This is a genomic window from Arthrobacter sp. 05T442, assembly GCF_056395945.1.
Genome location: NZ_JBFTKM010000021.1, coordinates 1 through 47,372, shown reverse-complemented (window position 1 = coordinate 47,372; position 47,372 = coordinate 1). Strand labels below are relative to the sequence as shown.

49 protein-coding genes and 1 pseudogene are annotated in these 47,372 nt (G+C 66.2%); 34 read left to right on the top strand and 16 right to left on the bottom strand.

Annotation, left to right across the window (positions count from 1 at the left end):
- Together AC1DES_RS16785 and AC1DES_RS16780 are read right to left on the bottom strand one after the other, a co-directional pair.
- A partial coding sequence (locus tag AC1DES_RS16785) for a protein kinase family protein (protein ID WP_476896839.1) occupies positions 1 to 335 on the bottom strand: 335 nt, incomplete at its 3' end.
- 14 nt (positions 336 to 349) lie between these two features.
- Positions 350 to 1,024, bottom strand: a complete 675-nt coding sequence (locus AC1DES_RS16780) for an MSMEG_4193 family putative phosphomutase (protein WP_476896838.1) — start codon at positions 1,022 to 1,024, stop codon at positions 350 to 352.
- 146 nt (positions 1,025 to 1,170) lie between these two features.
- Between AC1DES_RS16780 and AC1DES_RS16775 the strand changes: the two genes are divergently transcribed.
- From AC1DES_RS16775 to AC1DES_RS16755, 5 genes are all read left to right on the top strand, one after another.
- Entirely contained in the window at positions 1,171 to 2,559 is a 1,389-nt protein-coding gene (locus AC1DES_RS16775; protein ID WP_476896837.1) for a sigma 54-interacting transcriptional regulator, read from the top strand.
- A gap of 9 nt (positions 2,560 to 2,568) precedes the next feature.
- Positions 2,569 to 4,572, top strand: coding sequence for a vWA domain-containing protein (locus AC1DES_RS16770; protein WP_476896836.1), 2,004 nt, complete (start codon positions 2,569 to 2,571; stop codon positions 4,570 to 4,572).
- Between the two features lie 87 nt (positions 4,573 to 4,659).
- Positions 4,660 to 5,271, top strand: a complete 612-nt coding sequence (locus tag AC1DES_RS16765; protein ID WP_476896835.1) for a helix-turn-helix domain-containing protein — start codon at positions 4,660 to 4,662, stop codon at positions 5,269 to 5,271.
- Between the two features lie 276 nt (positions 5,272 to 5,547).
- Positions 5,548 to 6,777 (top strand): acetylornithine deacetylase, encoded by a 1,230-nt coding sequence (gene argE, locus AC1DES_RS16760; protein ID WP_476896834.1) that lies wholly within the window; start codon positions 5,548 to 5,550, stop codon positions 6,775 to 6,777.
- Positions 6,774 to 8,096 (top strand): MFS transporter, encoded by a 1,323-nt coding sequence (locus AC1DES_RS16755; protein WP_476896833.1) that lies wholly within the window; start codon positions 6,774 to 6,776, stop codon positions 8,094 to 8,096. Before argE ends, AC1DES_RS16755 begins: the two co-directional genes overlap by 4 nt.
- 249 nt (positions 8,097 to 8,345) lie before the next feature.
- On the opposite strand, the gene AC1DES_RS16750 is transcribed toward AC1DES_RS16755, so the two are convergent.
- Complete coding sequence (locus AC1DES_RS16750; protein ID WP_476896832.1) at positions 8,346 to 9,434, bottom strand: LacI family DNA-binding transcriptional regulator; 1,089 nt, start codon at positions 9,432 to 9,434, stop codon at positions 8,346 to 8,348.
- A gap of 174 nt (positions 9,435 to 9,608) precedes the next feature.
- Here AC1DES_RS16750 and AC1DES_RS16745 point away from each other — a divergent pair, with 174 nt between their 5' ends.
- From AC1DES_RS16745 to AC1DES_RS16690, 12 genes are all read left to right on the top strand, one after another.
- Entirely contained in the window at positions 9,609 to 10,496 is an 888-nt protein-coding gene (locus AC1DES_RS16745) for an ABC transporter substrate-binding protein (protein ID WP_476896831.1), read from the top strand.
- Positions 10,497 to 10,601: 105 nt separating this feature from the next.
- Complete coding sequence (locus AC1DES_RS16740) at positions 10,602 to 11,390, top strand: amino acid ABC transporter permease (protein ID WP_476896830.1); 789 nt, start codon at positions 10,602 to 10,604, stop codon at positions 11,388 to 11,390.
- Entirely contained in the window at positions 11,387 to 12,166 is a 780-nt protein-coding gene (locus AC1DES_RS16735) for an amino acid ABC transporter ATP-binding protein (protein WP_476896829.1), read from the top strand. Before AC1DES_RS16740 ends, AC1DES_RS16735 begins: the two co-directional genes overlap by 4 nt.
- Positions 12,166 to 13,218 carry a Gfo/Idh/MocA family protein gene (locus tag AC1DES_RS16730; protein WP_476896828.1) on the top strand — a complete coding sequence of 351 codons (1,053 nt, stop codon included), beginning with the start codon at positions 12,166 to 12,168 and terminating at the stop codon, positions 13,216 to 13,218. Before AC1DES_RS16735 ends, AC1DES_RS16730 begins: the two co-directional genes overlap by 1 nt.
- A 71-nt stretch (positions 13,219 to 13,289) precedes the next feature.
- Entirely contained in the window at positions 13,290 to 14,411 is a 1,122-nt protein-coding gene (locus AC1DES_RS16725) for an NAD(P)/FAD-dependent oxidoreductase (RefSeq protein WP_476896827.1), read from the top strand.
- Positions 14,412 to 14,862: 451 nt separating this feature from the next.
- Positions 14,863 to 16,023 carry an extracellular solute-binding protein gene (locus AC1DES_RS16720; RefSeq protein WP_476896826.1) on the top strand — a complete coding sequence of 387 codons (1,161 nt, stop codon included), beginning with the start codon at positions 14,863 to 14,865 and terminating at the stop codon, positions 16,021 to 16,023.
- Positions 16,020 to 16,961 (top strand): ABC transporter permease, encoded by a 942-nt coding sequence (locus AC1DES_RS16715; protein WP_476896825.1) that lies wholly within the window; start codon positions 16,020 to 16,022, stop codon positions 16,959 to 16,961. The genes AC1DES_RS16720 and AC1DES_RS16715 overlap by 4 nt, the downstream gene beginning before the upstream one ends.
- Positions 16,961 to 17,809 carry an ABC transporter permease gene (locus AC1DES_RS16710; RefSeq protein WP_476896824.1) on the top strand — a complete coding sequence of 283 codons (849 nt, stop codon included), beginning with the start codon at positions 16,961 to 16,963 and terminating at the stop codon, positions 17,807 to 17,809. The genes AC1DES_RS16715 and AC1DES_RS16710 overlap by 1 nt, the downstream gene beginning before the upstream one ends.
- A 28-nt stretch (positions 17,810 to 17,837) precedes the next feature.
- Positions 17,838 to 18,911 carry an ABC transporter ATP-binding protein gene (locus tag AC1DES_RS16705; protein WP_476896823.1) on the top strand — a complete coding sequence of 358 codons (1,074 nt, stop codon included), beginning with the start codon at positions 17,838 to 17,840 and terminating at the stop codon, positions 18,909 to 18,911.
- Complete coding sequence (locus tag AC1DES_RS16700; RefSeq protein ID WP_476896822.1) at positions 18,908 to 20,470, top strand: inositol monophosphatase family protein; 1,563 nt, start codon at positions 18,908 to 18,910, stop codon at positions 20,468 to 20,470. The genes AC1DES_RS16705 and AC1DES_RS16700 overlap by 4 nt, the downstream gene beginning before the upstream one ends.
- Positions 20,467 to 21,411, top strand: a complete 945-nt coding sequence (locus AC1DES_RS16695) for a DUF6454 family protein (RefSeq protein WP_476896821.1) — start codon at positions 20,467 to 20,469, stop codon at positions 21,409 to 21,411. Before AC1DES_RS16700 ends, AC1DES_RS16695 begins: the two co-directional genes overlap by 4 nt.
- Positions 21,384 to 22,109 (top strand): MgtC/SapB family protein, encoded by a 726-nt coding sequence (locus AC1DES_RS16690; protein WP_476896820.1) that lies wholly within the window; start codon positions 21,384 to 21,386, stop codon positions 22,107 to 22,109. The genes AC1DES_RS16695 and AC1DES_RS16690 overlap by 28 nt, the downstream gene beginning before the upstream one ends.
- 173 nt (positions 22,110 to 22,282) lie before the next feature.
- Here the strand turns inward: AC1DES_RS16690 and AC1DES_RS16685 are convergent, their stop codons facing one another.
- A complete protein-coding gene (locus tag AC1DES_RS16685; RefSeq protein WP_476896819.1) occupies positions 22,283 to 22,486 on the bottom strand; it encodes a hypothetical protein in 204 nt (67 codons plus the stop codon).
- A gap of 513 nt (positions 22,487 to 22,999) precedes the next feature.
- Here AC1DES_RS16685 and AC1DES_RS16680 point away from each other — a divergent pair.
- From AC1DES_RS16680 to AC1DES_RS16665, 4 genes are all read left to right on the top strand, one after another.
- The gene (locus AC1DES_RS16680; RefSeq protein WP_476896818.1) at positions 23,000 to 24,307 is read left to right on the top strand and encodes an MFS transporter; all 1,308 of its coding nucleotides are present in this window, start codon (positions 23,000 to 23,002) and stop codon (positions 24,305 to 24,307) included.
- Positions 24,308 to 24,491: 184 nt separating this feature from the next.
- Entirely contained in the window at positions 24,492 to 25,388 is an 897-nt protein-coding gene (locus AC1DES_RS16675) for a sugar kinase (protein ID WP_476896817.1), read from the top strand.
- Between the two features lie 3 nt (positions 25,389 to 25,391).
- Positions 25,392 to 26,153: an IclR family transcriptional regulator gene (locus AC1DES_RS16670; RefSeq protein ID WP_476896816.1), complete on the top strand. Its 762-nt coding sequence runs from the start codon at positions 25,392 to 25,394 to the stop codon at positions 26,151 to 26,153.
- A complete protein-coding gene (locus tag AC1DES_RS16665) occupies positions 26,141 to 26,764 on the top strand; it encodes a bifunctional 4-hydroxy-2-oxoglutarate aldolase/2-dehydro-3-deoxy-phosphogluconate aldolase (protein WP_476896815.1) in 624 nt (207 codons plus the stop codon). The genes AC1DES_RS16670 and AC1DES_RS16665 overlap by 13 nt, the downstream gene beginning before the upstream one ends.
- Before the next feature lie 24 nt (positions 26,765 to 26,788).
- Here the strand turns inward: AC1DES_RS16665 and AC1DES_RS16660 are convergent, their stop codons facing one another.
- Positions 26,789 to 27,472 (bottom strand): ANTAR domain-containing protein, encoded by a 684-nt coding sequence (locus AC1DES_RS16660; protein ID WP_476896814.1) that lies wholly within the window; start codon positions 27,470 to 27,472, stop codon positions 26,789 to 26,791.
- 189 nt (positions 27,473 to 27,661) lie between these two features.
- Between AC1DES_RS16660 and AC1DES_RS16655 the strand changes: the two genes are divergently transcribed.
- The 3 genes from AC1DES_RS16655 to AC1DES_RS16645 all read left to right on the top strand — a co-directional run bounded on the left by AC1DES_RS16655 (position 27,662) and on the right by AC1DES_RS16645 (position 29,333).
- On the top strand, positions 27,662 to 28,207 hold the full coding sequence (locus AC1DES_RS16655) for a flavodoxin domain-containing protein (RefSeq protein WP_476896813.1): 546 nt from the start codon (positions 27,662 to 27,664) through the stop codon (positions 28,205 to 28,207).
- A 255-nt stretch (positions 28,208 to 28,462) separates the two neighbouring features.
- Positions 28,463 to 28,624 carry a hypothetical protein gene (locus AC1DES_RS16650; RefSeq protein ID WP_476896812.1) on the top strand — a complete coding sequence of 54 codons (162 nt, stop codon included), beginning with the start codon at positions 28,463 to 28,465 and terminating at the stop codon, positions 28,622 to 28,624.
- A 262-nt stretch (positions 28,625 to 28,886) separates the two neighbouring features.
- Positions 28,887 to 29,333 (top strand): VOC family protein, encoded by a 447-nt coding sequence (locus AC1DES_RS16645; protein WP_476896811.1) that lies wholly within the window; start codon positions 28,887 to 28,889, stop codon positions 29,331 to 29,333.
- On the opposite strand, the gene AC1DES_RS16640 is transcribed toward AC1DES_RS16645, so the two are convergent.
- Both AC1DES_RS16640 and AC1DES_RS16635 read right to left on the bottom strand, forming a co-directional pair.
- Entirely contained in the window at positions 29,330 to 29,593 is a 264-nt protein-coding gene (locus tag AC1DES_RS16640) for a hypothetical protein (RefSeq protein WP_476896840.1), read from the bottom strand. The genes AC1DES_RS16645 and AC1DES_RS16640 overlap by 4 nt on opposite strands.
- 106 nt (positions 29,594 to 29,699) lie before the next feature.
- Positions 29,700 to 29,888: pseudogene (locus AC1DES_RS16635) on the bottom strand (hypothetical protein); the annotation flags it as partial.
- Between AC1DES_RS16635 and AC1DES_RS16630 the strand changes: the two are divergent.
- Complete coding sequence (locus AC1DES_RS16630; RefSeq protein WP_476896810.1) at positions 29,800 to 30,153, top strand: monooxygenase family protein; 354 nt, start codon at positions 29,800 to 29,802, stop codon at positions 30,151 to 30,153. The pseudogene AC1DES_RS16635 and the gene AC1DES_RS16630 sit on opposite strands and share 89 nt — an antisense overlap.
- Positions 30,154 to 30,200: 47 nt before the next feature.
- Here the strand turns inward: AC1DES_RS16630 and AC1DES_RS16625 are convergent, their stop codons facing one another.
- On the bottom strand, positions 30,201 to 30,806 hold the full coding sequence (locus AC1DES_RS16625; RefSeq protein WP_476896809.1) for a PadR family transcriptional regulator: 606 nt from the start codon (positions 30,804 to 30,806) through the stop codon (positions 30,201 to 30,203).
- A 101-nt stretch (positions 30,807 to 30,907) separates the two neighbouring features.
- On the bottom strand, positions 30,908 to 31,147 hold the full coding sequence (locus tag AC1DES_RS16620) for a hypothetical protein (RefSeq protein WP_476896808.1): 240 nt from the start codon (positions 31,145 to 31,147) through the stop codon (positions 30,908 to 30,910).
- Between the two features lie 238 nt (positions 31,148 to 31,385).
- On the opposite strand from AC1DES_RS16620, the gene AC1DES_RS16615 reads away from it, so the two are divergent.
- The 3 genes from AC1DES_RS16615 to AC1DES_RS16605 all read left to right on the top strand — a co-directional run bounded on the left by AC1DES_RS16615 (position 31,386) and on the right by AC1DES_RS16605 (position 34,782).
- On the top strand, positions 31,386 to 32,750 hold the full coding sequence (locus AC1DES_RS16615) for a DJ-1/PfpI family protein (protein ID WP_476896807.1): 1,365 nt from the start codon (positions 31,386 to 31,388) through the stop codon (positions 32,748 to 32,750).
- A gap of 89 nt (positions 32,751 to 32,839) precedes the next feature.
- Positions 32,840 to 34,096 (top strand): sensor histidine kinase, encoded by a 1,257-nt coding sequence (locus AC1DES_RS16610; protein WP_476896806.1) that lies wholly within the window; start codon positions 32,840 to 32,842, stop codon positions 34,094 to 34,096.
- Positions 34,084 to 34,782, top strand: coding sequence for a response regulator (locus tag AC1DES_RS16605; protein ID WP_476896805.1), 699 nt, complete (start codon positions 34,084 to 34,086; stop codon positions 34,780 to 34,782). Before AC1DES_RS16610 ends, AC1DES_RS16605 begins: the two co-directional genes overlap by 13 nt.
- Positions 34,783 to 34,861: 79 nt before the next feature.
- Here the strand turns inward: AC1DES_RS16605 and AC1DES_RS16600 are convergent, their stop codons facing one another.
- A complete protein-coding gene (locus tag AC1DES_RS16600; protein WP_476896804.1) occupies positions 34,862 to 36,079 on the bottom strand; it encodes a phosphotransferase in 1,218 nt (405 codons plus the stop codon).
- 308 nt (positions 36,080 to 36,387) lie between these two features.
- On the opposite strand from AC1DES_RS16600, the gene AC1DES_RS16595 reads away from it, so the two are divergent.
- Together AC1DES_RS16595 and AC1DES_RS16590 are read left to right on the top strand one after the other, a co-directional pair.
- Positions 36,388 to 36,645: a hypothetical protein gene (locus tag AC1DES_RS16595; protein WP_476896803.1), complete on the top strand. Its 258-nt coding sequence runs from the start codon at positions 36,388 to 36,390 to the stop codon at positions 36,643 to 36,645.
- Positions 36,646 to 36,700: 55 nt separating this feature from the next.
- Positions 36,701 to 37,081 (top strand): hypothetical protein, encoded by a 381-nt coding sequence (locus AC1DES_RS16590; RefSeq protein ID WP_476896802.1) that lies wholly within the window; start codon positions 36,701 to 36,703, stop codon positions 37,079 to 37,081.
- Between the two features lie 24 nt (positions 37,082 to 37,105).
- Here AC1DES_RS16590 and AC1DES_RS16585 read toward each other — a convergent pair whose 3' ends face one another.
- Positions 37,106 to 39,781, bottom strand: a complete 2,676-nt coding sequence (locus AC1DES_RS16585) for a PEP/pyruvate-binding domain-containing protein (RefSeq protein WP_476896801.1) — start codon at positions 39,779 to 39,781, stop codon at positions 37,106 to 37,108.
- Between the two features lie 241 nt (positions 39,782 to 40,022).
- Between AC1DES_RS16585 and AC1DES_RS16580 the strand changes: the two genes are divergently transcribed.
- Positions 40,023 to 40,451, top strand: a complete 429-nt coding sequence (locus AC1DES_RS16580) for an SRPBCC family protein (protein WP_476896800.1) — start codon at positions 40,023 to 40,025, stop codon at positions 40,449 to 40,451.
- 93 nt (positions 40,452 to 40,544) lie between these two features.
- Here AC1DES_RS16580 and AC1DES_RS16575 read toward each other — a convergent pair whose 3' ends face one another.
- From AC1DES_RS16575 to AC1DES_RS16555, 5 genes are all read right to left on the bottom strand, one after another.
- Positions 40,545 to 40,811, bottom strand: a complete 267-nt coding sequence (locus AC1DES_RS16575; RefSeq protein WP_476896799.1) for a GlsB/YeaQ/YmgE family stress response membrane protein — start codon at positions 40,809 to 40,811, stop codon at positions 40,545 to 40,547.
- A gap of 127 nt (positions 40,812 to 40,938) precedes the next feature.
- Entirely contained in the window at positions 40,939 to 41,769 is an 831-nt protein-coding gene (locus AC1DES_RS16570; RefSeq protein ID WP_476896798.1) for an oxidoreductase, read from the bottom strand.
- Positions 41,770 to 41,979: 210 nt separating this feature from the next.
- Positions 41,980 to 42,696 (bottom strand): alpha/beta hydrolase, encoded by a 717-nt coding sequence (locus AC1DES_RS16565; protein ID WP_476896797.1) that lies wholly within the window; start codon positions 42,694 to 42,696, stop codon positions 41,980 to 41,982.
- Between the two features lie 146 nt (positions 42,697 to 42,842).
- Positions 42,843 to 43,457 carry a hypothetical protein gene (locus tag AC1DES_RS16560; RefSeq protein WP_476896796.1) on the bottom strand — a complete coding sequence of 205 codons (615 nt, stop codon included), beginning with the start codon at positions 43,455 to 43,457 and terminating at the stop codon, positions 42,843 to 42,845.
- Between the two features lie 16 nt (positions 43,458 to 43,473).
- The gene (locus tag AC1DES_RS16555; protein ID WP_476896795.1) at positions 43,474 to 43,959 is read right to left on the bottom strand and encodes a tetratricopeptide repeat protein; all 486 of its coding nucleotides are present in this window, start codon (positions 43,957 to 43,959) and stop codon (positions 43,474 to 43,476) included.
- A 120-nt stretch (positions 43,960 to 44,079) separates the two neighbouring features.
- Here AC1DES_RS16555 and AC1DES_RS16550 point away from each other — a divergent pair, with 120 nt between their 5' ends.
- The 3 genes from AC1DES_RS16550 to AC1DES_RS16540 all read left to right on the top strand — a co-directional run bounded on the left by AC1DES_RS16550 (position 44,080) and on the right by AC1DES_RS16540 (position 47,179).
- Positions 44,080 to 45,063: a helix-turn-helix transcriptional regulator gene (locus tag AC1DES_RS16550; RefSeq protein WP_476896794.1), complete on the top strand. Its 984-nt coding sequence runs from the start codon at positions 44,080 to 44,082 to the stop codon at positions 45,061 to 45,063.
- Positions 45,056 to 45,934, top strand: a complete 879-nt coding sequence (locus AC1DES_RS16545) for an SDR family oxidoreductase (protein WP_476896793.1) — start codon at positions 45,056 to 45,058, stop codon at positions 45,932 to 45,934. The genes AC1DES_RS16550 and AC1DES_RS16545 overlap by 8 nt, the downstream gene beginning before the upstream one ends.
- Before the next feature lie 138 nt (positions 45,935 to 46,072).
- Positions 46,073 to 47,179 carry a phosphotransferase gene (locus tag AC1DES_RS16540; protein WP_476896792.1) on the top strand — a complete coding sequence of 369 codons (1,107 nt, stop codon included), beginning with the start codon at positions 46,073 to 46,075 and terminating at the stop codon, positions 47,177 to 47,179.
- Positions 47,180 to 47,372 lie beyond the last annotated feature (193 nt).

Genomic DNA, 47,372 nt, shown 5'->3' with positions numbered 1-47,372 from the left:
TCCTCGTACAGCGTGAAGTAATGCTCCTGGAAGTCGCACTCGATGAACCATTGCAGCGAGCCGATCCCAAGCGGAGCGTCTTCGCGGATCACCGTCAACGGCACGAGTCCCCACGCCAGGGACTCGCTGAGCAGGTAGGCGGCGCGTTCGCGCCGGTAGAGTCCGGGCTCGAAATCGGACAGCGGCCTTTCCCCGGCCTCCGGCTTGTAGACCGCATAGGCCGTGTCTTCACCGCAGGAGACCTGGACGAGGAACGTCTCGTTGCTGCTGCGCGGGATGCGTCCGAGCAGCTCGACGCTGCCCTCGGCGAGCAGCGTCAGCTCCCGGCCGGACACCGGCTGCCCCCTTTTCATTGCGCCCTCAGCCCGCTCAGGGCGTCCGACGTCGAATTCACCATGTGCACGGCGGGGTCCTGACCCTCCACAAAGGAGATGGCCGAGACCGACCCCGGGCTGATGACGATGCGCTGGAAGGTGTCCAGGCGGGTGCCCAGGGCGTGGGCGACGGCGGCCTTGATGGGATCGGCGTGGGAGAAGCACACAACCACGCCCCCGGCGTGGGCCGTGCACAGTGCCTCCACCGCGCCGACGATCCGGGCCTGCATCTCCGGGAAGCTCTCGCCGCCCGGGAAGCGGAACGCAGACGGGCTGTGCTGGACGGTCTGCCATTCCGGCAGGGTCGCCAAGTCGGCGATCGCGGACCCGGTCCACTCGCCGAAATCGCACTCCAGCAGTCCGTCGTCGTGCTTCACCTCCAGTCCGGTGCGGGCCGCCGTCGGCTCCGCCGTCTCACGGGCGCGTTCCAGCGGTGAGGAATAGAGGGCATCGACGGACAAGCCTTCGAGTCGTTCCGCCACGCGTTCGGCCTGGGCCCGGCCGCGGTCGGACAGATGCAACCCGGCGGTGCGCCCCGGCAGTACCGTCCCCGTCGTCGGCGTCTCCCCGTGGCGCACCAGCAGCAGGAGCGTGCCCTGCCGCTCGGGTGAAGTCGCGGGTGCCGGCGATGCCGGCGTTGCTGCAGTCATCAGGATCTAAGCGTAGCGGCAGGGGCCCCGCCCGAGCTTGCGAGGGAAGGGGGAGCCGCAGAGCGCTATGACGCGTCCGGGCCCAATACGCAGGAATCTGAAAGAATCCCTCGATTCCGCCCACGGTGGAGGTCTACGGTGGAGGAGTGAGTGATCGCCCCGAAATCTTCACTGTCGGTGAACTGCGTGCCTCCGGCCACGTTCACAAGGACCTGCGCCGCGAAATCCGCGACAACCTGCTCGCCGCGCTCGCCGCCGGCCGCGACCCCTGGCCCGGGATGTTCGGCTTCAGCCGGACCGTCCTGCCCCAGCTCGAGCGGGCCCTGCTCGCCGGCCACGACATCGTGCTGCTCGGCGAACGGGGACAGGGCAAGACACGGCTCCTCCGCACCCTGGCCGGGCTGCTGGACGAGTGGTCGCCCGTGATCGAGGACTCGGAACTGAACGAACACCCCTACGAGCCCATTACGGAGCATTCCCGCGCCCGCGTCCTCACGGAGGGGGACCGGCTCCGGGTGGCGTGGCGCCACCGCTCGGAACGCTACGTCGAAAAGCTCGCGACGCCGGACACCTCCGTCGCCGACCTGATCGGCGACGTCGACCCGATGCGGGTCGCCGAGGGCCGTCGTCTCGGGGACCCGGAAACCATCCACTACGGCCTGGTCCCGCGCTCCAACCGCGGGATCATCGCCATCAACGAGCTGCCGGACCTCGCCGAGCGGATCCAGGTCTCGATGCTCAACGTGATGGAAGAACGCGACATCCAGATCCGCGGCTACGTGCTGAGGCTGCCGCTCGACGTACTCGTCGTCGCGTCGGCCAATCCGGAGGACTACACGAACCGCGGCCGGATCATTACGCCCCTGAGGGACCGCTTCGGCGCCGAGATCCGCACCCACTACCCGATAGAGCTCGACGACGAGGTCGCCGTCATCCGGCAGGAGGGGCATCTGGTGGCCGGCGTCCCGCCCGTCATCCTCGAAATCCTGGCCCGCTACACCCGGGCGCTGAGGCAGTCTCCGGCGATCAACCAGACCTCCGGGGTCTCCGCGCGGTTCGCCATCGCCGGCGCCGAAACCGTCGCCGCGGCGGCCCTGCGCCGCGCAAGTGTGCGCGGAGAGGACGAGGCCGTCGCCCGGATCATCGATCTGGACGCCGCAGTGGACGTCCTCGCGGGGAAGATTGAGTTCGAGTCAGGTGAGGAAGGACGCGAACAGGACGTCCTCGACCACCTCCTGCGCATGGCCACCGCAGAGGCCGTGCGGGCGCACTTCCACGGCATCGACATGGGTCCGCTCGTGGCTGCGCTGGACGGCCGCGCTACGGTGACCACCGGGGAACTGGTCACGGCGCGGGAGTTCCTCCAAAACCTCCCGACCCTCAACGGCTCAAGCCTCTACGACGAGATCAGTAAGCGCCTGGGCGCCACGAACGACGGACAGCGCGCCGCCGCCGTCGAACTTGCACTGGAAGGTCTCTACCTTGCCCGGCGGATCTCCAAGGAGTCCGACGACGAGGCGACCATCTACGGCTGAGGAGGTCTCATGACCGCTCACAACCGGTCCAGGTACGGCCGGTACAGGGGAGGACCGGATCCGCTCGCGCCGCCGGTGGACTTGGCGGAGGCACTGGACGCTGTCGCCGAGGACGTTATGGCAGGCTACTCGCCCCGGCACGCCCTCCAGGAGTACCTGCGGCGCGGCGGCAGGAACAGGGAAGGGCTCGACGACCTCGCCGCCCGCGTCCAGCAGCGACGCAGTGAACTGCTGGGCCGCCACCGGCTCGACGGCACCCTCAACGAAGTCCAGAAGCTGCTTGAGACTGCGGTGCTGGAGGAGCGCAAACAGCTCGCCCGCGACGCCATGATGGACAACACCGACCGCAGCTTCCGGGAGATGCAGCTGCAGAACCTGCCCAAATCCACGGCGGCTGCGGTCAACGAGCTCGCCTCCTATGACTGGCAGTCGAGCACCGCCCGGGAGGCCTACGAGCGGATCAAGGATCTGCTGGGCCGCGAGATCCTGGACCAGCGGTTCGCCGGGATGAAGCAGGCGCTCGAGGGCGCCACGGAGGAGGACCGAGCGGCCGTCAGGGGGATGCTGCAGGACCTCAACGAGCTGCTCGACAAACACCGCCGCGGCGAGGACACGGACGCGGACTTCCAGGAGTTCATGGCCACGCACGGCCAGTTCTTCCCGGAGAACCCGCAGTCGATCGAGGAGCTGGTGGACGCGCTGGCCCAGCGCGCGGCCGCCGCCCAGCGGCTCCTGCAGTCCATGTCCGCCGAGCAGCGCGAGGAGCTGATGCGGCTGTCCGCTGAGGCGTTCGGCTCGCCCGAGCTTATGGCACAGCTGGGCCAACTCGATTCCAACCTGCAGGCTTTGCGCCCCGGCGAGGACTGGTCCGGCTCCGAACGCTTCGACGGGGAGGAGGGGCTGGGACTCGGCGACGGCACCGGCGTGCTCCAGGACCTCGCCGAACTGGACGAGCTCGCCGAACAGCTCTCCCAGTCCTACAACGGGTCCCGCCTGGACGACCTGGACCTGGACGCCCTCGCCCGCCAGCTCGGCCAAAATGCCGCCGTGTCGGCACGAACTCTTGCGGACATCGAGCGGGCCATGCACGACGGTGGCTTCCTCCAACGCGGGGCCGACGGCGACCTCCGGCTCTCACCGCAGGCCATGCGGCGGCTCGGCAGGTCCCTGCTGCGGGACACCGCCAAGCAACTCTCCGGCCGGCAGGGGCGCCGGGACACACGCATTGCCGGAGCCGCCGGGGAGCAGACCGGCTCCAGCCGCCCGTGGGAGTTCGGCGACGCCGAGCCCTGGGACGTCACCCGCACCATCACCAACGCGATCCGCCGTACGATCGCCGACGGCGGCGACCCGCGCCATGGCCTGCGCCTCGCCATGGACGACATTGAGGTGACCGAGACGGAGGCGCGCACGCAGGCCGCCGTCGCCCTGCTGGTCGACGTGTCCTTCTCGATGGCCGCCGAGGGACGCTGGGTGCCAATGAAACGCACGGCGCTCGCCGTGCACCACCTCGTTTCAACCAAATTCCGCGGCGACCGGCTCCAGCTGATCACGTTCGGCCGCTATGCGCAGACCATGGACATCGGCGAGCTCACGGCGCTGCCGGCCCTGCGCGAGCAGGGCACCAACCTGCACCACGGCCTGCTGCTGGCGGGCCGGTTCTTCCGCCAGCACCCGTCCATGCAGCCGGTCCTCCTGGTGGTGACCGACGGTGAACCCACGGCGCACCTGCTGGCCGACGGCGAGTCGTGGTTCTCCTGGCCGCCGGACCCGGAGAGCATCCGCGTTACGGTCGCCGAGCTGGACCGACTTGGGCGCGCCGGCACGCAGGCCACGTTCTTCCGGCTCGGCGACGACCCGGGCCTGGAACGGTTCGTCCAGCGGATGGCCCGCCGAATCGGCGGCCGGGTCGTGGCGCCGGAGTCGGGGGATCTGGGAGCTGCCGTGGTGGGGGAGTACCTCCGCGCTCACTTCCGCGGCCGCCCCTACGGCGACGCCGACTGGGCTAAATAGACGATTAAGCTGTCCTGGACTAACTCAAAAGTACGTCCACGAATTCATTATGTTGACGATACGTTCACCATAAAGGACGATCGGGGTATGGAAACTCACGCCCACCTTGACGTAGGCATGGAACGCCCCGCCGTGGAGGACCAGGCCGAGCGTGCCATGACCGCCGTCGGAGCGCTGGTCTTGCAGTTGCGCCGCGAGGCTGGTTACAGCATCGGCAGTCTCGCGACGGCGGCCGGTCTGAGCCCGGGCCTGCTCAGCCAGATTGAGCGCGGCCAGGGCAACCCGTCGCTGACGACGCTGATCAAGCTGTCCCAGGCCCTGAAAGTGCCGGTCGGACGCTTCTTCGACACGAAGGACCAAGGCGGTGCGCTGGTCCGGCGCGAGGACAGGCGGCGCCTGGAAGTTGCCGAGGACAACCTCATCTATGAACTCCTGACGCCCCATATGAACGGCCAACTGGGCATGCTGCGGGCCCAAATCGCTGCTGGGTGGGACAACGAGGACGCCCCGTTCGTACATCCTGGCGAGGAGTGCGTGACCATAGTGCAGGGCCGGCTCCACGTCTGCGTCAACGGCGTGGGGTACGACCTCGAGGAGGGCGACTCGCTGACCTACGACTCGTCCTTACCCCACTGGTACCGCAACCCGACGTCGAAGGACGCGGTGCTGATCGGCGCTATGACGCCGCCGTCCTTCTAATAGACCGACAGACAATCCTCCATTCAATAAAATGAATAAATCGCGCTCATACTGTTGACATGGGTGGTGGATTCCCCGAATACTGGTGGGAACGCGGTCCCAGCTGCAGCGCGGTAGTGCGAAATGACGCTTGCTGCGTACGGGGTCCTCTCGACGCCTGCTGTTGCTGAACGACCGCGCCGGATGGAGTGCGGCCGTGCGTCGTGACCTAACTGCTGCGCCTGTCGCCGCAGACTCCTCCGTTCCAGCCCGTCCACCTCCCCAAGGAACCTGCCCATGACGTCCACCACCGCACCGGCCGCCGCCAATCCGGCGACCGCCAGCCCGAGCGCCGCCGCGCTCGCATGGAGTGAGAAGCTGGTCTCCTTCGATACAACCAGCCGCAATTCCAACCTGGCGATGATTCATTGCATGGCGGACGAGCTCACCGCCCACGGGATCTCACCACTTATCGTCCCCAGCCCTGACGGCAACAAAGCCAACCTCTTCGCCACGATCCCGGCCCACGACGGTGCGGTGACCGGCGGCATCATGCTCGCCGGCCACACCGACGTGGTCCCCGTGGACGGGCAGGCCTGGGACAGCGACCCGTTCACCCCAGAGATCCGGGTGGGGCGGCTCTACGGCCGAGGCACCACGGACATGAAGGCTTTCAGCGGTGCAATCCTGGGCTTTCTGCCGGAATTCCTGTCCCGTCCGCTCGCGGAGCCGCTGCACTTCGCCTGGACCTACGACGAAGAAGTCGGCTGCCACGGCGCCGTCGTGCTACTCGCCGAACTGGCCGCCCGCGGGATCCACCCGCGGATCGGTTTCGTCGGCGAGCCGACCAGCATGCGGCCCGTCTCGGCTCACAAGAGCAGCCAGCTCTACCGCGTCACTGTCAGCGGGATCGCCGCGCACTCCTCCATGACCTCCACCGGCGTCAACGCCATCGAATATGCGGCCAGGGCCATTGCGTTCATCCGCTCCCTCGCCGACGAACACCGGCTTTCCGGCCCGTTCGATAAGACCTTTGTGGTTCCCTACACCACAGCCAATGTGGGGGTCGTCAGCGGCGGCGCAGCGGTCAACACCGTTGCCGAAAAGTGTGACTTCGAATTCGAGTTCAGGACCATTCCGGGCGACGACCCTAAGGCGGTTATTGCCCGGATCGAGGAGCACCTGGCGGCGCTGCGGGCCGAAATCCAGCAGGAGAACCCCGCGGCGGACATCCGTATGGTCCCGCTGGGCACGGTCCCGGGCCTCAGCCCCGAGGGCCCGCGCGCCGCACTCGAACTGGCCCAGGACCTCACCGGCGAGGCCGTCGAAGGATCAGTGGTCTACGCCACCGAGGCCGGACTTTTCCAGCGCGCCGGCATCGACACTGTGGTTTGCGGTCCAGGCAACATGGACCAGGGGCACACGGCCAACGAATACATCGAGCTATCCCAGATCGCGGCGTGCGAGAGCTTTTTGCAGGCCCTCGCCGCGCACCTCTCCACTACTGAACGGACCGCAATGCCATGAGCCATCAAACCGCCACCGGGGTGGGCCCGAGTGATGAGGTCCTGGACAGCCGTCCGCCCGCCGTCCTTGCATTGGAACGACGCAATGCCCGTAAAGCCGTCGTCGCAGCCTCCATCGGCAACGGACTCGAGTGGTTCGACCTGATTGTGTACGGCACGTTCGCCGTCACCATTTCCAAGCTGTTCTTCCCTACGGACAATGAAGCAGCGTCGCTGCTTTTGACCTTCGCGTCCTTTGGTGTTTCCTTCATCATGCGGCCGCTTGGCGGCATCATCATCGGACGCTATGCGGACAAGGCCGGCCGGAAGGCTGGCATGCTGGTATCAATCCTCGTCATGTTCGTCGGCACCCTGCTAATTGTTCTTGCACCGACAGCGGCCGCCATCGGCGTCACGGCCAGCCTCCTGGTGCTGGTCGCCCGGCTCCTGCAGGGATTTGCCACCGGCGGGGAATTCGGCACGGCCACGGCCTACCTGATCGAGTATGCACCCCGCCGGAAGGCTTTTTACGGCAGCTGGCAGGTGGCCACCCAGGGTGGTGGGATCCTGATTGCCGGAATTTTCGGGTTCGTCCTGAACAGCTATCTCAGCACGCAGTCTCTCGAGTCCTGGGGCTGGCGGCTTCCGTTCATCTTCGCGCTAGCCATCGGACCTGTGGGCTGGTACATCCGGTCCAAGATGGAGGAAACACCGGAATTCCTGGCCACGGAGCGGTCCAACGCGCCCCTGAAAGAGACGTTCATCGGCAACGGCGGCCGGCTCTGGGCCATCGTCGGCGTCGTCTCGCTGGGATCCGTCGGCGTCTACATCGCCCTGTTCATGCCCACCTACGCGATCGTGAACCTCGGCATGCCGAAAACCGTTGCGTTCCTGTCCACCCTGATCTTTGGTGTGGTGATGAGCATCGGCTCCCCGTTCATCGGCATGCTGGCCGACAAAGTGGGGCCTGCCCGGGTCATGACCTGGGCCGCCGCCGGAACCATCATCGTCGGCATCCCGGCGTTCCTGGTGCTCATCGCTGCGCCGGCATTGCCCACCATGATCGTGGTCGAACTCGTTCTATCGGTACTCGCCACCGCCTACTTCGCGCCGCTGCCGGCCATCATGTCCTCGATGTTCCCCGCGCGCATTCGTTCCACCGGACTCTCCTTGGGCTACAACATTGGGGTCACCGTCTTTGGCGGATTTGCACCCTTTATCCTTACGTGGCTGATCGGTAGCACCGGTTCCCTGCTGGTGCCGGGGTACTACCTCGTCGCCGTTGCTGTCATCGCGGCGGTAAGCCTGACCATTTCGCGGAAGGTGTACCGCCAGGCCTGAACAAGGCCTGCCCGGGTTCCCGCACGAAAAGGCGGGAACCCGGAAGCTGGCACTCGGACGCCCGCCGTTGTCTGGCGCTTCATCGCCGTGTCCACCCCGGCCCCGGTCGGCCGGAGCGACTCCTCGAGAACGACGACGGCGGCGGGAGGTCCCGCCGTCGTCCGCGGACGGCGGGGCGCCGCCCACCTGCCCGTCAGCGAGAGGTGGGATCGCGCGTTTCACCGATCCGTGGCCCGGCCGCAGAACGGCCTACTTGGCTGGGCCCCCGTCCGCCACCCGCGGGGCCGCGACCGAGCCCCGGCGGATCAGCTCGGCCGTGAACGAAGGAGCGGCCGCGGGCGCCTTCCGGCCTTCAATTTGCCGGATCAGGGCCGACGCGGCCGCCACGCCCATGTCATAGACGGGCTGCGCAATGACGGTGAGCGGAGGAGCGGTGAGCCGGGTCCAGGCGAAGTCGTCGTACATCAGGAAGGAAACGTCCTCCGGAATCGACAGGCCAAGCTCCTGGATGGCTTCGACGACGCTCAGGCCAATCAGCCCGTCCGAGGCGATGATAGCCGTCGCCGGGTCCGGGCGCTGCAGCAGCTCGCGGGTGATCTTCTTGATCGACTCCTCGTCGCCGGCGTTGAGGCGGATGAAGTCATCCGGCGGCTGCAGGCCGGCTTCGGCGAACGCGCGCCGCATGCCGTCGAGCCGGTCCGAAATCTGGGACGAGTCCAGCTGCATTCCGTCGTGGTACGGGCCGTCCGCGCTGAGGGTCGAGATGAACGCGATCCTGCGGTGGCCGGCGTTGATCAGGTAGCACGTGGACTCATGGGAGATGTCCTCCATGTCGACGGCCACGGTATCCACATCGAGCCCCGGCGCCTTCCGGTCCAGCAGGACCAGCGGGCGGCCGGACTCGTGAACGCGCCGTAAATGTTTCGTTTCCACGGACGACGCCGGCGCCACAATGAGGCCGTCCACACGCTTGTCCAGTAGCACCCGAACGGCGTCAATTTCCGCCGCCGTGTCCTCGTCCGTGTTGATCAGGATGACGTTAAAGCCACTGCGTTTGGCGGTGTCGGTAATGCCCCGGGTGGCCAGGCCGAAATGGGGGTTTTCGATGTCACCGACCACCACGCCGATGGTGTGGGATTTGCCCGTATTCATGCTGCGGGCGACCTCGTTGGGCCGGTAGTCCAGCTCCTCGGCGGCGGCCAGCACCCGCTCGCGGACGTCGTCGCTCACGGCCCCGTAATTGCCCAGGGCGCGGGCGGCCTGGGCTTTGGATACCTGGGCGGCCCGGGCGACGTCCGCGACAGTGACGTCGCGGCGCCGGGAAGCATCACTATTCATTACGGCCTTTCGTAGCGGACCCTTGACGGCCCTGTGTGGCTTAGATTACATTTCTAGCAATCGATGTGAGTCCGGTCTCAATCCTAGGGACTGAGACCGGACTCAGCAAGACTCCCATCGACAGTCCCGCACCACGGGGGTCGCTGCCCGCCTCCCCGCCCCTTACTCCCACGATTGGAAAACGCTGTGAACACAGGAAACAAGCTGCGCCCCGGGGCGCTCATTGCCGCCGCGGTTGCCGCGGTCCTGGCCTTGTCCGGTTGCGGCGGAGCCTCCTCCGCGACGTCCTCGCCGGCGGACAACCCCTACGGCCTGATCGAGCCGGGCACCATCCGCGTAGCCAGCCTGGGCGACTCCAAGCCGTACACCTTCGCCGACGCCCAGGGTAACTTCACCGGCTTCGACGTCGAACTCTTCAAGGACGTCGCCCACCGCGCCGGAATCGACAAGGTCGTCTTTACCGGACAGGACTTCTCCGGACTGCTCGCCGCCGTCTCCAACGGTCAGTTCGACGCCGGCGTTGCGGCGATCGGCATCACGGACAAGCGCAAGCAGACCGTCGACTTCTCTGACGGCTACCTGGCCGGCTACCTGACCGTCATCACCACGAAGACCTCGGGCATTTCCGGCGCCGACGGGCTCGCCGGCAAGCGTCTCGGCGTCGTGCAGGGAACGCTGCAGGAGGCCTACGCCGTCAAAAACTTCACCTCAGCGAACCTGGTGCGCTTCCCGGACAACAACACCGCGATCTCCGCGGTGAACAGCGGATCCGTCGATGCGCACTTCCTCGACTATGAGGCCGCCAAAGCCTATGAGACACAGTTCGGACTGGTCAGCGCCGCTGACATCCCGTCCTTCGACGCTCCCGCCGGTTTCGCTGTGGCCAAGGGCAAGACGGCCTTCAGGGAGGCCCTCAACAAGGGCCTGGCCGCCGCCATGGAGGACGGCACGTGGAAGAAGCTGTACCAGAAGTGGTTCCCGGGCTCCCCGATGCCCGAGCAGTACCTGCCCAAGGCCGAGCAGACGGCAGGCCCGACGCCGAGCCCCACAGCCAGCAAGTAAACGTCCAGCAAGTAAAAGCCCGGCAGCCCGGCTGCCATCTGACCGGGCGGGCCGCGCGCCGCGGCCCGCCCGGGATCCACAAGCTACCTACGTCTGAGAGCAACCATGGACTGGTTAAGCACCATCACCCGAACGTTTTTCGATTTCGCCGCAATGGCCGAGGTCCTGCCCCAGCTACTAGGAGTCGGTCTCCTCAACACGCTCATTATTTCCGCCGCCGCAACGGTCATCGGCGTCGCCCTCGGCATGGTCATCGCCGTGATGGGAATCTCTCCTTCCCGCTGGCTTCGCGTCCCGGCCCGGATTTACACGGACCTTTTCCGTGGGCTTCCGGCCATCCTGACCATCTTGCTGATCGGCCAGGGCTTCGCCCGCTTCAGCCAGTCGGTCTTCGGCCCGTCACCCTACCCGCTGGGCATCATCGCGCTGAGCCTGATTGCCAGCGCGTACATCGGTGAAATCTTCCGCGCTGGTATCCAGAGCGTTGACAAAGGCCAGGGCGAGGCCTGCCGTGCGCTGGGCATGAGCTATGCCAAGTCAATGGCCCTGGTGGTGGTCCCGCAGGGCGTCCGCCGCGTCCTGCCGGCGCTCGTGAACCAGTTCATCGCCATTGTGAAGGATTCCTCGCTGGTCTACTTCCTCGGCTTGTTGGTCTCTGAACGCGAACTGTTCCGGGTGGGCCAAGACGCCGCCGTGCTTTCCGGCAACCTCTCACCGCTGGTCATGGCCGGCATTTTCTATCTGGTGATAACGGTGCCACTGACCCACCTGGTCAACTACTTCGACAACCGGTTCCGTACCGGCCGTCGCCGCCCCGCCGCTCCCAGCAGCGGCCTCAAGGAAGTCAACGAACTCGCCGCGGCTTCACCGCTGACCACCGGGAGCAACACATGAGCATCACCAGCAATACGGCCAGCAACACCGCGCCGGACATCGAGACCTTCCACGGCTCCAGCCTGGAACTGAAAAACCTCACCATGGCCTACGGCGACATCGAGGTGCTGCGCAACGTCAGCCTGACTGTCGCACCGGGCACCACGACCTGCATCATCGGGCCCTCCGGCTCCGGCAAGTCCACCCTGCTGCGCGGTGTCAACCGGCTGCACGAGCCCAAGAGCGGGGACGTGCTCCTGGCCGGCGAGAGCGCCCTGCAGGTCAAACCGGACCTCCTGCGGGCCCGCATCGGCATGGTGTTCCAGCACTTCAACCTCTTCCCGGACCACACCGCCCTCGAGAACGTCGCCCTGGCTCTGTGGAGCGTCAAGGGGATGCCCAAGGCCGAAGCACGGGAACGTGCCCGCCGTCGCCTCGCCGAGGTGGGCCTGGGCGAACGCGCCGATCACCGGCCCCGTGACCTCTCCGGCGGACAGCAGCAGCGCGTCGCCATCGCCCGCGCCCTGGCCATGGAACCGGAGGTCATGCTCTTCGACGAGGCCACCAGCGCCCTGGACCCCGAACTGGTCAAGGGGGTGCTGAACCTCATGGCCGGTCTGGGACGGCGCGGCATGACCATGCTGGTGGTCACGCACGAGATGGGCTTTGCCCGCAAAGTCGCGGACCAGGTCGTCTTCATGGACGAAGGCGAAGTTGTGGAGTCCGGCACCCCCGCCCAGCTCTTCGACAACCCCCAAAGCGAACGGCTCCAGCGGTTCCTCTCGGAAGTGCTCTGATGGAGACCCTGAAGGGAAACACGGCAGCGGCGCCCATCCGCACCGCCGTCGTCGGCTTCGGCGTCTCGGGCAGCGTCTTCCACGCGCCGCTGATAGCGGCACATCCCGGCTATTCCCTCAATGTGATCGTCACGGCCAATCCGGACCGCGCCGCGGAAGCGGCACGGCGCTACCCGGAAGCCCGGATCGTCCCGACGCCGGAAGCGCTGTTCGCCCTCGCCGGCGACCTTGACCTCGTCGTCCTCGGGACGCCCCCGCTGACCCACTTCGACCTTGCCGCAACGGCGATGGCGCGCGGACTCCACGTCGTTGTGGACAAGCCGTTCGTTCCGGCGTCGGCCGAGGGCGAAGCGCTCATTTCCCGGGCGTCCGACGCCGGTGTGCGGCTCACGGTCTTTCAGAACCGGCGCTGGGACGCCGACTTCCTGACGCTTCAAAAGCTGCTTGGTGAAGGAGCGCTTGGCGAGGTCCGCAGCTTTGAGTCGCGCTTTGAGTGGTGGCGGCCGGAAGGGTTCGGGAACTGGCGCGACACCGCCGCGGTGTCCGACGGCGGCGGCATACTCCACGACCTGGGTGCCCACCTCATCGACCAGGCCATCCAGCTGTTTGGCGCCGTGACCGAGGCCCATGGGGAGACGGCCAACCATGGACATCCCGACGGCGGCGACACGGAGGCCTTCGTGAGCCTGCGCCACGAGTCCGGGGTCCGCTCCCGGCTGTGGATGAACGGCATGGCAGCCCAGGCCGGTCCGCGTTTCCACGTCCTGGGGTCCGTGGCTGGCTACACCAAGTGGGGCCTGGACAGCCAGGAACCAGCACTGGCTGCAGGGGCCACGCCGTCGGATCCGGCCTACGGCGTTGAGCCCGAAGATTCTTGGGGGATCCTCGGCGTCGACGGTTCCACCACCCCCGTACCTGCCCGCAGGGGCGGCTATCCCGAGTTCTATACCCGGCTGGCAGCAGCGCTCCGAGGGGATGGCCCGCTTCCGGTCGACCCGGAAGATTCCCTCGAAGTCCTGCGAGTTATCGACAGCATCCGCGCCTTCGCCTAGCCATCCCGCGCATCGCCCCAACGGGGCCGCCGCGCACCCCAAGCACCCATCATGCAAAGAAAGGGAGACCCATGTCCTCCACGCCCTCAACCAAACGAGTCGCCGTCATCGGCGGCGGCATCCTCGGCGTCTCCACTGCCGTCCACCTGCTCCGCGACGGCGCGTCGGTGGTCCTCCTGAGCGAACGCGGTCTGGCCAGTGAAGCCACCGGACGCTCGCTGTCGTGGCTGAACTCGGCCGGAGAACGGTCCACCCCGTACCACCAGCTCCGGGTCGCCGGCGTGGACCGCTACCGCACCCTCTTTGCCGCGGACCCGGACCGGGAGTGGCTGCAGTTCGGCGGCGGCCTCATGTGGAACGCGGCGGGCCAGCGGGCCGTCACGGAAGCGCGCCACGACTACGAGACGTCCATCGGCTACAACTCCAAGCTCCTGGCCCCGGACGAGATTTCCTCGGTCGCTCCCGGCATCGATCCGGACGCCGTGCCGGAGACCGCCATCTTCAATCCCGGCGAGGGCTGGGTCAGCCTGCCCGCGCTGGTGGACTTTCTGATGGAGGAGTTCCACGCCCTGGGCGGCGAACTCGTCCTCAATGCCGGCAAGGTCTCCGTCGCGGTCGACGGCGGCCGGGCCGCCGGCGTCGAGACGGCTACCGGCGAAACCTACTCTGCGGACGCTGTGCTGGTGGCGTGCGGCGCCGCGACGCCGGCCGTCGTCGCACCCCTCGGCGTGGAGATCCCCAACGGGTCCCCGGTCTCCATGCTGGTGCTGACCAAACCGGTGGAGCACGGGCTGAAGGCCGTGCTGAACACCCCGCGGGCCGCCGTCCGGCCGAACCCCGGAAACGCCCTGGCCTTGGACCACGACTGGTACGAAGAGCACATCACCGAGCACGCTGACGGCTCGTTCAGCATCCCCGGTGACGTGGTCCAGGAACTCGCCGATGAAGCCTCCAAGCTGATCGCCGGCAACCCCGAACTCAAGCCGGCCTCCTGGAAGATCGGCTACAAGCCGATCCCGGGCGACGGCGAGCCGGTCCTGGGTGAACTTGGCCAGGTGCCCGGCTGCTTTGTGGCCTTCACCCACTCGGGGGCCACGCTGGGCCTCATTGCCGGTGAACTGCTCGCGGGCGAAATCATGTCCGGCAAGAAGCATCCGATGCTGGCCACCTTCCGGCCGGGTCGCTTCTCCTGACCCTCAGCGCGGGCAGAGGCCTTAAGGCGGCCCCTGCCCGCGCTGACCTACCTGTGAGCGGGGCCGGAACGCAGGACTCTCAGGCCGGTTCCGGAAGCACTTTCCGGGCCGGACCGTGGCGACAGGCCCGGCCGCCAGCACCGCCAGCACCGCCAGCCCTGTGACGTGTGGAATAGGCCGTCCCACAGGCTATTCATCTGCAGGCCGTGCACCATCCAAGAAGCCGCCCAAGCCAGCGGGGTCTTCAGGAACTGTGGCGGAGTTGACCCGGAGCAAAGCCGAAATTGCGGCTTCCCGGGTCCTACGCCGCGCCTCTCGGGTCGCGGCCCCACTCGGGAACGCTAAAAACTTAGTCAGCAGGTGCATATGAGCTGACATATATACAAAGCGTCTTGGATGTGGATAGGATCCCACCATCGTGTGGTGCAAATTACTGTCGAGTAAGGATCCAATGATGCTCCTAAAACGCTTCGTGCCCCTGACTGTGTCGATGGCGGCGGCCGCCCTGATGATGAGCGGCTGCGCCCAAAGCAGTGTCGCCTCGCAGAGCGCGCCCGGCGGCGACGCCGACAAATCCCTCACCGTGTTCATCAGCGGTGATACGAACGTACAGAGTCTGTGGGAGAAGAGGCTGATCCCTGAGTTCGAGAAGGCGAACCCCGGGTACACGGTAAAGACGAACATCGATCTCCACGGCGAGCACGACTCCCAGACCATGGCCAAGCTGAGCAGCGCCGCGCAGCAGAAGCAGGACCCGGGCTTCGACCTGGTGGACGCGGGTTTCGTGGCCAAGGCGTCTGAGGCGAACCTCCTGCTCCCGGTCACGACGGGCTCGGTCCCGTCTCTTGCCGACGTCCCGGCTGACGTGGTTCAGGCGGGTGGGACCGGAGGCATCCCTTACCGCGGGTCCGCAGTGCTTCTGGCGTACGACACGAAGACTGTCCCCGCGCCGCCAAAGACGCTGGACGACCTGCTGGCCTGGATCCAGGCCAACCCGGGCAAGTTCACCTACAACTCTCCGAAGTCCGGCGGCTCCGGCGGCGCCTTTGTCGCCACGGTGCTGGACAAGTATGTCCCGGCCGCGGACCGGCAGAAGATGACCGTCGGGTACGCCAAGGATCTGGAGGCGGACTGGGCCCAGGGCTTCGACACGCTGAAGAGCCTGAACCCCTACGTCTTCCAGAAGGGCGTCTACCCCAACGGGAACAACCAGGTGCTCCAGCTGCTTAGCAGCGGACAGATCTCCATGGCGCCGGTCTGGTCGGACCAGTTCACCACCGGAGTCGCAAACGGCCAGATCCCCGCGACCGTGAAGGCGGTCCAGATCTCCAACCCCTCGTTCACCGGCGGCGCGTCCTACCTGGGCATACCCGCATCCACTCCGCGGCAGGCGGCAGCCCTGAAACTGGCGAACTTCGTGCTCAGCCCGGAGGCGCAGGCCATGATTGTCCAGGAGATCTCCGGGTTCCCTTCGATCAAGATGGACAAGCTTCCCGCCGACGTTAGCGACAAGTTCAAGGACGCCGACACCAACAATCTCCGCAAGCCCTATTTCGATGCGATCAACAAGGACCTGAACAACCTCTGGGACCAGAAGGTGCCGGGCCAGTGACGGTAGCAACCCGAGCGCGGACGCCGTCCGCGCGGAGGGAGGCCAAAGCAGACCGCGCACGGCCCTTGGGCCTCTTCATGGCGCTGCCGCCGATCCTGCTGATCGCCGTGTTCGTCGGGTTCCCGATTCTGCTGGCCCTGGGCTTCAGCCTCGGCTTCACGGGAGGCTTGAACCAAACCCTGGCGCTGATCGGGCAGAACGTCCACCAGGCGGAGACCCCGTTCGGGACACTGGCGGCGTACCAGGAGGTGTTCTCAAACGGCCGCTTCCTCGAAGACCTCGGGGTGACGGTCCTGGTGACCCTCCTGAGTACGGTCACGGTCATCACCATGGCCCTGGGCATCGGCCTGTTCCTTAAGCTGCGTGGCGGCCGCATCGCACGGTTCCTTTCCGGGCTCGCCATCGTGCCTCTGTTCATCCCGGTAGTCATCGCTTCGTGGTCCATCCTGACCTTCTACTCGGGCGACGGGTTCCTGCATAGCCTCTTCGCCCAGATCGGCGTGGACTTCCCCGTCTGGGCCTACACGATGGTGACCGTCGTGATCGGCTCCGTCTGGACCTCCCTTCCGTTCGCGGTCCTGATGGTTACCTCCGGGCTGCAGGCTGTGCCGGACGCGATGATCGAGACGGCCCGCGACGCCGGGGCAGGCTTCGTGCGCGTCGTGGTCTCGATCATCATCCCGATGGCTTTCATCCCGATCATCATCGCAACGACCTTCACCGCGATCGGCGTCGTGGGATCCTTCACGGTTCCCTACTTCACGGGCCCGAACTCGCCGAATATGCTCGGCGTGGATATGTCGAACTACTTCTCCTCGTTCAACCAGCCCCAGCAATCGGTGGTGATGGCCTTCGCAGTGTTCGCCATCGCCTCCGGCATGGCGGCCCTCTATGTGTGGGCCAACTTCCGTTCGGCGAAGGAAGAGGGGAAGATCTGATGGCCGGAGTTCCGACACTGCGAAAGGACGGGCACGGCACCGCGAAGACCTTCTCGGGCGTCCTCCTGGCCCTGTTCGTGGTCGTGATGACCGTGTTCATCCTCGGCCCGGTGCTCTGGCTCGGGATGCACGCCTTCGCGGACACCTGGACCTACCCCAACCTCCTGCCCACCTCCTGGACGACACGGTGGTGGCAGGTCGTGTTCAGCGACAGTGCGCTCGGAGTTGCAGTGCAGAACTCCCTGTTCTTCGCACCGATCACCGTCCTGGCCTCGGCCTTCATTTGCCTGCCGGCGGCCTACGCTTTCGCCCGCCACAGCTTCTGGGGGAGACGAACGTTCCTGGTGGGGCTGTTCGCCGTGAACGCATTCCCAAAGATGGGCTTGTTCGTCACGATCGCGGCCCTGTTCTACGCCCTGAACCTGATGAACACGATCATGGGCATCCTGATCATCCACATCCTCGGCACGGTCGTGTTCATGACCTGGATCCCGGCGGCTGCCTTCGCCGCGGTTCCTCGCAGCCTCGAAGAAGCCGCCCGCGACGCCGGCGCATCCAAGGTCAGGGTCCTGACGAGCGTGACCCTGCCGATGGCCTTCCCCGGAATCCTGGTAGCGATGGTCATGTCGTTCCTGGCTTCGTTCGACGAAGCGCAGGGGACATACCTCGTGGGAGCACCGACGTTCATGACGATGCCCACCCAGATGTACAGCCTGGTGCTGAACTACCCCAACCAGGTTGCGGCGGTGTTCTCCATCCTCCTGGCCATTCCGTCCGTCGCGCTGATGAGCGCAGCCCACAAACACATCGCTGGCGGCCAGCTCGCCGAAGGCTTCCAGATCAAATGATTATCCCCAGAGAGTTGAGGCAAACATCGTGAGCACCTCCACACGATCCATCGTCCCGGCAGTCCCGGCGGCCAGCCCCGGCGAGCAGCGGGGACTGCGGATCCGCGGGCTCCACAAGGTCCTCGGCGGGCGGACCATCATCGACAACCTCGACCTGCAGGTCAACGAGGGCGAACTCGTAGCCCTGCTCGGCCCGTCCGGCTGCGGCAAGACCACCACGCTGCGCATGATTGCCGGGTTCCTGCAGCCCGACGAAGGATCCATCACGGTCCACGGACGGGAAGTATCGCATCTCGGGGCGGAAAAGCGCCCCAGCGCCATGGTCTTCCAGAACTACGCCCTGTGGCCCCATATGACGGTCTTCAAGAACGTCGCATTCCCATTGAAGCTGCGCAAGACTCCGGCCCACGAGCTGGAGAAGAGGACCAACGCCGCCCTCGAACTGGTCAATCTGCTTCACCACAGGGACTCCCGTCCGGCCCGGATCTCCGGAGGCGAGCAGCAGCGAGTCGCCCTCGCACGGGCGCTGGTCCAGGAGCCCGAACTGCTCCTGCTCGACGAGCCGCTGAGCAACCTCGACGCAAAGCTGCGGGTCAAAGTTCGCGAGGACATCCGAGAAATCCAGCAGCGCCTCGGAATCACGACCGTCATCGTCACCCACGACCAGGAGGAGGCCATGTCGATGTCAGACCGCATTGCAGTCATGAACTCGGGCAGGATCGAGCAGTACAGCACCCCGGCCGAACTCTACACGCGGCCCTCGACCGAATTCGTCGCCACATTCGTCGGCAGCCTGAACCGCTTCCCGGACAGAAGCTTCCGGGACGGGCGGCTGGTGGTCGGGACAGACGTCGTTGGGATCCGTCCAGAGGACGTGCTGTACTCCCGTGAGCCCGTCACCGGCGCACTGCCGGCTTCGGTGGAACGGATCGTTCCCCACGGGCACTTCAACGAAGTCTTCCTGCGGCGGGACGACGGGCTCTTCAGAAGCTTCGTCACCGGAGAGGTCCCCGCGCTCGGCGAACAAGTACACGTCCTGGTTCGGAAGGCGATGACCTTCCGCGACGGGTCCCTGACCGACCTCAAGGAGATGACCGCGTGAGCAACAAGGCGCCCGAAGCGCCCGCCCATTCCAGCAGCACGGTCTCCGTCACTGCGCATCGGGGTGATTCCGGCCGTTTCCGCGAGAACACCCTCCCGGCCATCCGGTCGGCGGTCGAGGCGGGTTTCGACTTCGTCGAAGTGGACGTGCGTCTGACCGCAGACGGCCAGGTCGTGCTGCTCCACGACGAAACCCTCCTGCGCTTGTGGGACCTGGACCGCCCCGTCAGCGAACTCACCTACCGTGAGATCGCAGGACTCGGCTCGGGCGAGGAACGCATCCCGCTGCTGGAAGAGGCCCTCGGGCTGTTCTACGACTGCGATTCAACGCTCCTGATCGACATGGAGGAAGCAGCCCCGGCCACCAGCGCGGCCGCCGTGGTCCGGCAGTCAGGAATCGAGGTGGCGTGGTGCGGAAACCTCGACGGGATGCGCACCATCCGCTCCCTCGACCCCGGCGCGCGGCTCTGGCTCCCGTGGAACAGCCGGGCGGTCCCCCCGCAAGACCTGCTGGACGAGTTGCAGCCGGAATACGTGAACATGGAATACGTAGTCCTCAGCCGCGCACTGGTCGAGGACGTCCACCAGATGGGCCAGCGGGTGGCGTGCTGGACGGTGGACGACGAGGCCGCGATGCGGTGGGTCCTCGGACTCGGCGTCGACGCAGTCACCTCGAACCGGCCGCGGCATGTCCGCGAAACACTGGACCGTGGCCCCTCGGCATGGCTCGCAGATCCCCCTGCCGGCCAGCTCACATTTCGGGAACTCCTCGAGGTGCGGCTGACCTTGCGCGAACTGGCTGAATGGGCCATTGAATACACCCGAAACACCGAGCGCGGGAAGACTGCGACCAAGGTCCACGAAGCCGATTTGGTCACCGCCGTTGACCTGGCAGTAGAACAGCACGTACGCGAAGTGGTGTCCGCACGGTTCCCGGGGCACTCGTTCGTCGGGGAAGAATTCGGGGGCGCCCCCGTCGAAGGCACACCCTGCTGGTACCTGGACCCCGTCGACGGAACCACCAACTTCGCCAACAACATCCCTTGGACGGCGTTCTCGCTGGCCGTGGCCATCGACCACGTGCCCCTCGCCTCCGTAGTCGCCCACCCCTGGCGTGACGAAATCATCGAAGCAGCAGCCGGGATGGGCGCCCGGATCAACGGGCAGGCGATCAGCATCGGACAGTATGGCCTGAACCCCGATTCCCTCGCAGGGGCCGTAGTCCATACCGAGCTGATGCAGCACAGGCCCTGGCCCGGCATGGCCGAATTCCTTCGCCTGGCCGGCGACCACCATGCCACCCTGCGGATCATGGGCTCTGGCACCCTGACCGTGGCCGGAATCGCACTCGGCCGCGGCAGCGGCGCAGTCATCGCCAAGTTCAACCCCATCGACCACCTTGCGGCCACCCTGATCGTCCAGGAGGCAGGAGGGATCGTGCTCGACGAAGACGGCGCTGTGAACCCCTTCCCCGCATCAGGGGGATTCCTGGCCGCCGCGCCCCAGGTCGCAGACGAGCTGTACGGTCTCTGGAGGCTGGCCGAAGGAACCGAAAGATGAGGAACGCCTTCCTGTCCTTGGACCGCGCAGCGGCCTGGGAACACATCGGGTCGATACCTTTGGACTTCCAGACGTACCATCCCCAGGGCCTGACCTTCGCGCTGGGACGGATGTTCCTCTCCTCCGTCGAGATCCTCGAAGACCCGCCACCTGCAGGCCGGGACCCGGACCCGCACCGCCGCGCCCCGGGACGGGGAAGAGGGCATATCTTCGTCCTCGACGGCGACGGGAACCTTCTGGAGGACATCCCGGTCGGTGAAGGGGATATCTACCATCCTGGGGGCATCGACTACGACGGGTCGGTCGTCTGGATATCCGTCGCCGAATACCGCCCCGGCCAGGAAAGCATCGTCTACTCCCTCGACCCCGCCACTCTGGCACTCACCGAGCGGTTCCGCGTCCCTGACCACATCAGCTGGGTAACGAGCAACGCGGCCCGGCAGCTTGTCTACGGGGCCAGCTGGGGATCGCGGTCCATCTACACCTGGACCCATGACGGAAAAGAGCTGGACCGCTGGGAGAACCCCAGCCACTTCATCGACTACCAGGACTGCCTCCACGCGGGAGAGGGAGTGATAATCGCCTCCGGAATCTCTGTCCTGGGAGGTGCCTGTGCGCCCTTTGAGCTCGGCGGCTTCGCGACCGTTGACGTGGGACAGCGGCGCATCATGCACGAGTTCCCTGTCCCCCTGTACTCCGCCGCCGGGCACGTCGTCACCCGCAACCCGTTCACCGCCAGCCTCGACTCCGGCACTCTGACCGTGTGGGTCGCACCCGACGACGGAGACGAACCCGGAGGAACCCGCATCCTCAGATACGCCACATCCGTCCTGAACCCGATCCCCAGACTGCAGGCGTCGACGGGAAGGGAAGATTCCGACGTGCACAGACTGCCTGCCGAAACGAGAACCGATTGCAGCCGGAATACCATTACCTCCTGAACATCGCCGTCGCAGTCGTTCTCTCCTTGGTCATCGGCCTCGAACGTGAGTTCAACCAGAAATCGGCCGGTCTGCGCACCCACACCCTGGTGGGGCTCGGTGCAGCCCTTTTCATGGTGATCTCCAAATACGGTTTCACCGACATCAGCGGCGAGACTGGTTACTCCCTCGACGGCTCCAGGGTCGCGGCGCAGGTCGCCTCCGGAGTCGGCTTCCTGGGTGCCGGCCTGATCTTCGTGCGTCGCGACACAGTGCGCGGCCTCACCACGGCAGCCAGTATCTGGCTCGTCGCCGCGGTAGGGATGGCGGCCGGAGCCGGCATGTTCTTCATCGCCCCCGGGGTCGTCGTCGCCTACCTGCTGGTCGTCGCCGGCATCGCCCCCCTCACGCAACGCATGCCCCACTCCAAATCCTCCCGCCGGGCCCTGATGATCCGCTACGTCGATGGAAAAGGAGTGCTGCGCCACATCATCATGACTATCGCCGAACACGGACTGAGGGTCAGCGATCTGGAAATGCGCACCGACCTCTTCGAAGCCTTACCGGCGCGGGCGCCGGAGACGTGGACAAGGCACCAGGACATCATCCTCAAGCTCACAGGATCCCCGCGCGCCGTCGAGAACTCGGTCATCGCCCTGAACTTAGTCGAAGGGGTCGAACGCATCTCGGTGACCGACGTCGACGACCCAGCAGCGTGAAGCGCCCACACTCTTCGCCTCGGCAACGGCAACGGCAACGGCTTCGGAATTGGGCTGGTCGGCCGGATCCCCAACCTGACGGTGGACCCGGTTGATCCGCGGGGGAGTGGCGTTCGGGACGACGACGACGGCGGGAGACTCCCGCCGTCGTCGTTTTGTACAGTCTTGAGGTGTTAAGCGGAGGCCGAATCCAGGTTGGCCGCGCCGTGGGTGAGGCTGAGCGTGAACGTGTTCGGCCCGCTGGCGTGGACCGCGATGTTGCTCTTGGGCGTGTTGTGCCGCACCGAGAGGTCGTGGATCAGGGCGTCCAGCTCGTGGTGCGCGGTGGAGCGGTCCCAGAGTTTGTGGGTGACAGAGGTGGCAGTTTCAAACGTCATTGTTCAGTGCTTCCATTCATGAATCCGGATGTCCGGCTGCCGCACCGATGCGGAGCCGCCGTAGGGTCCAACCAGGAACGCCTGAGACTTTGGGCAGCTCTGCGAGCTCACCGGTTTGGCCTCATTGCGTCCACCAGGATGGGTAAAACAGTGCCGCTGATCCGCGCACCACGCTTAAGGCGGGGCGGTCAGGGCTGCCTCGACGGGGGAATTTGGGTCCCCGCCGTGCCTTTCCATAGTGCACAACGGGGCGCGGACGTTCCAAGCCGGTTTGGCATTATTGCGAGTGAGTCTCATCACAGCTGTGCCGGTTTAGAGTATCGGCCGTCCCAGCCCGTTGCGGCTCCTCGTCGCGCCGACTGTCTTCTGCGGCACCGCCCGTGTTCGCATAGTTGCGTAATACGCAATGGGGTTGCGCGGAATGGACGTCCATGTCACTATTTTGCTTGTGCTTTGCGCCACATCACGGCAGCTCCGAAGCGCCTCCACTAAATTTCATGACAAGGAACGTCCATGACACAACAACAGGCTGTCGCGCCCGGGCGCAAGTACAGTGGGGCCACCAAGGTCCGCTTTGGAATTCTGCTGGTGATCTCGGTCAGCACCGCGATCAATTACCTGGACCGGGCCAATATGGCCATTGTTGCCCCGGCGCTCAGCAAGGACCTGGGGCTGGATGCCGCGGCAATGGGTCTGATCTTTTCTGCCTTCGGGTGGACCTATGCGCTGCTGCAGATTCCAGCCGGCTGGCTGATCGACAAGCTGGGGGCCAAGCTGGCCTTCGGGTATGCCCTCGTTGCCTGGTCGCTGGTGACGGCGGCGATCGGTCTTTCGCGCGGTTTCGGCGTCCTGCTGGGGTTGCGGCTGGCTCTTGGCGTGGCGGAGGCCCCGGCCTTCCCTGCAAACTCCGCGTTGGTTGCTTCCTGGTTCCCGAAGAAGGAGCGCGGCATTGCCACCGCTTCCTACACCGCCGGGGAGTATATCGGGCTGGCGCTTGCGGCCCCGCTGCTTGCCTTGGTGGCCACTGCGTTGGGCTGGCAGTCCGTCTTCTACCTCTCGGGGGGCCTCGGGCTGGCGTGGGCGTTTGTGTGGTTCACCAAGATCCGCAACTCACCCAAGAATCACCCCAAGGTCTCGGACCAGGAGCTCGCGCTCCTCGAGGCCGGCGGGGCGCTGCTGGAGACGGCCAAGGCGGACAAAGCGCGCTGGTCAGACGTGCCCAAACTGCTCAGGCACAGGCGCATGATTGGCGTGCTAGTGGGCCAGTTCGCCAACACATCCACGTTGTTCTTCTTCCTGACATGGTTCCCCTCCTACCTTGTCACCGCCAAGCATTTCACCCTTCTGAGCGCCGGACTTCTGGCCTCGATTCCTTACATCATGGCGATGGTGGGCGTGCTCTTCGCCGGCGCATGGTCGGACTGGATGCTGAGGCGCGGCATGTCGACAAACATCGCCCGCAAAGCGCCCATCATTACCGGCCTTGGCGCCGCGTCCGTCATTATTCTGGCGAACTACACGGACAGCCCGGCCCTGATTATCACTATTATGTCGGTGGCCTTCTTCGCTCAGGGCATGTCCGCGATCTCCTGGTCGCTCGTAGCGGATATCGCCCCGGCCGGCAAGCTCGGCATCACCGGCGGACTTTTCAACTTCATTGGCAACATCGGAGGCGTTCTGTCTCCGCTGGTCATCGGTTTCGTCGTCCAGCTGACCGGCTCATTCGTCGGCGGCATCGGTTATATCGCTGTCATCGCCGTCATCGGAGCCCTCGCCTACATCTTCCTGGTCGACAAGGTTGAACGCCTGACCATCACGTAGCAGGTCGCGGCACGGTGGCGCCTGAGCGCCGCCGTGCCGCTTGGCAAAGAACAACTTCAACGGCCCGCCGGGAGACGCGACGGTGCGCACCTTCCAAAGCGTTGCGTAGTTCGCAATTCAATTGCGCACTACGCCGAATTTGTGAAAAAGTGGCAATATCAATCAATTTCGAGGAAGAGGCCTGATGGAACAGCCGGATGTCCTGTGTCTGGGCGAGACCATGGTCATGGTTACGCCAACGGAGCCGATGGCTCTGGAAGATTCGGAATTGTTCCATCTGTCGGTCGGCGGGGCCGAGTCAACGGTGGCCATGTATCTGGCGGAATCGGGTTTCCGGACATCGTGGGTTAGCGTCCTGGGGCAGGACCCACTAGGGACCCGCATTTTGCGCACGGTCGAGAAGTACGGCGTGGATACCTCTTTTGTGCAGCTTGTCGATGCACCGACCGGCGTCTATTTCAAGGACCCGGGCGAGGGTGCAACACGGGTGCATTACTACCGCCGGGGCTCGGCCGCGTCGACGATGTCCGTCGCGTTCCTGGACTCACTGCCCTTGGCCGGCGCCCGGTTGGTGCATGTCAGCGGAATCACGCCCGGCCTTTCCCCAAGTTGCCGCGACATGATGATGGCCCTTCCGGAGCGGCTGCGGCACAGCGGGACCAAGTTCTCCTTCGATGTGAACTACAGGCGGGGAGTCTGGCCGGTCGAGGAAGCCGCGCCCGTACTGCTGGACCTGGCCCGCCAGGCCGATTACGTTTTCGTGGGATTGGATGAGGCGGCCGTTCTTTGGGGCACCACCGATCCGCGCTCCGTCTACGACCTCCTCCGGCCGAGTGGGAAGCTGGTGGTCAAGGACGGTGCCGTTGGAGCTACCGAACTGGAATCTGCCACCGAAGTCTTCGTGCCGACCCCTGCGGTGCGGGTCGTTGAAGAAGTCGGAGCCGGCGATGCGTTCGCCGCCGGGTACCTGGGCTCGGTTCTTGAGGGCGGGAACTCGGGCGATGCTTTGCTCGCCGGCCACCGCATGGCGGCCCGGTCCCTGCAAAGCACGAGCGATTTCGTCCCGCTTGCGGGGGCGTAGGCAATGGCGCAGGAAGCTCCGGGCGTCCAGAGCGTGCAGCGGGCAATTCAGATTATCGAGTTCGTCAGCGAACGGCCCAGATCCCAGTCCGAGGTCGCGGACCATATCGGCGTCCACAGGTCAACAGCCCTGCGTCTGATGGAGACGCTGATCCAGGGCGGCCTCATCCGGCGCAGTGAACAGGGTCTCTACAGTGTGGGTTACCGAATCGTGGGATTGGCCCATCAAGCGGCAGACCAGTTCAGCCTCGCGAATCTGGCCCATCCGGTCCTGGTCAGGCTGGGCGCGAGCTGCGGGCACACGATCCACCTGGCTGAGCTGACCGGCCAGCGCATCCTCTATGCCGACAAGATCGACCCCGTGCGGTCGGTCCGGTTGTATTCCCAAATCGGGCAGCCGGTGCCCTTCCACACGTCGGGAGTAGCCAAGGCGATTCTTGCCTTCCAGCCCGATGCGTTCGTGGACGAGGTGCTGAAGACGTATGAATTTACCCATCACACGGCAACTACCATTGGCGATGCCAAGAGTCTGAAAACCGAGCTCAGCGGAGTCCGTGAGCGCGGTTGGGCGGTGGACAACGCGGAGTTCGAGGACTTCATCAATTGCATCGCGGCCCCGATCCGCGACGCCCGTTCACAGGTCATGGCTGCCGTCTCAATCACGGCGCTCAAGGCCACGGCGAATCTCGACGAACTCCGGAAGCTGTTGCCGGCACTACTTTCAACAACCGACACGATCTCCAAGGAGCTGGGATGGCGACCCTAAAGACGACTTTCGACGAACTGTTCTCGAACACGCCGGTCATGGCGATTCTGCGCGGCTACAGTGTGGAGCGCACGGTGAAGCTTGCCCACACCGCCTGGGACCTCGGCGTTGACTGTGTGGAGGTCCCGATTCAAAACGCACAGGCCCTCGATGCCCTCATGGCTGCGGTTAAAGCCGGCGACGGCCGGGGGAAAGCGGTCGGCGCCGGCACAGTGGTGACCGCAGAACACGTCCGTCAGGCCCGGGACGCCGGTGCCGCCTTCACGGTCAGCCCTGGTCTTGACCCCGACGTCGTCGCCTCCTCGCTGGAATTCGGCCTGCCTTCGCTTCCCGGCGTCGCAACCGCCTCCGAGATCCAGGCGGCCATGCGGCTGGGCCTTGAATGGGTGAAGGCATTCCCGGCCGCCGAACTTGGCCCATCCTGGTTCAAGGCCATGCACGGCCCGTTTCCCCACATGAAATTTGTTGCTACCGGCGGCATGGACGCCAGCAACGCCGGGGAATTTCTGGCCGCCGGTGCAGGCATCGTCTCCATCGGATCGGCGCTTTCCGATCCCCACGCACTGCCGGCACTGTCGGCACTGCTCGATTCCCGCGTGCCCCGGGCCTGAGCCCGGTTGCGCCGACCTCGGTAGCTAGATCGTGATTCTGCGGTTGATAATTTGTTCCGCAGTGTCGTAGAGGGTCTGGTTGTGGGCGCGGGCATAACTGCGCAGCAGTGCACACGCCGCGTTCATGTCGACGTTGGAGTTCTGGGCGATCACGCCCTTGGCCTGTTCGATCAAAATGCGGCTGTTCAAGGCCCGCTTCAGCTGTTCGTTGATCAGCGCGGTTTCCCTCGCCGCGCGTTCCTGCAGGAGGGTGATGGTTGCCACGTCCGCAAACGCCTGGGCGATGTCCTCGGAACTGAGGGGACCGGCCTCATGCCCGAAGAGATTCAAGGCACCGATGGTCCGGCTGCGCAGGCGCATCGGGACGGCATGCAGGGACCGGAAGCCCTGAGAGAGGGCGGAAGACTGGAACAGGGGCCAGCGGGCGCCCTGCGCCGCGATGTCGTCCACGGCCACTACAGCTCCGGTCCGGAAGCAGTCCACGCGCGGCCCCGCTCCAGCCTCAAGCTGGAGGACTTCCACCAGTTGGCTTTCCTCGCTCGTCGAGGCCATTACCTGAAGGTCTCCGGCCGGATCGACGAGCACGAGCCCCGCGGCGGCGGCGGCGTCAAGGATTCCGACTGATTCATCAACCAGGGTGTGTAGGAGGCGCAGGGTCTGAGAGGGCGGCGATGCCCAGCCCGGTCGTCGATACAGCCCACGAGCCAAACGCAGGAACCGCAGAATGATCAGTCCCGTCGAGGCCGGGGCCAACGATCGCGGGTATGGATCGCACCGCTGAATGGCCTGGCGGAGGAACCGGAGCGCTCATTGTTCACCCCGATGTCGGGACTTATGGCACCTCCCCGGTGGTGCAGGGTCCATCAGGCTGGTGAGCGGAAGACGGGAGGCTTCATCATGGCGGTTCTTGTTGCCTATGCGAGTGCGCTGGGGTCAACCCGGGAGATAGCCCAACATTTAGCATCCCGTTTGGCGGCTGCGCTGGGCGACGTCGAATGCCGGTCCGTGGACGAGGTCGAGGCTGTCTCCGGATACGAGGCGGTTGTGATCGGCAGCGCCGTCCACAACCAGGCGTGGCTGCCGGCGGCGTCGCAGTTCGTCACCCGCCATGCCCCCGAACTGGAAAAACGACCGGTCTGGGCCTTCAGCGTCGGCATGGCCGACGCGTTGCCAAAGCCGTTTCGCAGGCGAGGCGCGGCACTGCAGCAGGAACGCCTGGCAGGGGCCCTGGCCAAGCAGATCCCGCTTCGGGGCCACCGGCTCTTCTCGGGTGTCTTCACGTCCGCCCAGATGCCGGCGCTGTTCCGGCACTTGTTTCGGTTCGCAGGTGGCCGGTTTGGGGACTTGCGGGATTGGGAAGCCGTCAACGCGTGGACCGATCAGATTGCCGCCCAACTCGCCACACCTGCCTCGTCGGCATCGCCAGGCATTGCCACGGACTAGTGCACCAGGGCAACGCCGTTTCAGCGACGCCCATACGGTCCATGCCGCACGTCGTCCAGGCCCCTCTCGACAAGGATACCACGGCCAGATGAACGTACCCGGCATGGTGGGGCACGAACAAGCGAACCCGTCAGGTCGATTATTCGGCGTCGCGCGCCGGGGGCCGAATAGTTGCCCTCCGGGGTCACACACCGTACAGTGCTTTGGTCCCTGACAAATGGGAAGCAAGCTGTCTAAACGAAGAAGGTCTCGAATATGAAAACTCTTCTCTGGATCATCGCAGCCATCGCCATCGTGTGCTTCATCATCGGTGGCACCATCAAGGCAGTTGGATTCCTCCTGTGGATCGCCCCGATTCTTCTGGTCGTTGCCATTGTGATGTTCTTCATGGACCGTTCACGGTCCCGCAAGGTCTGACGGACAAATCCTGAGCCGGCCCGGAACTTCTTCCGGGCCGGCTTTGGTATTTCTGTGGCTTACGACGCCGGGCCCCGCCTACCACGGGATGTGCCCTCGTGGCGGCCCAGCCCGGGGTCGGCTCCAAAGCAATGTGCGGAGCGTCGGGCGACGGCGGCCGGCAGATTCCCGGCCACGGCCTGTTCGTCAAGGCTGCCTCGCGGCGCCACGCGGATGATTCGGACTATCGTGGGATTACGAGCCTGCAATCAAAGGATCTGCCGTGGATACTCAAGTTCCCCCGTTCGATGGCGTCCACCACCTCAAGCTCCCGGTCAGTGATCTCGACCGCAGCCGCGGGTGGTACCAGAGCCGGCTGGGCTATGCCGTTGCCATGGAGTTCCGCGAGGACGGCAAGTTGATGGGTTTGGCCCTTAACCACCCGAATGGCGGCCCGAGACTGGCCCTGCGGCTGGACCCTGGCAAAGCTGCGTCCTCTTCCGGATTCGATTTCTTCTCCATCGGCGTTCCGACCAAGGCTGCCATGGACGCCCTCTCCGCGCGGCTGACTCAGTTGGGGGAAGCTCATGCCGGCGTCCAGGTCGCCTCTCTCGGGTGGATCCTGCCCGGCCTGTCGGATCCGGACGGACATGAGATCCGCTTTTACACCACGGAGTCCCACAGGCAAGCGCCCGACGGACAGGTTTATGTTGTCGAACGTCCCGGCTAGCTACTCCGCGCCGGACTTCCGGGGGCCCCGCCAAACCTTTGAAACGACGCGCTTTGCTGGGCAAGCCGGCGCATGGCCAGGAGTACCGGTTCCATCACGAGCGTGCCGAGAACCACGTACTGCATCGCGGCCTCGGCCGAATCCGGGGGGACACTTTCGACGTCGGCCTCCGCGATGTCCCGCATTGCCGCGGCGTAGCGGTCCAAGAGCGCCGCCGGGGGATCGAATCCCGCATCCGAGAGCCCGTGCAGGGCCTTCACCAGGGCGGCCTGGGTGTTGCGGTCGCGTGCCTCTGCGCCCGGCGGTGCCGATGAGTGCCCGGATCAGCTTCAGCCGCCGCACATGCGAGTCGTCGTAGCGGGCCTGGGTCGCGGACGTGAGCACGCCGTCGTGCAGCAATTTCTCCCGAAGGTAGTACTTGATGGTGGCAACCGGAACCTCCGTGGCCGCAGCCAGCTGTGAGGCGATGCCCCGGATGCTGACCGAACTCTTGCGGGAGCCGGGTTCCGGCCTCCTTGGCGTTCGATTTGCACTCGGGCCCGGCGGGCCGCTCATCGTGCAGTACTGGGACTCGGTGGACAAGCTGTATGCCTACGCGAGCGCACCCGAGTCCGAGCACAGGCCGGCCTGGACTGCCTTCAACCGCCAGGCGCGAAAGGCACCCAGGGCCGTCGGTATCTGGCATGAGACCTTCCAGATAAGCCGGGCCGAGAGCATGTATGTCTCGATGCCTACCGAGGGCCTCGCGCAAGCCACCGAGCTTGTGCCTGTCGGACCAGGAAGCCGCCACGCGAAGGACCGGCTGGCCAGCCCGGGCTGATGCCGCGGCGGTGGACGGGGGCTGCGCGGAGGCTCCAGGGGGCGGGGCTAGTCGGCGAGGATGTGGTAGAGCGCCCGGCGGGTTTCGTCGATTTTTTCCATCGCCGCAGTGCGTTGTTCCTCGGTGGCCGAGAAGCGGAACTGGTGGATGACTCCCATGAGTTTCCCTACGCTCTGATGAAACGCAGGCCCCGATCCCTGCGGGTCGGTGTTCCACGCGTTCCCCAGCTCCTCGGCGTGATCGGACACGTAGGCCCGGCCCGCATCGGTGAGCGTGAACTCGGTGCCGCGGCCGTCGCCGACGGCCGTGATGAGCTCTTCATCCACGAGCTGCTGCAGCGTCGGGTATACGGAGCCCGGGCTCGGACGCCAGGCTCCGGAGGTCTTTTCGGCGATTGTCTTGATCAGGCCGTAGCCGTTGGAGGGTGATTCGGCCAGAAGGGAGAGGATCGCCGAGCGAACATCGCCCCTGTTTGCCCGCCGCGAGCCACCGGGGCCAAAGCCCGGCCCAAAACCCGGTCCGAAACCCGGCCCAAACCCGCGGCCCGGCCCGAAGCCGCCGTGTCCGTGGGGCCCGCGGCGGCTCCTGCCGCGCCCGAATCCTCCCTGGGCGGGTCCGTCGTCTGTAATTTTGTCGTCGTGCATGCCTTTCATATCGGCATCGTCCTTCCGCTGCAGTTGCGTCCTGTGATGGCCACCGACTATTCGGCGATAGTTAACGATATATCGATGAGTATCGCCGGTCAAGGGTCGTTTCAGCTGGAAGGTCTCCTGGTGGGGGACTCCCCAGCCAGGTGCGCGTTCGACGCCGATTCCGCGGTGGATTCCTGTGGCCCCAAGGATTCGTCGGAGACCTGTCGGGTGGTGCCCAGTATGGCGGTCAGGGCCATGGCGGCCAGCGCTGCCTTGAGTCCGGTTCGTCCGGTCGTCAGCGGGGCGATGGGGCGGTAGATGATGATCAGGGTCCTCCTTGGAGCCGGTGTTCCTGCAACCACTCTCCTGCAGGGGGATTTCTGGGGACTTAGGGGAACCTTTGCGCTGGCTGTGCAGTGGACAGGTGGTCGGGAGGGCGCCGACGTCGGTGATCGCGTAGTACCCGGGTACCAGCGGTGACGGTTGGGGACTGTCCCGCCGGCCGATGTGCCCGTGGTGGGCAATCCGTAGCGTGAAAGTGCAATCAGGGCACGCACAGCTTCACGCCCCCGCACCTCTCCACGGAATCGAGACCCGCCCATGGCTTCCCGCTCAAAGTCCTATGTCCACGCCGCACTCTCGGTGGGATTGTCCCTCGTCACTGTGGCAGCGGTGGCATTCGCCGGCGCGCAGGTGTCTGACGCGGAATCTCATGTTCAGCCGTCCGCGCAGGAGCTGAAGGATCCTCCGACGAAGCGGCCGTCCTCGTCCGGTGCGATAGTCGTGGCCGTTGTCCTGGGCTCATCGGGCACCGTGGGGAGCGACGTTCTGGCTCCCTACGAAGTGTTTGCCAGCTCCCCGGAGTTTTCCGTCTACACAATCGCGGCACAGGGAGTCCCTGCCGCAATCGACGGGGGCCCGGCGATAGTCCCCACGTACACCTTCGAGGACATTCGATCGGGTACGGCCCGGCAGCCTGACGTAGTGGTCGTCCCGGCCGTCGGCGCCCCGGAGGGCCCGGAGGAAGCCGCAATGCGGGCGTGGATCGTGGAACAATCAGGGCGTGGTGCCCGCATCCTGGGCGTCTGCAACGGATCGAGCGTCCTGGCCGGGGCCGGTCTCCTCGCAGGGCACGAGGCGACAAGCCACTGGTCACGCTTGGGCGCTCTGAAGAAGAGCCATCCCGAGGTCCAATGGATGGGAGGCGTGCGATTCGTCCAGGACCGCATGATCACGACCACCGCCGGGGTCACCTCCGGCATCCCGGGCGCCTTGAGCGTCATGGAGGACCTGGCGGGAGCTGCCGAAGCCGAACGAGTCGGCCGGCTCATGAACTACCCGGGCTGGTCTCTCGGGGCGGCAGCCCAGATATCCGTCCAATCCTTCGCCGCCTCGGACATCCCCATCGGACTCAACGCCCTCATCCCGTGGCTCCGGCCGACAATCGGAGTCGGGCTGTTCAACGGAGTGAGCGAAATCGACGTCGCCGGCGCATTCGAGGTTTACAACGTGTCCTTCGCCGCCCGGGCGGTGGCAGTCGCCGCCACGGATACTGTCACCACCAGGCACGGGCTGATTCTCCTGACCGTCCCGGAACGGCTGGCGCCTCCGGTGGACAGGATCATTGTTCCCGGGGCGGTGGGGGACCAGGATACCGACCCTCAATTGAGGGACTGGGCTGCGTCCCGGAACTTGCCTATAGATGCCCTCGGCGGCGCGGGCGGCGCAGGCGGCGTGCCCGGTTTCGATGGCGCCCTCGAGGATCTGGCGCGGCATGCCGACGGTGCCACTGCGCGGTCCGCAGCCAAGATGATTGACTATCCCGCCGAGCACCTGACCCTTCCGGCCGGCGGCACTTCCGTCCGGGTTCCTGTCCTGCTCGGGCTCGGCCTGGTACTCGCCATTCTCATCGGTTCCCTCCCGGCGGTCGCGCGAACCGCCATCCGCCGCCGGGGGCTGCGGTGATCACGACCGCAGCACCCACAAGAAACTCCCTGCTGCGCGCAGACGGTCCCGGGACTCTATTGCTCTTCATGGCGGGTAGAGTCCGGAATATGACCGAAACTGGAGGCGCTGAGCGACGGGCGGCGTTGCCGGATGCGGCTTTGGAAACGCCGGATTCCGCGGGCGCACCGATTCCGCGGGGCGGGTGGCGCTCCCGCCCGCGCATCACGGACCTTGTGGTCGCCGCCGCCTACACAGGGCCGGCCCTGGCGGCAGCCATCGCCTTCCACAGTGGCGGGGACCAAGGCCCGGGGTTCATTCTCCCGTTGCTCGCTGTGCTGGGCTCCGGCGCTGCGCTGTTGTTCCGCAGGAAAGCTCCGGTGGTGTCGCTGGCCGCCACAGCGTGCATCATGCTGATCACGTTCGCGACCCCGGCGAGCTTCGCAGCGCTGGCGACAGCCCTGGCGCTGTACGCCGTCGCCGTCCACCGGTCAGCGCGGCACGCGGTCCTCTGCCTGCTGGGGACAAGCGCAGTCCTCCTTGCCGCTGCGGTCCTCCTGCCGGGGGCGATGGTGGAAGTGGTCCAGGCCGTGCAGGCGGTTGCGGTACTGGTGATCGCGGCACTGGCCGGCATCAACGTACGCACACGCCGCGGTCATGTGGCCGCCCTCGTGGACCGTGCCGACCGGCTGATGCGTGAACGGGAACATCTGGCCAGCATTGCGGCTGCCGCGGAGCGCAACGCGATCGCGCGGGAGATGCATGACATCGTCTCGCATGGTTTGGCTGTGATGATTTCGCTGGCACATGGTTCGGCGGAGATTGCCTCCACTGATCCTGTGCGCGCCGTCGAGGCCATGCGCCAGGTTGCCCGGACGGGCCGCGTCGCGGTGTCGGACATGCGCCGGATGCTCGGGGTCCTGACCGAAGGCCGTAGCGGACTGGTGCCCGGCGAGATTGCACCTTCACCAGGTGTGGAGGACGTCCCGGCGCTGCTGGAGCTTTTCCGTTCCGCGGGACTTCCGGTGGTCCTGCATTCGGGCGGCGTTCCTCCTGCGGACCCCGGGATCCAGTTGGCCATCTACCGGGTCATCCAGGAAGGGCTCACCAACGCGCTGAAGTACGCGAACGCAGCACATGAGGTCGCGGTTCGGGTGCAGTTCACGGCACAGGCGACCACGGTCTCAGTATCCGACGACGGGCGGCCCCAGGCTGTTCCCGCCGACCATGCCGGACGCGGCATCGTTGGCATGCGTGAGCGCGTCGCACTGTATGGCGGCACGCTGGACGCGGGTCCCCTGACCACCGGGGGATGGTCAGTGGCCGCCCGATTCCCGCCGTTGAAGGAAACACCATGGCAAAAGTAACCGCCCCGCCGGTGCGCCCGATCCGCGTACTGCTCGTGGATGACCAGACACTCGTTCGAATGGGTTTCCGCATGGTTCTGGACGCCCAGGAGGGGGTCGAAGTCGTCGGCGAAGCCGCCGACGGCACGATTGGAATCGAAATGTGTCGCAGCCTGGCACCGGACGTGGTGCTGATGGACGTGCGGATGCCGCACACGGACGGCATCGCAGCGACCCGGCTGATTGTCGGTGAGTGCCCGCTGTCACGGGTCATCGTCCTTACGACGTTCGACCTGGACGAGTATGCCTTCGCCGCACTCCGGGCCGGTGCCAGTGGCTTTCTGCTAAAGGATGTCGGACCAGCTGAACTGCTCGCTTCCATTAGGGCCGTTGCCGGAGGAGACGCGGCCATCTCCTCCAGGGTCAGCCGCCGGATGCTGGATCTCTTCAGCCAAAGGCTTCCCTCCGACCTGCCCTCCGGCGGCGACGAAGCCGTGGCAACCCTGACGCCCAGGGAATCGGAAGTTCTGTCGGCCATCGCCGGCGGACTTTCGAACACAGAGATCGGCGAGCGAATGTTCGTCACGGAATCCACGGTCAAGACCCATGTTGGCCGCATCCTGATGAAACTCGGGCTGCGCGACCGCGTGCACGCCGTCATCTTCGCCTACGAACACGGCTTGACCGGCCACCGCGGTTCGACGTGACTGGTGCGGCCCACCGGCCGGCTGCCAGCAGTCCGCCGGGCAACCGAGCTAAACCTGGCGGCTGCCCCCCGTGCACCAGCTATGTCTGGGCATTCCAAAAGCCGCGCGGGGGTGAGGTTGACGCCAGGAGGTCCAGAACAAAGCGGGCCATCTGCACGCGTCCGGCTACGAAGGCGCGCAGTTCCTCCGAGTCGGGCTCGGCCAGGCGTTGGGTAGCGACCGCCTGCAGACCGGCGAAGAGAGACATGGACGCCGCGTGGCCGCGCCGCACGGTGGACTCCGCGACGTCGGCGCCGGAATCGGCCAGTCCCTCGCAATAGGCTCCGAGGCACAATGGCTCGAGGCGGTACAGGTCTTCCCCGCTCATGGCACCCTGGTTGACCCAGCCGGCCAGTAGCTGGCCCAGATCGAAACCCGCACATGCGCCTCCGTACAGGCCCCAGTCAATGACAGCGAAGCTTGTGGATCCGCCGGGACCGTCTACGCTGCCCTCGATCAGGAGGTTCTGGGGGCTGGCGTCGCCGTGCGCGGGAAGAGCCGGGAGGGCAATGACCTCTTCCACGAGTTCGGCGGCCCGGTCCGTGAGCGAGCGTAGCCCGGCAATCAGGCGCGGGTCGGCGGTGTCGGCCACGGCCGGAACCTTCCAAAGGTCGTCGCCCCGGATCCCTGGGATTAAGACCATCGCACCGACTCCGTTCAGATAGAACCGCAGCCTTTCAGCGTCCCTCGCCGCGCAAATGGCCGGGCCGAGCTCCCGTACCTCAGCGCTGCCGGCCACCCTGCCGAGCAGCCTGGCAGCGTCGCGGAACCGGGCGTCAGTCCACTCGGCGCCCGGGCATTCGGACACGTCCTCCATCCAGATCGCGCTTCGCTGATCATCCAGATCCTCAATGCAGTAGACCTTGGGTAGCCGGCCGCCTGCGGGCATGGCGTCGGCCAGTTCCGACGCATAAACCTCTGCCTCCGTGCGCCACCGGTAATGTTGCGCCAGGCCTTCCCGAAGGTGGGACGGGACCTGCTCGATGCCGGTCCACAGCAGCGGGGACTGGACAAGCTTGACGACCGTGCAGAAAGGGACAGCCTCGATGTTGCCGGTTCCGGCTCGGGCGGTTCCGGTGACCCGCCAGAGGCCCCCGGTGGTCATGTTGAACATCGGAAACGTGATTTTTGCGGCGCTGGCAGTTAGGAGCTCCACGGCCGGCGATCTCAGGGCAGCGGCTGCTATGTCCGCCAGCTTGCGGGCGTCCACGGAGGCGGCACCGAGTGCGTCCATGTTGTCGAGTATGGCGGCCTGCATGGTGCGCCCCTTTGACGGAAAGTATGTCGAGTGAATGGACCATGATCGGTAAACCGGCTTTACTGACTCAATGGTAAAGTTACTTTATGATCGGCGTCAATAACCACCCTCCCGCTGGCTCTCTGCCACACATTGCAGACCTTCTGGCCGGCGCCTTCGGGAGCTTGAGATCAGCGATCGAGGCCCGGTCGATCCCGGGCCTCAGGCCCTCGCACTACCGGGTGATGTCGTTGGTCCCGCCCGAGGGGATCCGCCTGACCGACCTAGCCGACCGCGCCAGCATTACAAAGGCGGGAATCGGCCAATTCATGAAATACCTTGACCATGAAGGCTACGTTGGCCTTGCCGGCGACCCTGCCGACAAGCGCGCCAAAATAGTGACGCTGACACAGTCCGGCCGTTCCGCCGTCGACCTCTCCCTGCAAATCATCGCTGACACCGAAGAGCTGTGGTCCGGAGCCCTGGGCGCCGAACGCTACCGCGAGCTGCGCCGCGCCCTGTTGGACATAGCCTCGCTTCCCAGGGCAACGACCAATGAGACGCCCGTCATCGGCGACACGAGCTAGCCGGTACGGTGTGTGCGCCGAGGACCGTCTTGTGCTGCCCTGTAGCCTTCACATCATGACGCCGGAAATCCCCTTGGCATTCTGCACGCTGCTCGGCATGCTTGCCGTGTTCCAGTTGTTACTCATCATCGGACTTCCCCTCGGCCGGTTCGCCTGGGGAGGCCAAAACCCGGTGCTTCCTCCGCGGCTCCGTGTCGGGAGCGCAGTCTCAGTCTTGGTCTACGCGGTCTTCGCGGTAGTTGCCCTGGATCGTGCTGCGTTGGTTTCGATTATCCCGGTGCCCTTTATTGCCGTGGCTGCGATGTGGGTGATCGCGGCCTACCTGTTACTCAGCGTGCTGCCCAACCTTGCGTCGAAGAGCAAGCACGAAAAGCGCGTCATGGTCCCGGTGTCGCTTGTGCTGGCTGGTCTCGCGTTCCTTATTGCGGTGAGTTGAGCGGGCGGAGCAGCGGCACCGAGACTAACCGGATCCACCGGTGGCCGGACGGGGTCCCCGCTCGATCGTGACGGTGCCGGCGTCGCCGTCCACGCGGATCCGCTGGCCGCTGGTAAGCCGCTGGGTGGCCACGCCGGTGCCGAGCACGGCCGGGATGCCGTACTCGCGGGCCACGATCGAACTGTGACTCAACGGGCCGCCGACGTCGGTCACCACGGCGGAAGCCATCGCGAACAGCGAGGTCCAGGCCGGCGTCGTGATGCGGGCGACCAAGACGTCCCCGGGCGTCATCCGGGCGAAATCCTGCGGCCCGTTCAGGACGCGGGCGGGAGCGCTGACCCTGCCTGAACTGGCGCCGGCGCCTTTGATGACGTCGCCGGGCTGGTCCGGCGAGCCTGCCGGCATCATCTTCCCGAAGGCCCGCTCCATCCACCGGCTTTCCGGAAGCAATTGCGGGGCGGCGGCCTTGGCCTGGCCTCTCCACAGCATCTTGCGCTCCTCGACGGCGCCGGCACGTACAGGCCGGTCCGCGCCGGCAATGGCCACGGCCGCCGGAGCGCCCGGCCCGGCGAGGCCGAACTCGACGGCGCTCCGCAGCTCCTGGTGGCGCAGCCAGAACACGTCGGCGGGCTCCGCGATGACGGCGGAATCAACCAGCCGCTGTCCGAGTTCAAGCAGCATCCGCCGCAGCAGCGGCCAGGCCAGGCCGACGTCGGCCAGGGCATCCTCGCGGATCGGGCCGGCGTGCTGTGCCCACCGGAGCAGCCGGAGGAACGCGGCCCGGCGGCCCGGCCCGAGCCGGGTCAGCATCCGGCTGGTTTCGTCCTCCCGCCGGGCGGCCGACAGCCGCTGGCGCTCGTGCGGGTCATTGCCCTGTCCCCGCAGGTAGAACTTCACCGTCTCCAGCAGCGGCGAGGGATCGTCGGCCGGCACCGGGCTGACGAAATCCAGGTTGTACACGGTATGGCCGAACCGGCCGAGGTGGTCCTGGAAGCGGGGATGCCATTGCTGCCAGAGGGCCTGGTCGAAACCGGCAGGCGGGAGCCCGGTGCGCTGAGACTCAACCAGCGCGGCCGTAGGTTCATTGAGGATCGCCCGGACCAGCCCCGGAACTCCCCGGGTCCAGGTCGCGAGGTCGTACAGCGACTTCTCCGCCCGGATCGGTTCGCTGTCGTAACCCAGGAGGAACGTCTGGGCGGGGGGATCGCCGTCACGCCGCACGAATTTGCCGTAATACGTCCCGAACGAGATTTCGGACGTCGCGGCGAGCGGAATGACTGACTGAACGGCCGTGTAGTACACGGTGCCGGCGTCCAGCAACGCCTGCACGCCCTCCAGCAGTTCCTCTCCGGAGAACTGCCCGACGGGCTTCGCCGACCAGTCCTTGATCACCCGCTCGTAGCGTGGATGCGAAAAATCCCGCCAGCCGGCCACTCCCAGATGCGCCTTGCCGCGGGCCAGCGCCCGTGCCGCGGTCAGCAACTTGCCCGTCAGCCGCCACAGTCCCGAGGTGCGGTAGTAGTAGTAGGCGTAGCCGTTGATGGTGGGCAGTCCGACGTCGTCCTCGCGGATGACCTTCTTGCCGAACGCCTGGACCAGCAAGGCTCTCAGCGAACGGGACACGGAGCCGTCAATGAGGTCGGCGAACAGCGGCGAGAGCGGATCGGGCAACTGTTCCACGATGCTCGCCCGGAAGTACATCCCGTGCGGGTAGGGTACCGGCCACGTATCCGGGGTGTCGGCTGCCGGTTCAGGAAGTGCGGTGATGGGCCGGGACTGCAGGATGAAGAACTCGTGGCCGGCCCTCGCCCACTCGATGTCCTGAGGCGCCCCGAAGTGATCCATAATCCGTGTTCCATAGCTGGCCAGCCCGGCCGCCGCCTGGTCGTCCAGTACGGGCTGACGACGGCGCGCCGCCGGCACCGGCTGCTCCCGCGTACCGTGCTCCGCGTAGACAGTCATGACATCCTTGTCAGCGGTCCGGCGCGAGAGCACACGGCCCGTCCCCGCTTCGACGACGACGTCATCCGTCGTGACCGTTCCGCTGACCACGGCCTCGCCCAGGCCCCACGCGGCACCGATCACGATCTGGTCGCGGCGCCCGTTGGACGGATTGGCGGTGAACATGACACCTGCCGCCTCGGCCTCGACCATCCGCTGAACCACGACGGCGAGGCGTACCGTGTCCGGTCCGATGCCTTCACGGGCCCGGTAGGCCATGGCACGCGCCGTCCACAGGGAAGCCCAGCAATCCGTCACGGCCGCGGCCAGGGCCTCCGCCCCGCGGACGTTAAGGTAGGTTTCCTGTTGGCCGGCGAAGCTGGCCGAGGCGAGGTCCTCTGCCGTGGCGGAGGAACGCACCGCCACGGCAGTAGCGCCGTCGCCGAGAAGCCCGTAGGCGGCGGCGAGTTCTGTTGCGATCGCGGCCGGCATGATGCCGCCGGCGAACAGGGCCCGGAGCCGTTTCGACGCCTCCTCGTAGTCCCGTGGCGCCGCCTGCGGTGACAACGCGGCGATCTCACGGATGCCGGACTCGAGGTGATTGGCTGCCACGAAATCCGCATAGGCTGCGGTGTTCAGCACAAACCCCGGCGGGACCGGCAGCCCGGCCTGAAGGAGGCCGCCCAGTCCGATTCCCTTACCGCCGGCCACGGCGACGTCGCCTGGTCCCACATCGCCGAAGTTGTTGATGTAGGTCATGGCCATGCGTCCTTTCTGCCCGGAGCGGGGGCTGCCCGGTGAGCCTGATTCTCAACATACTGGCACCGCAGCAGGCGGGAGGCCATAGCTGGGCCCGGCGGCCGGGACACCCGGCCCTCGGGGTCAGAGCTCGACCGGGGAAAGAGGAGTGTATCCGATCGGCGGAGTAGTGTCTGTGCCAGGTGCTGCTGGCGATCACCGACTCGGAGCGATAAGGGGCCGGAGCAAAGAGGGGAAGGTCATGACCGGAAAATATGTCGCGACGTCGACGATCACCATCGAGGCGCCCGCACACCGCGTGTGGTCCGTGCTCACCGACCCTAACGCCATCAAGGAGTTCATGTTCGGCACGGATGTCCTGACCGATTGGACGGTCGGCGGTCCCATTCTCTGGCGAGGCGTGTGGGACGGGAAAGCGTACGAGGACAGGGGCAGGATCCTGGAATTCGAGCCCGGACGGCGGCTTGTGGCCACGCATTTCAGCCCGTTGAGCGGCCAGGAGGATGCGCCCGGGAACTACCACACGCTCACGTGGACCCTCAAGGACCAGTCCGGCGTGACAGTGCTGGCGCTCTCGCAGGACAACAACGCCAGTGCCGAGGAAGCCCAGCACTCAAAGAGCATGTGGGACAGCCTTGTGGCGGGAGTGAAGGCGATCGCCGAGCGCTGAGAATCAGTCTTTTTCAGCCGCCGGAGGGCGCGCGGTCAATCCCGGCAGGCCGGACGGGAGGTCGGCCTGCCGGGGACCGAGGGCGCCGGAGCTCTATGCCCTGCTTCTGCGGCCGGCTACTGCGCCGTAGATGAGGAGCACAATGACTGCGCCGAGGATGGAGAGGAGCCAGGTCCGCAGATCGAAGAAGTCGCCGAGGCCTCCGCCGAAGATCAACGAGCCGATCCAGCCGCCGAGGATTGCGCCCACGACGCCCAGAACGAGCGTGATCACCCAGCCGCCACCCTGACGGCCCGGGAGGATGGCTTTGGCAATTGCTCCTGCGATAAGGCCGAGAATGAGAAATGCGAGAATTCCCATGGCTGTACATCCTTTCGGTAGGTCGGTCGCGTGCAGGCGGCCTACCGAATGATTAGACCAGCATGCTTAGTATCGCGCAAGACCCGTATCGGACCGGGCTTTGGCGGGGTTTCGGCCAGACCCTCCCTCAGCCATCGATGCCCGTACTGAGGCTGAGGTCCCGCCATTGGTCGAGTTCCGCGCGCTCTGCCTCGGCGACGGCGGCAAAGGCATCGACAGCGTCCTGGCCAAGCACCAGCAGGGACGGCGGGTTGCCACTTTCGGCGATCGCCACGATGGCTTCAGCAGCCTTTGCCGGGTCGCCCGGCTGGGTGCCGTGGACCGTGTCGTTCTCCTTGCGGCGTTTCCCGGCCGTCTCCGCGTAGTCCTCGATCGCCGTCGTCGACTGGGTGAGTGAGCGGCCGGCGAAGTCCGTGCGGAACGCGCCGGGTTCGATGACAGTGACGTGGATGCCGAGCGGCTGCAGCTCCTTGTGGAGCGATCCGGACAGGCCTTCCAGGGCCGCCTTGGTCGCCGAATAGTATCCCGATCCGGCCGGCGAAATGCGCGCTCCGATGGAGGAGATGTTCAGGATGGCCCCCGCCCTGTTCGAGCGCATGTCCGGGAGGACTGCCTTGATCATGTCCACGGCGCCGAAGACGTTGGTGTCGAACAACCGCCGGATGTCCGCGTCGTCCGCTTCCTCAACCGCGGCGCGGTACCCGTAACCGGCGTTATTTACCAGCACGTCGATGGCCCCGAAGCGCGTCCGGGCCTGCTCCACCACTGAACTGATCTGTGCCCGGTCGGTGACGTCGAGCGCGAGGGCCAGTGCCGTTGCGGGGAATGCGGACGCGATGTCCTGCAGCGCGGTGACGTTTCGTGCCGTGACGACGGCGTTGTGGCCATGGGCGAGGACTGCCTGGACGAGGGCCCGGCCGAGTCCGGTCGAGCATCCTGTGATGAGCCATGTAGACATGAGGGACTTCCTTTCAATGCTCCGGAACCGGAGGTTGGATCGCGGCCATGGCGGGCCGCCCGGGACAGCGCCCGGACCGGCCAGTGTTGCCGGACCCGGTTGAACCCTTGCTGGCCGGGCTTCATATCCATACAACAGCAGACGAGCGCCGGGCGGGAGGGGCCGTTGATACAAGTGCCGCCAGTGCCTCCCGCCCATGGTGGAAGGCTTCTAGGCCAAGTTCTGGCCCAGGAACGAGAGGACGTCCGGGAGGATGGAGCGCCAGTAGTTGCTGTCGTGGCCGCCGTCCTGAAAACCTCCCGAATGTTCACCTGGCAGGTCTTTCACGTAGTCCTTCACGCTGAAGAGCAGGTTGTCGGCAGTGCCGCAGTCAATTCTCTTCGGGAGTCTCTCCAGCTCCGCCCGCAGGGCAAAGATGTCGTTGGCCGCAAAGTCGGCGGCGCTGTCAAAGTTGTCGGACCGGCCGGCGTCGTACAGGCTCCAGATGGCGGGGCTCATGGCGGCCACGGCGCGGAGACCGGGGAGGCGGTGCCGGGAGGCGAGGAGCAGGGCGCCGAACCCGCCCATCGACAGGCCGAAGACTGCAAGCCTGCCGGTGTCGACGCCCTGGCCGGCCAGCAACGGGAGGAATTCTTCCACCACCATGGACTGCGTGTCTGTGCCTGACGCGCGGCGGTGCCACCAGGATTCCCCTCCGTCCACAGCAGCGATCGCGAAGGGTGTTCCGCCGCGGGCCACATGCTGTGCCAGGGCGCGGTCAGCGCCCAGGTCGTCGAAGACCATGCGGTGATCGGCGTGTGCGCCGTGCAGGAAAAGAGCCACGGGCAGGGATCCGGAGGTGCCGCCGTCGGGGGTTCCCGGTACGGCGAGGGACCAGCCGGTGGGTTCCTGCGGCCGGAACCGTGACGTGAAGCTCCCGGTGCGCATGGCTGCGGGTGGGGTACGGCTGGATGTGGCCCCGCCGGCGCATCCCGCGATCGACGCGGCTGCCAATGCGCCGGCGCCGAGCCCCAGCAGGCTCCGTCGGGAAATTCCGGGCGCCGGCCACTCCGCATCGGACGGCGATACGCAGGTCACCAGAATTTCTGCACGCCAGTGGCCGCGCCGCGTAGCTGCGACCCGTCCAACAAAATGGAGCACTCCTCCAGGCCGAAGTCTTTCCACGCAGCGACCAGCTGAAGCTTCCCTGCCGGTGGCAGGGGCCAGAGCCAGAGCGTGCACGAGCCCGAGAACTCGTCGTCGCCGCCGCTCCGGCCTCCGTTTCTCATCAGCAGGACCGGCGGTGCAGGCTCCTCAGGACCTTCGAAGACTCCGTGGGGGTGCGCGCCGGTGCTGGACTTGGACCCATCAGGGAAAGCCGCGCCGAACAGGAGCATCGAAGCTCTCCCGGAGCCCCTGCCGGCGGCGCGTCCGGGCCGGAAGACCATGTCGTTGAGATCCGCCCACTCCTCGTCGGTCTGTTCGCCGCGGCGGATCGCCCAGGACACATCGAACGAACAACCCGTTGAGAAGACGTCCGCGCTCTTGACGGCCATCACCATCGCCGGGCTCCGGTGCAGGAACTGACCGATATGGACCACGACCGGCAGCTCGTACGGCGGGGCGCCGGCCCAGACAGGCGGCACGTACCTCGCTGCCCGCCCGCGCGGGGGAGCGGGCGGCACCGGGAAGTCCTTGAAGAAGGTCATGGATGATCCCTTCGTGCTAGTTCTCTGTCAGGAGTCTCGCATAGTTCGCCATCGAGCGCTGATACCGGGGCAGATGGGGAATGAGGGCTTCGATCGCGACTCGGAGTGCCTCGTCGTGCCGGCCTGCGTCCCGTAGGGACAGTGCCAGCACGGCGCTAGGCGCCCCGCCCAACGCATGCGGGTCGGCGCCGGAGAGGATCTTCAAGGCTTCTGCGGTGTGTCCGAGTGCCCGCTGCGAGCTGGCCATCTGCACACAGGTGCGTGTCTGTCTGATGGGGTCGAGTCCTGCAACGAGCCCGGCCTCGTAAAAGGAGACGGCCTCGGCAGTCCGCCCGGTCGAATCGCGGATGCAGGCGCGTTCGAAATCTGCGCGGCCGTCGGTGGCCGGTGAGGCGGCGGCGAGCTCGTCAAGTTCGTCGATGATTTCGCCGCCGGCGGTTGGTGATGCCTCGAAGGCCGTCCAGAAAGCGGCTACCCGGCGTTCCCACTCGTCAATTGTCATTTGCCGATCCTACGTGCGCTCGAGTGCTCCCGGGCGATCCACGGCCGCATCGGCGGGGCCGGGCCGGGGATGTCTGACAGACACTGCCACCGGCCGCCCGGGCTGCGTAGCGTGGTGGATGTGGACAGAGAAGAGGAAATCCGTGAGTTCCTGATCTCGCGGCGCGCGAAGATCGGCCCGGGGCAGGCCGGCATCCCCAGCTACGGGGAGCTGCGGCGCGTGCCGGGCCTCCGCCGGGAGGAAGTGGCGCAGCTCGCCGGGGTCAGCACGGACTACTACACGCGGCTGGAGCGCGGCAGCATTCGCGGTGTCTCAGACGGAGTGCTCGAGGCTGTCGCTTCGGCCCTTCAGCTGGACGACGCCGAGCGGGCCCACCTGATGGACCTGGCGCGGACGGCGAACACGCCGGCGAGCCGGGTGCCGCGCCGGCCGCCGCAGCGGCGGGTCCGTCCCGGCCTGCTGCGTCTCCTGGATGCCATGACCGGGGTGGTCGCTCTTGTGCAGAACGGCCGTTCGGACGTGCTGGCCGCCAACCTACTGGGCCGTGCGCTGTACGCGGAGGTGTTCAACTCCGCCGCGCAATCGGGCCCGGACAGTTCGGGCCGGCTGCCGAACCAGGCGCGTTACCTGTTCCTCGATCCGCACGCCGGTGACTTCTATCCCGACTGGCGCGCGATCGCGGCCACCACGGTGGCGATGCTGCGCCTGGAAGCGGGGAAGAACCCTCACGACCGGGCGCTCAACGAGCTGGTCGGGGAGCTGGCCACGCGCAGCGGAATTTTCGCCGCACTGTGGGCCGGGCACGACGTGCGGATCCACACCACGGGGACCAAGCGCTTCCACCACCCGGTCGCCGGGGAATTGTCGCTGCAATTCGAGACGCTGCACCTTCCCGGCGATGAGGGACAGACCCTGTTCACCTTCACGGCAGAGCCGGGCTCCGCGTCCGAACACGCGCTGGCGTTCCTGGCCAGCTGGGCGGCGTCCCCTCCCGAAACTACCGTCACCGGCGACCCCGCCGGCGGATCCACCGTCCCCGACATGCGCTCCCGGGCGCAGCCGGGAACACCCAACCCAGGAAAGACCGAACCGCGACATGACTGAACACGAACACATGACAGGGCAGAGGGAAGCCACGGCCGGCAAGAAGGTCTGGTTCATCACCGGCGCCGGCCGCGGGATGGGAACCAATATGGCGAAGGCGGCCCTGGCCGCCGGGCACGCGGTGGTGGCCACCGGCCGTAACCCGGAGAAGGTGGTCCGGGCCGTGGGCGAGAACGTGAACCTGCTGGCTGTGGCGCTCGATGTCACCGACCCCGCCGCGGCGGAAGCGGCCGTGCAGGCCGCCGTCGACCGGTTCGGCCGGATCGACGTTCTCGTCAACAACGCCGGCAACTTCTACGCCGGGTTCTTCGAGGAAATCACCCCGGAGGATTTTCGGGCGCAGATCGAAACCACCTTGTTCGGGCCGATGAACGTCACCCGCGCCGCCCTGCCGGTCCTGCGGAGCCAGCGCTCGGGGCTGGTGGTCACGATCTCCTCCACCGCCGGCATCGCCGGCGGGGAGTTCCTGACTGCCTACGCCGCGTCGAAGTTCGGTGTGGAGGGCTGGGCGGAGTCACTGGCCCCCGAAGTTGCCCCGTTCGGCATCCGTACCATGCTCGTCGAGCCGGGGTTCTTCCGCACCGAGCTCCTCACCCCCGAATCCACCAGCTACGCCGTATCCACCATCGGGGACTATGCCGAGAGGACCGAGAAGACAGTCACCGCCTGGAAAGGCATGGACGGGCAGCAGGGCGGGGATCCGGCCAAGCTCGCCGACGCCCTGATCCAACTGGCCGGGCTGGACGAGCCGCCGCTGCGCTTTGCCGCCGGCGCAGACGCCGTCGGGGTCTTCGAGGCCCGGTCCAAGGAGCTGCTGGCCCAGGCCGACGCCCACCGCGAGCTCTCCAGCAGGCTCGCCTTCGACTCGTGACGCCGGACGGACCGACGCAGGCGTTCATGAGGGTTTCTTCATGATCGTTTAATCCGGTCCTCATTGTTCTGGCTCATTCTGGACACACGAACGGCGTGCGCCGGATAAGGCCAGCGAGAGTTGAGGACCGCGGTGGATATGGACGGACAGGACTGGACGTCTCCCGTCCTCTTGTCCGCCGTCGACGACACCGGCACGACGTGGCAGGTCCGCAGGGCGTGGCCTGACAAGACGCCAGGATCCTACGTCCTGGAGGTCCTGGCCCCGGGACGGCCCGGCGTCCGGGGGGCCCGCCTGCGGCACGGGCACTTCGAACTGATCCCGCCGGATGATCCGAAACTGCCCGCCTTGCGGGCGGAAGCGCAGCGGGGGGAACTCATCAAGTATCGGCCTTACGACCGGGCGGTCGTCCGGGCGGAGGACCGCTACATCAAGATCTTCCGCTCCGGTCGTGCCGCCGTCGCCGCTGAGCGCTGTGCACAGCTGGACATCCTGCTGGACGCTGGCACCTTCGCAACCCCTAGAATCCTTGCCCGGAGATCCCAGGACGTCATCGTTTTCAGCGCCATCCCGGGACCGACTCTCTCGGATCTGGGGACGGGGGAAGCCGCGGTCTCCGACGACACGTTTGCGAGCGCGTGGGAGAAATGGGCGCGCTCCTGGGTGGCGCAGCTGACCCGCCCGTATGGCCTCGACGCGCAAAGCGTCCTCAACAGCCTGCCGCACCATTCAGCGGAACTGGAAGCCAGGAAAGTCTGGAAGATGGTGAACCTCTGGCTCCGTCACAACGAAGACGTCCCGGAACTGGCCTCTCAGCGCGACGCGTTGCGCTCCGCCGCAGAGCAAGTAACGAGGAACCTGCTCCGGACCGCCCCGGATCCGCCGGTATGGGCCCACGGGGGCCTGCACGCCAAGCAGATCATCGCTACCGACGGCCCGGCCCCGCTCGGATTGCTCGACTTCGACAGCACGGCCCGGGCCGAGGCCGCCCTCGACCTGGCCGACCTGGACGTGCATCTGGAGCTTCATCTGCGCGAAAACACCTTGGCGCCTGCACGCTACCGCGCGGCGCACACACAGGTGCTGCGCGCAGCCGAGGAACTGCACGTGACTCCGGCGCGCTTCCATGCCTACTCCGACGCCAGGTGGCTCCGTCTGGCCTATATGCCGCTCCCGGGCCGCTTCGCCCTGGCGCTCGCCGTCCACGCGGAGAGGGCGGCGCAGGCCACGGAACCGGGGCCGTAAGCCGCTCCGGCCCGGTTTCTGTCCTGTCCCCGGCCTAGCCTGCCCTGGTGGGGGCGAGGCGTAGGCGGCCGACGCGTTGGGCGAGGATGCGTCGGGCTTCGCCGGGGAGGTGGTCGTCGCTGATGAGTTCGTCGGCGTCTTCGAGGGCGGCGATGGTGCTGATGCCGAGGGTTCCCCATTTGGTGTGGTCGGC

What these genes read in the sequence shown, in the direction of transcription:
- AC1DES_RS16780 (WP_476896838.1), bottom strand. Translation starts at nt 1,024, where the DNA reads ATGACTGCAGCAACGCCGGCATCGCCGGCACCCGCGACTTCACCCGAG.
- AC1DES_RS16770 (WP_476896836.1), top strand. Translation starts at nt 2,569, where the DNA reads ATGACCGCTCACAACCGGTCCAGGTACGGCCGGTACAGGGGAGGACCG.
- AC1DES_RS16765 (WP_476896835.1), top strand. Translation starts at nt 4,660, where the DNA reads ATGGAAACTCACGCCCACCTTGACGTAGGCATGGAACGCCCCGCCGTG.
- argE (WP_476896834.1), top strand. Translation starts at nt 5,548, where the DNA reads ATGACGTCCACCACCGCACCGGCCGCCGCCAATCCGGCGACCGCCAGC.
- AC1DES_RS16755 (WP_476896833.1), top strand. Translation starts at nt 6,774, where the DNA reads ATGAGCCATCAAACCGCCACCGGGGTGGGCCCGAGTGATGAGGTCCTG.
- AC1DES_RS16750 (WP_476896832.1), bottom strand. Translation starts at nt 9,434, where the DNA reads ATGAATAGTGATGCTTCCCGGCGCCGCGACGTCACTGTCGCGGACGTC.
- AC1DES_RS16740 (WP_476896830.1), top strand. Translation starts at nt 10,602, where the DNA reads ATGGACTGGTTAAGCACCATCACCCGAACGTTTTTCGATTTCGCCGCA.
- AC1DES_RS16735 (WP_476896829.1), top strand. Translation starts at nt 11,387, where the DNA reads ATGAGCATCACCAGCAATACGGCCAGCAACACCGCGCCGGACATCGAG.
- AC1DES_RS16730 (WP_476896828.1), top strand. Translation starts at nt 12,166, where the DNA reads ATGGAGACCCTGAAGGGAAACACGGCAGCGGCGCCCATCCGCACCGCC.
- AC1DES_RS16725 (WP_476896827.1), top strand. Translation starts at nt 13,290, where the DNA reads ATGTCCTCCACGCCCTCAACCAAACGAGTCGCCGTCATCGGCGGCGGC.
- AC1DES_RS16720 (WP_476896826.1), top strand. Translation starts at nt 14,863, where the DNA reads ATGATGCTCCTAAAACGCTTCGTGCCCCTGACTGTGTCGATGGCGGCG.
- AC1DES_RS16710 (WP_476896824.1), top strand. Translation starts at nt 16,961, where the DNA reads ATGGCCGGAGTTCCGACACTGCGAAAGGACGGGCACGGCACCGCGAAG.
- AC1DES_RS16695 (WP_476896821.1), top strand. Translation starts at nt 20,467, where the DNA reads ATGAGGAACGCCTTCCTGTCCTTGGACCGCGCAGCGGCCTGGGAACAC.
- AC1DES_RS16685 (WP_476896819.1), bottom strand. Translation starts at nt 22,486, where the DNA reads ATGACGTTTGAAACTGCCACCTCTGTCACCCACAAACTCTGGGACCGC.
- AC1DES_RS16680 (WP_476896818.1), top strand. Translation starts at nt 23,000, where the DNA reads ATGACACAACAACAGGCTGTCGCGCCCGGGCGCAAGTACAGTGGGGCC.
- AC1DES_RS16675 (WP_476896817.1), top strand. Translation starts at nt 24,492, where the DNA reads ATGGAACAGCCGGATGTCCTGTGTCTGGGCGAGACCATGGTCATGGTT.
- AC1DES_RS16670 (WP_476896816.1), top strand. Translation starts at nt 25,392, where the DNA reads ATGGCGCAGGAAGCTCCGGGCGTCCAGAGCGTGCAGCGGGCAATTCAG.
- AC1DES_RS16665 (WP_476896815.1), top strand. Translation starts at nt 26,141, where the DNA reads ATGGCGACCCTAAAGACGACTTTCGACGAACTGTTCTCGAACACGCCG.
- AC1DES_RS16655 (WP_476896813.1), top strand. Translation starts at nt 27,662, where the DNA reads ATGGCGGTTCTTGTTGCCTATGCGAGTGCGCTGGGGTCAACCCGGGAG.
- AC1DES_RS16650 (WP_476896812.1), top strand. Translation starts at nt 28,463, where the DNA reads ATGAAAACTCTTCTCTGGATCATCGCAGCCATCGCCATCGTGTGCTTC.
- AC1DES_RS16630 (WP_476896810.1), top strand. Translation starts at nt 29,800, where the DNA reads ATGCCCCGGATGCTGACCGAACTCTTGCGGGAGCCGGGTTCCGGCCTC.
- AC1DES_RS16625 (WP_476896809.1), bottom strand. Translation starts at nt 30,806, where the DNA reads ATGAAAGGCATGCACGACGACAAAATTACAGACGACGGACCCGCCCAG.
- AC1DES_RS16615 (WP_476896807.1), top strand. Translation starts at nt 31,386, where the DNA reads ATGGCTTCCCGCTCAAAGTCCTATGTCCACGCCGCACTCTCGGTGGGA.
- AC1DES_RS16610 (WP_476896806.1), top strand. Translation starts at nt 32,840, where the DNA reads ATGACCGAAACTGGAGGCGCTGAGCGACGGGCGGCGTTGCCGGATGCG.
- AC1DES_RS16605 (WP_476896805.1), top strand. Translation starts at nt 34,084, where the DNA reads ATGGCAAAAGTAACCGCCCCGCCGGTGCGCCCGATCCGCGTACTGCTC.
- AC1DES_RS16600 (WP_476896804.1), bottom strand. Translation starts at nt 36,079, where the DNA reads ATGCAGGCCGCCATACTCGACAACATGGACGCACTCGGTGCCGCCTCC.
- AC1DES_RS16595 (WP_476896803.1), top strand. Translation starts at nt 36,388, where the DNA reads ATGAAATACCTTGACCATGAAGGCTACGTTGGCCTTGCCGGCGACCCT.
- AC1DES_RS16590 (WP_476896802.1), top strand. Translation starts at nt 36,701, where the DNA reads ATGACGCCGGAAATCCCCTTGGCATTCTGCACGCTGCTCGGCATGCTT.
- AC1DES_RS16585 (WP_476896801.1), bottom strand. Translation starts at nt 39,781, where the DNA reads ATGACCTACATCAACAACTTCGGCGATGTGGGACCAGGCGACGTCGCC.
- AC1DES_RS16580 (WP_476896800.1), top strand. Translation starts at nt 40,023, where the DNA reads ATGACCGGAAAATATGTCGCGACGTCGACGATCACCATCGAGGCGCCC.
- AC1DES_RS16575 (WP_476896799.1), bottom strand. Translation starts at nt 40,811, where the DNA reads ATGGGAATTCTCGCATTTCTCATTCTCGGCCTTATCGCAGGAGCAATT.
- AC1DES_RS16570 (WP_476896798.1), bottom strand. Translation starts at nt 41,769, where the DNA reads ATGTCTACATGGCTCATCACAGGATGCTCGACCGGACTCGGCCGGGCC.
- AC1DES_RS16565 (WP_476896797.1), bottom strand. Translation starts at nt 42,696, where the DNA reads ATGCGCACCGGGAGCTTCACGTCACGGTTCCGGCCGCAGGAACCCACC.
- AC1DES_RS16560 (WP_476896796.1), bottom strand. Translation starts at nt 43,457, where the DNA reads ATGACCTTCTTCAAGGACTTCCCGGTGCCGCCCGCTCCCCCGCGCGGG.
- AC1DES_RS16555 (WP_476896795.1), bottom strand. Translation starts at nt 43,959, where the DNA reads ATGACAATTGACGAGTGGGAACGCCGGGTAGCCGCTTTCTGGACGGCC.
- AC1DES_RS16545 (WP_476896793.1), top strand. Translation starts at nt 45,056, where the DNA reads ATGACTGAACACGAACACATGACAGGGCAGAGGGAAGCCACGGCCGGC.
- AC1DES_RS16540 (WP_476896792.1), top strand. Translation starts at nt 46,073, where the DNA reads ATGGACGGACAGGACTGGACGTCTCCCGTCCTCTTGTCCGCCGTCGAC.